At 48.5% G+C, this 57,671-nt stretch carries 50 protein-coding genes (1 of these 50 only partly in view); 23 read left to right on the top strand and 27 right to left on the bottom strand.

What is annotated here, in order from left to right:
• Window positions 1-207 precede the first annotated feature (207 nt).
• Window positions 208-759: a hypothetical protein gene (locus BM202_RS22550; protein WP_093830360.1), complete on the top strand. Its 552-nt coding sequence runs from the start codon at window positions 208-210 to the stop codon at window positions 757-759.
• A 120-nt stretch (window positions 760-879) separates the two neighbouring features.
• Here the strand turns inward: BM202_RS22550 and BM202_RS22555 are convergent, their stop codons facing one another.
• Window positions 880-1,404 (bottom strand): hypothetical protein, encoded by a 525-nt coding sequence (locus tag BM202_RS22555; RefSeq protein ID WP_093830362.1) that lies wholly within the window; start codon window positions 1,402-1,404, stop codon window positions 880-882.
• 203 nt (window positions 1,405-1,607) lie between these two features.
• Window positions 1,608-5,063: an isoleucine--tRNA ligase gene (gene ileS, locus BM202_RS22560; RefSeq protein WP_093830364.1), complete on the bottom strand. Its 3,456-nt coding sequence runs from the start codon at window positions 5,061-5,063 to the stop codon at window positions 1,608-1,610.
• A gap of 518 nt (window positions 5,064-5,581) precedes the next feature.
• On the opposite strand from ileS, the gene BM202_RS22570 reads away from it, so the two are divergent.
• Window positions 5,582-7,915, top strand: coding sequence for a metallophosphoesterase (locus BM202_RS22570; RefSeq protein ID WP_093830368.1), 2,334 nt, complete (start codon window positions 5,582-5,584; stop codon window positions 7,913-7,915).
• An 18-nt stretch (window positions 7,916-7,933) separates the two neighbouring features.
• On the opposite strand, the gene BM202_RS22575 is transcribed toward BM202_RS22570, so the two are convergent.
• From BM202_RS22575 to BM202_RS22590, 4 genes are all read right to left on the bottom strand, one after another.
• Window positions 7,934-8,830, bottom strand: coding sequence for a 1,4-dihydroxy-2-naphthoate polyprenyltransferase (locus BM202_RS22575; RefSeq protein ID WP_093830577.1), 897 nt, complete (start codon window positions 8,828-8,830; stop codon window positions 7,934-7,936).
• An 85-nt stretch (window positions 8,831-8,915) separates the two neighbouring features.
• Window positions 8,916-9,536, bottom strand: coding sequence for a glutathione peroxidase (locus tag BM202_RS22580; RefSeq protein ID WP_093830370.1), 621 nt, complete (start codon window positions 9,534-9,536; stop codon window positions 8,916-8,918).
• Between the two features lie 67 nt (window positions 9,537-9,603).
• The gene (gene argS / locus BM202_RS22585) at window positions 9,604-11,418 is read right to left on the bottom strand and encodes an arginine--tRNA ligase (protein WP_093830372.1); all 1,815 of its coding nucleotides are present in this window, start codon (window positions 11,416-11,418) and stop codon (window positions 9,604-9,606) included.
• A gap of 95 nt (window positions 11,419-11,513) precedes the next feature.
• Entirely contained in the window at window positions 11,514-13,883 is a 2,370-nt protein-coding gene (locus tag BM202_RS22590; RefSeq protein WP_093830374.1) for a penicillin acylase family protein, read from the bottom strand.
• A gap of 119 nt (window positions 13,884-14,002) precedes the next feature.
• Between BM202_RS22590 and BM202_RS22595 the strand changes: the two genes are divergently transcribed.
• Window positions 14,003-14,500 (top strand): hypothetical protein, encoded by a 498-nt coding sequence (locus tag BM202_RS22595; protein ID WP_093830579.1) that lies wholly within the window; start codon window positions 14,003-14,005, stop codon window positions 14,498-14,500.
• Window positions 14,501-14,645: 145 nt separating this feature from the next.
• On the opposite strand, the gene BM202_RS22600 is transcribed toward BM202_RS22595, so the two are convergent.
• Window positions 14,646-15,089 carry a type I restriction enzyme HsdR N-terminal domain-containing protein gene (locus BM202_RS22600; protein ID WP_093830376.1) on the bottom strand — a complete coding sequence of 148 codons (444 nt, stop codon included), beginning with the start codon at window positions 15,087-15,089 and terminating at the stop codon, window positions 14,646-14,648.
• Window positions 15,090-15,204: 115 nt separating this feature from the next.
• On the opposite strand from BM202_RS22600, the gene BM202_RS22605 reads away from it, so the two are divergent.
• Together BM202_RS22605 and BM202_RS22610 are read left to right on the top strand one after the other, a co-directional pair.
• The gene (locus BM202_RS22605; protein ID WP_093830378.1) at window positions 15,205-15,975 is read left to right on the top strand and encodes an AMP nucleosidase; all 771 of its coding nucleotides are present in this window, start codon (window positions 15,205-15,207) and stop codon (window positions 15,973-15,975) included.
• Window positions 15,976-16,362: 387 nt separating this feature from the next.
• On the top strand, window positions 16,363-16,785 hold the full coding sequence (locus BM202_RS22610; RefSeq protein WP_093830581.1) for an Hsp20/alpha crystallin family protein: 423 nt from the start codon (window positions 16,363-16,365) through the stop codon (window positions 16,783-16,785).
• Between the two features lie 112 nt (window positions 16,786-16,897).
• Here BM202_RS22610 and BM202_RS22615 read toward each other — a convergent pair whose 3' ends face one another.
• Window positions 16,898-17,566: a phosphoribosylanthranilate isomerase gene (locus BM202_RS22615; protein WP_093830380.1), complete on the bottom strand. Its 669-nt coding sequence runs from the start codon at window positions 17,564-17,566 to the stop codon at window positions 16,898-16,900.
• A 68-nt stretch (window positions 17,567-17,634) separates the two neighbouring features.
• Between BM202_RS22615 and BM202_RS22620 the strand changes: the two genes are divergently transcribed.
• Entirely contained in the window at window positions 17,635-18,885 is a 1,251-nt protein-coding gene (locus BM202_RS22620; protein WP_093830382.1) for an MFS transporter, read from the top strand.
• A gap of 47 nt (window positions 18,886-18,932) precedes the next feature.
• Here BM202_RS22620 and BM202_RS22625 read toward each other — a convergent pair whose 3' ends face one another.
• Window positions 18,933-19,142: a hypothetical protein gene (locus tag BM202_RS22625; protein WP_093830384.1), complete on the bottom strand. Its 210-nt coding sequence runs from the start codon at window positions 19,140-19,142 to the stop codon at window positions 18,933-18,935.
• Between the two features lie 199 nt (window positions 19,143-19,341).
• Between BM202_RS22625 and BM202_RS22630 the strand changes: the two genes are divergently transcribed.
• Window positions 19,342-20,208 carry an SMP-30/gluconolactonase/LRE family protein gene (locus BM202_RS22630; RefSeq protein ID WP_093830386.1) on the top strand — a complete coding sequence of 289 codons (867 nt, stop codon included), beginning with the start codon at window positions 19,342-19,344 and terminating at the stop codon, window positions 20,206-20,208.
• Between the two features lie 55 nt (window positions 20,209-20,263).
• On the opposite strand, the gene BM202_RS22635 is transcribed toward BM202_RS22630, so the two are convergent.
• The 5 genes from BM202_RS22635 to BM202_RS22655 all read right to left on the bottom strand — a co-directional run bounded on the left by BM202_RS22635 (window position 20,264) and on the right by BM202_RS22655 (window position 24,958).
• Window positions 20,264-20,863 (bottom strand): hypothetical protein, encoded by a 600-nt coding sequence (locus BM202_RS22635; protein ID WP_093830388.1) that lies wholly within the window; start codon window positions 20,861-20,863, stop codon window positions 20,264-20,266.
• Between the two features lie 41 nt (window positions 20,864-20,904).
• Window positions 20,905-22,239, bottom strand: coding sequence for an argininosuccinate lyase (gene argH / locus BM202_RS22640; protein WP_093830390.1), 1,335 nt, complete (start codon window positions 22,237-22,239; stop codon window positions 20,905-20,907).
• A 183-nt stretch (window positions 22,240-22,422) separates the two neighbouring features.
• Window positions 22,423-23,742, bottom strand: a complete 1,320-nt coding sequence (locus BM202_RS22645) for an MFS transporter (protein ID WP_093830392.1) — start codon at window positions 23,740-23,742, stop codon at window positions 22,423-22,425.
• A gap of 96 nt (window positions 23,743-23,838) precedes the next feature.
• Window positions 23,839-24,447 (bottom strand): hypothetical protein, encoded by a 609-nt coding sequence (locus BM202_RS22650; RefSeq protein ID WP_093830394.1) that lies wholly within the window; start codon window positions 24,445-24,447, stop codon window positions 23,839-23,841.
• Between the two features lie 67 nt (window positions 24,448-24,514).
• Window positions 24,515-24,958: a DMT family transporter gene (locus BM202_RS22655; protein ID WP_093830583.1), complete on the bottom strand. Its 444-nt coding sequence runs from the start codon at window positions 24,956-24,958 to the stop codon at window positions 24,515-24,517.
• Between the two features lie 125 nt (window positions 24,959-25,083).
• Here BM202_RS22655 and BM202_RS22660 point away from each other — a divergent pair, with 125 nt between their 5' ends.
• Together BM202_RS22660 and BM202_RS22665 are read left to right on the top strand one after the other, a co-directional pair.
• Window positions 25,084-26,076 (top strand): GRP family sugar transporter, encoded by a 993-nt coding sequence (locus tag BM202_RS22660; RefSeq protein ID WP_093830396.1) that lies wholly within the window; start codon window positions 25,084-25,086, stop codon window positions 26,074-26,076.
• A gap of 144 nt (window positions 26,077-26,220) precedes the next feature.
• Window positions 26,221-28,074: an outer membrane protein assembly factor BamB family protein gene (locus BM202_RS22665; RefSeq protein WP_093830398.1), complete on the top strand. Its 1,854-nt coding sequence runs from the start codon at window positions 26,221-26,223 to the stop codon at window positions 28,072-28,074.
• Between the two features lies 1 nt (window position 28,075).
• Here BM202_RS22665 and BM202_RS22670 read toward each other — a convergent pair whose 3' ends face one another.
• Entirely contained in the window at window positions 28,076-29,332 is a 1,257-nt protein-coding gene (locus BM202_RS22670) for a cation:proton antiporter (RefSeq protein ID WP_093830400.1), read from the bottom strand.
• Between the two features lie 214 nt (window positions 29,333-29,546).
• Here BM202_RS22670 and BM202_RS22675 point away from each other — a divergent pair, with 214 nt between their 5' ends.
• Together BM202_RS22675 and BM202_RS22680 are read left to right on the top strand one after the other, a co-directional pair.
• Window positions 29,547-31,007 carry a sulfatase family protein gene (locus BM202_RS22675; protein WP_093830402.1) on the top strand — a complete coding sequence of 487 codons (1,461 nt, stop codon included), beginning with the start codon at window positions 29,547-29,549 and terminating at the stop codon, window positions 31,005-31,007.
• Window positions 31,008-31,262: 255 nt separating this feature from the next.
• Window positions 31,263-31,895 (top strand): hypothetical protein, encoded by a 633-nt coding sequence (locus BM202_RS22680; RefSeq protein WP_093830404.1) that lies wholly within the window; start codon window positions 31,263-31,265, stop codon window positions 31,893-31,895.
• 19 nt (window positions 31,896-31,914) lie between these two features.
• On the opposite strand, the gene BM202_RS22685 is transcribed toward BM202_RS22680, so the two are convergent.
• The 3 genes from BM202_RS22685 to rbsK form a co-directional block, all read right to left on the bottom strand.
• Window positions 31,915-33,096 (bottom strand): hypothetical protein, encoded by a 1,182-nt coding sequence (locus BM202_RS22685; protein WP_093830405.1) that lies wholly within the window; start codon window positions 33,094-33,096, stop codon window positions 31,915-31,917.
• An 84-nt stretch (window positions 33,097-33,180) separates the two neighbouring features.
• The gene (locus tag BM202_RS22690; RefSeq protein ID WP_093830407.1) at window positions 33,181-34,725 is read right to left on the bottom strand and encodes an ADP-ribosylglycohydrolase family protein; all 1,545 of its coding nucleotides are present in this window, start codon (window positions 34,723-34,725) and stop codon (window positions 33,181-33,183) included.
• 77 nt (window positions 34,726-34,802) lie between these two features.
• Window positions 34,803-35,702 carry a ribokinase gene (gene rbsK / locus BM202_RS22695; RefSeq protein ID WP_093830409.1) on the bottom strand — a complete coding sequence of 300 codons (900 nt, stop codon included), beginning with the start codon at window positions 35,700-35,702 and terminating at the stop codon, window positions 34,803-34,805.
• Between the two features lie 272 nt (window positions 35,703-35,974).
• Between rbsK and BM202_RS22700 the strand changes: the two genes are divergently transcribed.
• Genes BM202_RS22700 through BM202_RS22710 form a run of 3 tightly spaced genes read left to right on the top strand, consistent with a single transcriptional unit; the run spans window position 35,975 to window position 39,240 of the window.
• The gene (locus tag BM202_RS22700; RefSeq protein WP_093830411.1) at window positions 35,975-38,215 is read left to right on the top strand and encodes an ATP-binding protein; all 2,241 of its coding nucleotides are present in this window, start codon (window positions 35,975-35,977) and stop codon (window positions 38,213-38,215) included.
• A gap of 3 nt (window positions 38,216-38,218) precedes the next feature.
• On the top strand, window positions 38,219-38,650 hold the full coding sequence (locus tag BM202_RS22705) for a response regulator (RefSeq protein ID WP_093830413.1): 432 nt from the start codon (window positions 38,219-38,221) through the stop codon (window positions 38,648-38,650).
• A complete protein-coding gene (locus tag BM202_RS22710; RefSeq protein WP_317039711.1) occupies window positions 38,650-39,240 on the top strand; it encodes a biliverdin-producing heme oxygenase in 591 nt (196 codons plus the stop codon). The genes BM202_RS22705 and BM202_RS22710 overlap by 1 nt, the downstream gene beginning before the upstream one ends.
• Here BM202_RS22710 and BM202_RS22715 read toward each other — a convergent pair.
• The 4 genes from BM202_RS22715 to BM202_RS22730 form a co-directional block, all read right to left on the bottom strand.
• Complete coding sequence (locus tag BM202_RS22715) at window positions 39,215-41,239, bottom strand: ATP-binding protein (RefSeq protein ID WP_093830417.1); 2,025 nt, start codon at window positions 41,237-41,239, stop codon at window positions 39,215-39,217. The two genes, BM202_RS22710 and BM202_RS22715, sit on opposite strands and share 26 nt — an antisense overlap.
• 146 nt (window positions 41,240-41,385) lie before the next feature.
• Entirely contained in the window at window positions 41,386-41,904 is a 519-nt protein-coding gene (locus tag BM202_RS22720; RefSeq protein WP_093830419.1) for a low affinity iron permease family protein, read from the bottom strand.
• 98 nt (window positions 41,905-42,002) lie between these two features.
• Window positions 42,003-42,953, bottom strand: a complete 951-nt coding sequence (locus BM202_RS22725; protein WP_093830421.1) for a thioredoxin family protein — start codon at window positions 42,951-42,953, stop codon at window positions 42,003-42,005.
• A 177-nt stretch (window positions 42,954-43,130) separates the two neighbouring features.
• Window positions 43,131-44,198: a leucine-rich repeat domain-containing protein gene (locus tag BM202_RS22730; protein WP_143100729.1), complete on the bottom strand. Its 1,068-nt coding sequence runs from the start codon at window positions 44,196-44,198 to the stop codon at window positions 43,131-43,133.
• A gap of 214 nt (window positions 44,199-44,412) precedes the next feature.
• Between BM202_RS22730 and BM202_RS22735 the strand changes: the two genes are divergently transcribed.
• Both BM202_RS22735 and BM202_RS22740 read left to right on the top strand, forming a co-directional pair.
• A complete protein-coding gene (locus tag BM202_RS22735) occupies window positions 44,413-46,263 on the top strand; it encodes an ABC transporter ATP-binding protein (protein WP_093830425.1) in 1,851 nt (616 codons plus the stop codon).
• A gap of 85 nt (window positions 46,264-46,348) precedes the next feature.
• Complete coding sequence (locus BM202_RS22740) at window positions 46,349-46,954, top strand: hypothetical protein (RefSeq protein WP_093830427.1); 606 nt, start codon at window positions 46,349-46,351, stop codon at window positions 46,952-46,954.
• Between the two features lie 87 nt (window positions 46,955-47,041).
• On the opposite strand, the gene BM202_RS22745 is transcribed toward BM202_RS22740, so the two are convergent.
• Both BM202_RS22745 and msrA read right to left on the bottom strand, forming a co-directional pair.
• Window positions 47,042-48,250: an MFS transporter gene (locus BM202_RS22745; protein WP_093830429.1), complete on the bottom strand. Its 1,209-nt coding sequence runs from the start codon at window positions 48,248-48,250 to the stop codon at window positions 47,042-47,044.
• 86 nt (window positions 48,251-48,336) lie between these two features.
• Window positions 48,337-48,999, bottom strand: coding sequence for a peptide-methionine (S)-S-oxide reductase MsrA (gene msrA / locus BM202_RS22750; protein ID WP_093830431.1), 663 nt, complete (start codon window positions 48,997-48,999; stop codon window positions 48,337-48,339).
• A gap of 140 nt (window positions 49,000-49,139) precedes the next feature.
• On the opposite strand from msrA, the gene BM202_RS22755 reads away from it, so the two are divergent.
• Window positions 49,140-50,006 (top strand): AraC family transcriptional regulator, encoded by an 867-nt coding sequence (locus tag BM202_RS22755; RefSeq protein ID WP_093830433.1) that lies wholly within the window; start codon window positions 49,140-49,142, stop codon window positions 50,004-50,006.
• 77 nt (window positions 50,007-50,083) lie between these two features.
• On the opposite strand, the gene BM202_RS22760 is transcribed toward BM202_RS22755, so the two are convergent.
• Complete coding sequence (locus BM202_RS22760; RefSeq protein WP_093830435.1) at window positions 50,084-50,638, bottom strand: fasciclin domain-containing protein; 555 nt, start codon at window positions 50,636-50,638, stop codon at window positions 50,084-50,086.
• Between the two features lie 517 nt (window positions 50,639-51,155).
• Between BM202_RS22760 and BM202_RS22765 the strand changes: the two genes are divergently transcribed.
• The 6 genes from BM202_RS22765 (at window position 51,156) to BM202_RS22790 (ending at window position 56,099) form a co-directional block, all read left to right on the top strand.
• On the top strand, window positions 51,156-51,533 hold the full coding sequence (locus tag BM202_RS22765) for a hypothetical protein (RefSeq protein ID WP_093830437.1): 378 nt from the start codon (window positions 51,156-51,158) through the stop codon (window positions 51,531-51,533).
• 65 nt (window positions 51,534-51,598) lie between these two features.
• On the top strand, window positions 51,599-52,240 hold the full coding sequence (locus BM202_RS22770) for a hypothetical protein (protein ID WP_143100730.1): 642 nt from the start codon (window positions 51,599-51,601) through the stop codon (window positions 52,238-52,240).
• Window positions 52,207-53,007, top strand: a complete 801-nt coding sequence (locus BM202_RS22775; RefSeq protein WP_093830441.1) for a sensor histidine kinase — start codon at window positions 52,207-52,209, stop codon at window positions 53,005-53,007. Before BM202_RS22770 ends, BM202_RS22775 begins: the two co-directional genes overlap by 34 nt.
• Window positions 53,008-53,157: 150 nt before the next feature.
• The gene (locus tag BM202_RS22780) at window positions 53,158-53,808 is read left to right on the top strand and encodes a response regulator transcription factor (RefSeq protein WP_093830443.1); all 651 of its coding nucleotides are present in this window, start codon (window positions 53,158-53,160) and stop codon (window positions 53,806-53,808) included.
• Window positions 53,809-53,939: 131 nt separating this feature from the next.
• Window positions 53,940-54,965: a dipeptide epimerase gene (locus BM202_RS22785; protein WP_093830445.1), complete on the top strand. Its 1,026-nt coding sequence runs from the start codon at window positions 53,940-53,942 to the stop codon at window positions 54,963-54,965.
• A 48-nt stretch (window positions 54,966-55,013) separates the two neighbouring features.
• The gene (locus BM202_RS22790) at window positions 55,014-56,099 is read left to right on the top strand and encodes an aminotransferase class I/II-fold pyridoxal phosphate-dependent enzyme (protein ID WP_093830447.1); all 1,086 of its coding nucleotides are present in this window, start codon (window positions 55,014-55,016) and stop codon (window positions 56,097-56,099) included.
• 49 nt (window positions 56,100-56,148) lie between these two features.
• On the opposite strand, the gene BM202_RS22795 is transcribed toward BM202_RS22790, so the two are convergent.
• Both BM202_RS22795 and BM202_RS22800 read right to left on the bottom strand, forming a co-directional pair.
• Window positions 56,149-56,988, bottom strand: a complete 840-nt coding sequence (locus BM202_RS22795) for a sugar phosphate isomerase/epimerase family protein (protein ID WP_093830449.1) — start codon at window positions 56,986-56,988, stop codon at window positions 56,149-56,151.
• Between the two features lie 100 nt (window positions 56,989-57,088).
• Window positions 57,089-57,671, bottom strand: partial view of a DUF1338 domain-containing protein gene (locus tag BM202_RS22800; protein ID WP_093830451.1) — the 3' portion only. 314 nt of this gene lie beyond the right edge of the window; the window shows 583 of its 897 coding nt (coding positions 315-897); its start codon lies off the right edge, out of view; the stop codon is at window positions 57,089-57,091.

Genomic DNA, 57,671 nt, shown 5'->3' on the forward strand with positions numbered 1-57,671 from the left:
TGGGCCGGGTGATAACTCACACTAAATGAGTGATAAATAAGACGAAAGAAAACCTATTTAGTTACTACTTAACCGGTGAATAGCCCTATACCAAATTTAAGCAGAATTTAAGTAATTTTCGTTACCGGATTAGTGATTTTATCCCCATCTTTCCGTCTCAGGAGTTACTGTTTTACGAGTTCTTTCACAAACCCCAACTAAAACATCATGAAAAAGGCCCTGTCAGTAGTATGTCTCGTTGTCAGCCTGTTGGTTGGCTTTAACGGTATGTCCCAGGACGACACGAAAGCAAAAAAGGAAATGAAAGAGGCCGATGCTTCGGCTAAAAAAGCGGCTAAAGCGGAGAAAAAGGCGGCTAAAGATGCCGTCAAAGATGCTAAGGCGGATGCCAAAACAACAGCCGATGCGACTGTTGATCCAGCCAAACAAGCAGCTGTGAATGATCGAATGGCAGCTGCCAGAGCGGCTAAGGCGGCTAAAAAAGCGGCTAATGGAGCGACAACCAGCACAACAACGGCGGCTGCTACGTCAGATAAGACGGTACAAAGAGCGGCCAACACGGGTTTGAAAGACGATAAAATGACGAAAGCGTCGAAGTCAGTTGCGAAGGAAGAAAAAGCTACCCCCGCCGACTACAAAGCTCCAGTCGACCCATCGCAGAAAGGGCCTAATGGGGAGAAAGTTATGACTGGCCCACGCGGTGGAAAATACTACATCAATAAGAACGGCAACAAGACGTATCTAAGTGGCGTAAAATAGGCTGCTATCTCAAAGCTGGCCTTACTTATATTGGTTAACGTAAAAGCCCGCTGTCGGAAGATGGCGGGCTTTATGTTGTCGTCTGATCTGTAAATAGCTAGTCCAAACGAGATTATAGTATCAATTTAAGGCTTGTAACTTGCTGATAGCAGGTATCTTACCATCAATGATGTGATCAGCCAGCAAGCGTTTAATGATACTGCCGGGAGGAACCTGTTCTCCATAAGTTGGATTCGACGAGATGATGGCCTTCCAGAAAGGCTGTCCCGTTGCTACCGATTGCATCTCGGCATTGTATTGGTAGGGAGAACTGGAGTAACCACGATATTGGCCGGCATGACCCGCCTGAACCAGCTCAATGGTCAGAATAACATCGCTGTGGCATTCGTTAAGCTGTTTCTCAATAGCTGCGTCCGGATTGTCAAACGATAAAGGGTTCAGAGCCAGCGTACATACTTCGTAACCGGCCGGAAATATTCGGGCGAATTGCCGCACATAGCTATCTGGAGCGTTCCGCATTTTCGTGACAATCAGAACCCGTTGGAAGGTTGGGATCGCATCGGATTTGATACTGGATTTAACGGTTACACAGCTAGTCAGACTTGCTAGTAATCCTACCACCAGAAATTTATAAGCCGTTGTCATTGCCTTTCTGTGGTTTTGTTGCGTATCAAAGTAACAGCATGATAGGACTTCGCTTGTTAAAGGACGATTAAAGTTTTTGAAAATAGCTGATAGTGAGTAGTATAAGCGTACCTTTTTATCTGGATAGCAAAACAGCAAAAAGCCGAAACGCCCACCTTATTACTCAGGTGGGCGTTTCGGCTTTTAATAATCGGTTACCCAAATCAGGCAACTTTTATCTGGACACGTAGCAGAAATTCGTCCATCTCGATTTCAGCCGCAGTAGACTCTGCGCCATTGAGATCGTTAACGAGATTAAGTGCAACCGCCTGTACTTCCTGTTGAATGTACTCCTGATTGCTCTCGACGGCAGCGGCCAGCAGTTCGTCGTTACGTTCCAGCGTAATGACAATCTTGTCCGTTACGGCAAAGTCGCGGTCTTTACGCAGGTTCTGAATCCGGTTCACAAAGTCGCGGGCAATGCCTTCCCGACGCAGTTCGTCTGTTACGTTCACGTCGAGTGCTACGGTCAGGCTATTATCGCTGGCCACTAACCAACCCGGAATGTCTTCGGTAAGAATCTCTACGTCAGACAATTGTAAATCATAAGGCGCAAGGCGTAAAAGGCCCGTCTGTTCAAGCGTTTTCAGATCGGTATCCGTCATCGTTGTGATGGCGGCTGCTACGTCCTTCATTTGCTTGCCGAATTTCGGGCCCAGGGCTTTGAAATTCGGCTTAACTTTCTTCTTCAGAATACCGCTCGCATCGTCCACGAACTCAACGGCTTTTACATTCACCTCCGACATGATAATCGGGGCGACGTGCTCAATCTGTCGGCGCGTATCGCTATTCAACACTGGAATCAGTACGCGACTTAGCGGTTGACGAACCTTGAGTTTGTGCCCTTTCCGAAGCGAGTGTACCAGCGACGAAACCTCCTGCGCCAGCTCCATCGACGTTTCCAGATTACTGTCGATCAATGACTTATCCGCCGTTGGGAAATCGGTCAGGTGTACCGACGTAGCAGTTGTCAAGTTCCGATAGAGCCAGTCCGAATAGAATGGGGCAATCGGCGAGATAAGTTGCGATACGGTGGTCAGGCATTCGTGCAACGTTTCGTAAGCCGCGCGTTTGTCGGCGGTTAGCTCCCCGTCGGATGCGACCCCGGACCAGAAGCGTCGGCGTGATAACCGCACGTACCAGTTCGATAACTGATCGTTCACAAAATCCTGAACCGCCCGACCCGCTTTGGTTGGGTTGTAATTGTCGAACTGGCTCTCTACTTCCAGAATCAGCGATTGCAGTTTGGACAAAATCCATCGGTCAAGTTCCGGGCGGTCGGCTACGGGGATACTACGTCCGTCAAATGAGAACTGGTCGAGATTGGCGTACAGCGCAAAGAAATTATAGGTATTCGATAACGTACCAAATAGTTTCCGTTGTACTTCCCCGATACCCTCGACGTTGAACTTAAGGTTGTCCCACGGCTCAGCGTTGGTGATCATATACCAGCGCGTAGCATCGGGACCGTACTGCGCCAACGTAGCAAATGGGTCAACAGCGTTGCCCAGCCGTTTTGACATTTTGTTGCCGTTTTTGTCGAGTACCAGACCCGTCGACACGACGTTCTTAAACGCGACCGAATCGAACAGCAGCACCGAAATGGCGTGAAGCGTGAAGAACCAGCCGCGCGTCTGATCAACACCTTCCGAAATGAAATCAGCCGGGAATGCCTTTTTGAAGACTTCCTGATTTTCAAACGGATAGTGCCATTGGGCATACGGCATCGCTCCCGAATCGAACCACACGTCGATCAGATCCGACTCGCGCTGCATAACCCGGCCAGAGGTTGAGACAAAATAAACTTCGTCGACATAAGGCCGGTGAAGGTCATACTCGCCGGACGAAAGTTTTTCCAGAAAAGCACTATTTTTTATCCGTTGGTCGTCCGTTAGCTCGTCACTCCATTGCGCTTTTTGAACATGTTCCTTCAGCTCATTAACCGAACCAACACAAACTTCTTCACCGATATCAGAGCGCCAGATCGGTAGGGGCGTTCCCCAGAAACGGCTGCGGCTTAGGTTCCAATCAACAAGATTTTCGAGCCAGTTGCCGAAGCGACCCGTACCCGTACTTTCAGGGTTCCAGTTAATAGTTTTGTTCAACTCAACCAGCCGATCCTTTTTCGCCGTTGTGCGGATAAACCAGCTATCAAGCGGATAGTACAAAATCGGTTTGTCTGTCCGCCAGCAGTGTGGGTAGGGGTGTTCGTATTTCTCCACCCGAAACGCCCGGTTTTCCTGCTTCAGTTTAATCGAAATCAGTACGTCCGTTGGTTTGAAATCCGGGTCGGCACGTTCTTCGTCCGAATAATATTCCTCTTTTACGTAGCGTCCCGCGTAATCCGTGATTTCATCCACAAACTGGCCGTGTTTATCCACAATGGGTACATCTTTGCCGGTTTCATCCTTCACCATGATGGGCGGGATGCCAGCCGCCTGCGCTACGCGAAAGTCATCGGCACCAAACGTTGGCGACGTATGCACAACGCCTGTACCGTCTTCGGTCGTCACGAAATCGCCCAGAATAACCCGGAACGCGGGTGCGTCGGGTTTGACGTAAGGCATTAATTGTTCGTATTCAATGCCTTCCAGGTGCTCACCTTTAAAACCCTGTATTTCGACGATTGCCCACGGAATAACCTTGTCGTTGGGCAGATACGCGTCAAACGCGCGGCTATCACCGCTATCCTGTTTCCCTTTTTCATTAAACCAGCGGCTCACCAACGCCCTGGCCAACACGACGTTCATTGGCTGGAACGTGTACTGATTAAAGGTTTTGATCAGTACGTAGTCGATGTCTTTGCCAACGGTCAGCGCTGAGTTGGCGGGCAGGGTCCAGGGCGTAGTCGTCCAGGCAAGAATAAATAAATCATGCTCGATTCCATTCGATGCTTCCTGTGCCGCATCGAACAGAAAGAACGATTTTCCGGTGCGTTTCACCTTGAACTGGGCCACAATGGTTGTGTCGCGAACGTCCTTGTACGTACCGGGCATGTTTAGCTCGTGCGAACTCAGACCCGTTCCGGCTTTGGGCGAATAAGGCTGAATCGTGTAGCCCTTATACAGCATTTTTTTGCCGTCCACTTCTTGGTCATACAATTGTTTGAGCAGGTACCACACCGATTCGATGTACTCGTTTTTATACGTAACGTACGGATTATCGAGGTCTACCCAATAGCCCATTTTCTGGGTCAGGTCGTTCCATTGATCCGTGAAGCGCATGACTGTTTCGCGGCATTTTCGGTTGTAATCCTCAACGCTGATGCCTCCTTCTGACGCTGGTTTGCCGATGTGATCTTTGGTAATGCCGAGTTCTTTTTCGACCTGCAACTCAATGGGCAGGCCGTGTGTATCCCAGCCGCCTTTGCGCTCAACCTGAAAGCCCTGCAGGGTTTTGTACCGGCAGAAAATATCTTTTATCGTCCGGGCCATTACGTGGTGAATGCCCGGCGCTCCATTCGCCGAAGGCGGACCTTCGTAGAACGTAAACGTAGGTTGTCCGTCGCGGATCGCCACGGATTGTTCGAAAACCTGATTCTGGTTCCAATACGTCAAAACCTCGGCCGCGATCTTCGCGTAATCGAGGGACTCATATTGCTGATACTTCACGCCTGGCATAATCAGAAGCACGACTTGTTTCCTATCCGAAGTAAGGACTGTCGTGCGGTTAAAAAATAATTGGCAAAGATAGGGAAATGACCGGAGCACAAAAGCTTGTTTGGTGGACCATACATTTCGATAAGCTATTCCTTTGTCAACAATAAAGACCGTCTGTACGGTTCACCTTGCCTTCCCCGTCTGGAAACAGGTATTTTGATAATCAGCTTACCAAACTCCATTGGCAGCACTACTATGAAAAAGTCTATCCTGTTATTCAGTATATTCGGCTTGTGCCTGAGCTCCTTATCGTCCAGATGCACCAACTTCATTTGGTGTTTTGCTACGTCCTAAAGCCCAGTTATGTCAAGTTGATGGATGAATACTGTTGGTCATTCAGGAGATAAAGATTTTCAACAGGAGAACATCATTACATCTACTAGCAGATTTTATGAATGTAATATTTTGATTTACAGTCTGATATGCGTAGGATGTTTTGATCTGTACGTGTAAATTCGCAGTAGCTTTGTTCGCACCGTATGAAATATAGCTTCTATTTAACGACCATTTTTCTCCTTTTTTTCACAGCGAAGGTAACTGCTCAGTCGCCTGTTTTGATACGTGGACCTTATTTACAGGTAGTTACACCAACATCGGTTATCGTCCGCTGGCGTACAGATCAGCCCACTAAAGGCCGAGTCTGGTTTGGTCAATCGGCTGGCCAATTGACCCGGGATGTTAAGGAGTCAGAGGCTTCTCTCGAACATAGCCTTACACTTACGGGGCTGCAACCCGCCACGAAATATGCCTATGCCATTGGCTACGATGATACGCAACTAGTGTCGGGAGCCGACTACTACGTTAAAACGGCCGTTCCTGCCGGCGATACGCGCCCGCTGCGATTCTGGGTGTTGGGTGATTTTGGGAGTGGGACTGGCACTAGTGTCCAGGCTGATGTGTATCAGGCCTACCGTAATGCGACCGCCAATCGCCCGGCCGACCTCTGGATGTGGCTGGGTGATAACGCTTACTCATTTGGTCTGGAAGAAGAATATCAGCAACTGGTGTTCCCTGTTTATGCGCCCACGCTCCGCAATACACCTTTATTTATTACGCCGGGCAACCACGATTATGCCGATAGTCAGACCAACTTCAATATTGCGTACTACAAGCTTTTCGCCTTTCCGCAACAAGGTGAATCAGGTGGAATTCCATCAGGATCAAAATCTTATTATTCAGCCAATTATGGGAATGTTCACTTAATCTCGCTTGACTCACAAGGAAAGCCAGACGGCGACTTTCGCCTTTACGACACGACGTCTACGCAGGTAAAGTGGCTCAAACGTGATCTTGCCGCCAATAAATTGCCCTGGACTATTGTCATTTTTCACCATCCCCCCTACAGTAAAGGTGGCCATAACTCCGACACAGAGGAGTCAATGGTGCTGCTTCGGGAAAATCTGACGCCGATTCTGGAGCGCTATGGAGTGGATCTGGTCCTGAATGGGCATAGCCACGGCTACGAGCGAACGTATCGATTGAAAGGGCTACGTGGGCTAGCCGCTACGTTTAATAAAGATAAGAACGTCGCCGAAAACACGACCGCCCGCTATGATGGTTCATCTAATTCATGTCCCATTTTAACGAAAGGAGAAGGTACCGTTTACGTCGTGAATGGGTCGGGAGGCCAACTGGGTGGACAATCGCCTGATTTTCCACATCCAGCTACTGTGTTTAATAATACAACGGTCGGTGGGTCGATGATTCTGGACGTTAACGACAACCGCTTGGATGCGCAGTTGTTGATGGCCAATGGCACCGTTCAGGATAAATTTACCATCCTGAAAAACGTCAATAAAACGACAGAATTGACCGCTCAGCTCGGAGATACGCTACAATTGGCGGCTTCGTGGCCCAGTGTGTCGGACGAATACCGCTGGCCGGATGGTCAAAAAAGTCGCCGTATTCGCTACGTTGCCGATAAAGCCGGTACGTATCCGATCACGGTAAAAGATGGGCGTGATTGTTTAGCTGATGTATTTCAATTAACCGTGCAACAATCGCTAAAAGTAATCGCCAAAACGATTGCTTCAGTTTGCGTAGGCGGTACGATGCCCGTAACGATCACATTCGAAAATGCACCCCAGTCTACAGACTTGCAGTATGACGTCTTGTTATCTGATGTAACGGGCAATTTCACCAACGAACAGGTTGTTGGTTCCGGAAAACTAACAGAATTAAAAGCTACTATTCCAGCTAATTTCCCCGCTGGATCGGGCTATCGGTTGCGCGTGCGGCCGCGTAGTATGCCCAATGCTCAGCTCGTGTCAAGTGGTGAGTTTACAGTTCAAGCCTTACCAACAGCAACCCTAACGGGTTCAACGACAGTGTCTCAGGGTAAGTCCGTTACATTAGCCATTGGCCTTACGGGGGATGGCCCCTGGAAGGGCAGCTTATCGGACGGAACGACTTTTTCGGGAGCTGCTAATCCAATCGTTCTTACGGTTCAGCCCGCCAGATCTGTCATCTATTCAATAACAACTATTGAGAACGGTTGTGGTAAAGGCACTACTTCAGGGCAGGCGTCCATAACAATATTAATACCAACGGCTGAAGAAGAGTTTGCGGGCGGGCGACTACGCATCTATCCTAATCCCACTCACGATGTGGTGTATGTTGATTTGACAACGACCCAGAAAAAGGAAGTCATTATCCAACTGACTGATATGCAGGGTCGTTCGATTCATCAGGAGCATTTTGCGCCTTTAACCTCCTTAACGGAATCAATCCATATGCCTCATGCCGCGGGAACATATTTGCTGACAGTTCAGGTGGGGCAGCAGAAGTTGACTCGGAAAGTAGTACGTCAGTAAAGGGCAGCTCTAACAGGATTACAATACCTGTCCCAATCCAAACAACACAACAAATAGAAGCGTACTAAGAGCGAGCTGTCCTAGTCGGGCGTTGAGTTCAGCAGGTCGCTTGTGCGTTGCCACGGCCCGGCCGTTCAGGATGAATAGTGGAAAGGCCAATACGTATACATAACTGAACCAGGCCGAGCCAGTCAGGAAGGAGTAGGCGATGGAACAAAACATGCCCGCGATGAGTAATCCCCAGTGGTAGCGAATGGCTAAGGATAAACCTAGCCTTGCCGGAATGGATCGCTTTCCGGTTAACGTATCGGTTTCAATATCCCGAATATTATTGACGTTCAACACTCCCGTAGCAAATAGGCCTACACTGGTAGCTGGTAATAACAAGAGTGGATCGAACGACAACGTGTGTAGAAAATACGTACCCAAAACTCCCACCCAGCCAAAGAAAATCAGGACGGCAATGTCGCCAAAACCGGCATATCCGTAGGGCCGTTTGCCATTTGTATAGCCAATGGCAGCCGCAATACTGAGCAGTCCTACAAGCAGAAAAATCCAGAAAAGCTTCGCGCCACCGGCGGCATACAACGCCACGACCAATAACCAGATGCCACTAACGAAGGATAATATTGCCGTTATGATGATACCCCGAAACATGGCTTCTTTGGTAATATCACCGGTCGCTACCGCCCGGCGTGGACCAACCCGTAATTCGGTATCTTTCCCCGAAACAGCATCGCCGTAGTCGTTAGCGAAATTGGACAGGATTTGCAGGAAAATAGTTGTCAGAATGGCCAGAAGTGCCACTGGCCAGCTAAAATGATGGTCAGCACTGGCCAGGAAGCAGCCAAGAATAATACTGGCTAAGGAGAGGGGTAACGTGCGCGGCCGTGCAGCCGCAATCCAGGACTTCACCATTCAATTATAAATGATGAATGATGAATGATGAATGATAAACACTAGTGAGGTGTATTCATCATTCATCATTCATCATTCAAACTTAAATACCTACTGCTTTCTTGAACTCTTCGTCTTCGGGTTTCACTTTAGACGCGAAGAAATGAGTTAGTTCACCTTTTTCGTTGATCACGTATTTGCAGAAATTCCAGGTAGGAACTTTGTCATTCCAGCCGTTCATGTCTTTGGTTGTCAACCATTTGTAAAGCGGAGACTGGTCGTCGCCTAATACCGATACTTTCTCAAACATAGGGAACGTAACACCGTAATTTTTTTTGCAGAACTCCGCAATTTCTTCACTGCTGCCGGGTTCCTGGCTTTTGAAGTTGTTGGCTGGGAAACCTAGCACAACAATTTTGTCGCCATGTTCTTTGTAGAATTTCTCCCAATCAGCATACTGCGGTGTAAAACCGCATTTTGACGCTACGTTCAGAATAACGACTTTCTTGCCTTTGAAACCCTTCAGCGATACGGGTTTGCCGTCGAGTGAGTTGACTGTGAAATCATAAAGACTTTTTGTGGGAGCTGGTGCATTGGCAGGAGCTACCGCCACTTCGCGTTTGTCGGCGAAAATACCTTTAACGAGCGTTGATAAAGACATAAAACTGGAAAGAGTAAAAACGAACGCGACAGCGATCAGACTAAATACAAGATTCTTTTTCATAGTTGTTTTTGACGTTTTGGTAGAACTTGGAAAGGGTATTTAAAGTCGTTGAAAATGAATAAATTGACTACATTTTTTCAGGTACGTCTATGCTCAATAAACCCATTGCCTGACGAATAGTTTCACCAACCGCTTTTGATAAAACAAGGCGGGTATGCAGCTTACTTTTATCCGTTTCTTTCAGGATGGAAAGCTTATCGTAAAACTGGTTAAATGTTTTCGCCAACTCATACACGTATTGCCCGATATAGGAGGGAGCGTAGGCCGCGCCAGCTTCGGCAACCCGCTGCGGATACTGGCTTAACAGAAAGACCAGTTGTTGTTCAAGCTCATCTAACGTAGTTGCCGCGACCGGTCCTTCTGCCGATACGCCCATGTCGGCAGCTTTCCGCAAAATCGACTGAATTCTGGCGTGAACGTATTGAATATAAGGCCCCGTGTTACCATGCAAATCTACCGACTCGGCCGGATTGAATTGCATCCGTTTTTGCGGATCGACCTTCAATAAATAGTATTTTAATGCGCCGAGGCCAAGCATCTGAAACAACGCCGTTTTTTCGGCGTCGCTAAACTCCTGAAGCTTGCCTTTGGCTGCTTCATCGGCAGCTGTGGAGGCAGCATCAGTAGTTTCCTGAATCAGGTCGTCGGCGTCAACAACGGTACCTTCGCGGGATTTCATCTTGCCCGTCGGCAAATCGACCATGCCGTACGACAAGTGGTATAATTCGTTGGCATACGGACGACCTAACCGGCGCAGAATGGCAAACAGGACGTTAAAATGATAATCCTGCTCATTGCCAACTACCCAAATAGACCGGTCGTTATGGTAATCCTGGAATTTGAGATCGGTGGTTCCCAAATCCTGCGTCATGTAGACCGACGTACCGTCAGACCGCATAACCAGTTTCTGATCCAGCCCTTCTTCGGTCAAATCAATCCAGACTGAGTTGTCGTCTTTCCGGTAGAAAATGCCTTTTTGCAGGCCCTCCTCAACGACTTCTTTGCCAAGAAGATACGTATTGGATTCGTAGTACGTCTTGTCGAAACTAACGCCAATACGTTTATACGTAGCATCGAAGCCCGCATAGACCCAGGCATTGAGTTGACTCCAGAGGGCCACTGTTTCAGGATCGCCCTGCTCCCAAAGACGTAGCATCTGCTGGACGTCCAGCATGAGTGGAGCTTTTTTCTCGGCTTCTTCTTTAGGGGTTCCCTGAGCAACCATCTCCTCGATTTGCGCTTTGTAAGCCTTATCGAACAGAACGTAGTACTTCCCGATCAAATGGTCGCCTTTCATGCCCGACGACTCTGGCGTTTCAGCGCGGCCCGACGCATCGGTTCCGAATCGCTGATAGGCCAGCATCGACTTGCAGATGTGAACGCCCCGATCGTTCACGATACAGGTTTTCACTACGTCATAACCGTTTGCTTTTAAAATCCGGCTGACTGAATCGCCCAGAAAATTGTTACGTAAGTGGCCGAGGTGAAGTGGCTTATTTGTGTTTGGCGAGGAAAACTCAACCATCACCGATTGTCCTTTGGTGGGCAATGTGCCGAAGGCTGGATTGGCGGCAATGTCATTCAATACGTCGATCCAGGGTGCATCGGCAATGCTGATATTAAGAAAGCCCTGCACCACGTTGAACCCACTGACAACCGAACTATTTTCGACTAACCACGTACCAATGGCCTGCCCAATTTGAGCGGGCGCCTTACGTAGCGCTTTGGTGAGTGAAAAGGTTACGAACGTGTAAAGACCTTCGAATTCTTTCTTGGTGGGTTGTAAAGTTATCTCACCGATGCCGGACGCACCGATCTCCTGTTGATACAATTCAGCAATAGCCTGTTGAATTGCCTTCTTTAGTTCTTCCTGAATATCCATTAGGCTGCAAAAGTACGAAAAGTAGCGTGTAAGTAGCGCGAGCGGAAGCTGTTTGGCGTAGTCTACGACTACGCCAAACGACAATCTGGACAATCTTAAGGTTGCAACGTTGTCGTTCTTTCTGCTACTGTCTTTACTTTTTCTTTCGAGAAGAATGCCGGGAAATAACCATTTTCCGCCCAGATTGGAAACAAATCACCGTAGTGCGGGCTATCTGGATCGCCCGACTGGCCGGGGCTGTTGATGCCAAGCGTTTTATCCCAATCTTCGGTATCAACCAGCATCCGGAACGTAGCACCGTGGGTTTGATTCAGGTCATTTCCTGTTGCATTGACAGTTTCGCCGTAACCGCCCCGCGCTACCGGACCGAGGTTGATTTTCTTCTGCATTGCTTTGTCAACCAGATCACTAAGCGGGTGAGTAATAGTGATGTGCTTATTTTTTCGCTGCCCGTACGACCAGTCATCCATGTCATTGCCGAGCCGGTCGGCGAGTTCGGTCACCGCTCGGTCGAGGCATAAAAGCAATAGACTATCACGCGCGCCTGTCGGAACGAGCAGCGCATCGGTCACACGCTTCGAGGGTAACGTTTTCAGGTACGGCTGGGCGTTTTTGGGGACTTTCTGCTGGTAAACGGCCTGTTTCAATTGCCCCTCCCAGGCTACATAGATAGCAGCCGCAACTGAACCGGGGTCTAATTTATAATCCCATCGCCGGAAGTAAGTCAGCGCCTTTTCTGTTCGATCATTGGGCGACGATAGGTTTTGTAACAATGGCACCAATGTCCGGGCTGGAATGGACAGGTAATCGGCCTGCAAGGCCATAAAGTCAACCAGATTCTTGCGTTTGCCATCGCTCAATACTTCTTCGATCCGGTGTGCCCGACTTGGTGCAGCCCACGTCCAGCCAACAGCATTACGATTTGGGAAGCTGTTGGGTGTCAGGTTGTTATTAGCCGTAACGACGTAGCCTTCGGATGGATTTAGTTTGTTTGGCAGTTGGTGGATAGGTAGGTAACCACCCCACTCAAACCGACCGTCGCCTGGAACCGGAACCAGCCCTGTGAAATTCTTTCGGATTGGCGATAAACCCACGGCCTGCCAGCCAATTGTCCCGGTTTTGTCGGCCCAAATCATGTTCTCACCCGGTACCCGACTGAACAAACACGCCTGCCGAAACTCTGTCCAGTTTCGGGACTGATTCATTCGTAGACTAGCTAGATAAGGGGCACAACCGGTTTCGAGCCATCCCGCCCGAATCGCATAGATTTTATGGTTCTTTGCATCTTCGAACACGACGGGCCCGTGTTGTGTATATTTTAATGTTGCTAACACCGGCTTTCCACTTTTCATTGGGATAGTCTCGGTCAGTGTTTTCAGCGAGACCCAGCGATCTTTATACCGGTATTGATTCGGATTAGCGGGGTTGGTTTTATACACGTATAAATCTTCATTGTCGGTTTCGAAGATAGTCAGACCCCAGGCACCATATTCGTTGTGACCTACTGAAATGCCGGGCAGCGTTGGTTCGCCTGCGCCAACTACGTTCCAGCCCGGTGCATTGAGGTGTACCCAATAACGCAGCGAAGGAGTTGACTGCGAGCGGTGGGGGTCGTTGGCCAGCATCGGATAACCACTGGCTGATTTATTACCCGAAATTACCCAGTTGTTCGAGCCAACGTATTGTTTCTCCGTATCGAACCACTTGTCAATATCGCTGGGTTGGCCAATACGTCTGGCCTCGTCTTCGTCCGCTTTCGCTAATCGTCCCTGAAACTTCAGGGGCAATCGAAAGGCTTCGTAGAGTTCCAGGATTGGCTGAAATAACTCGTCGCCGTTGACATGCAGTGCTAAATCCGGTTCACCTGCTTTAGTGATAGGGTGGAACCACTGTAATTCGCGGAGTTTATCAGCCCCCATTAATTTCACCAATCGCCCGTAATTCAGTTCCTCACGTACATTACCTAATAAGCCCTGATGGCGGCTAATGACAATTTCAGGCGTCCATAAACCTGGTTTTGTTTGGAGCACCCGAAACTCGAACGGTAGCTTTTCGGGGGTTTTCAGCATTTCGGTAATGTACGCATTGATGCCATCTACAAACGCTCCAACAATTTGTGGACCGTGTGGATGATAGTGCTTCAATTCCTGATCAATATTTCCGCGAAATCGAAACAGCCGGGTTCCGATATCACGTTTCGTTTCCTGCTCCCCAAGTAATTCGGATACTGTACCCGTCGCCTGTCTGCGCCAGATTTCCAGTTGAAACAATCGGTCCTGAGCCGCCGAGTAGCCTTGTGCGAAGAAAAGATCATGTTCATTTTTTGCGTAGATATGATTGACACCCCAACGATCGCGGATAATTTCGACGGGCTGTTGCAAACCCTTTACCTGCATCCGTTGCGTTGACTGAGCATTACAACAAATTGGCAGAAAAACGACTAACAGGAAAAAGAGGTGGCGCATGCGGTCAGATTTGGAAGTAATATAGCCAACAATCTACATATTAAGAATAGTGACGACTACTTAACAATTGAAACGTAGCGATGTTGCTATTCTGGGAAAACACTACGTCCACGGAACTCATGAAAACGGCGCTTTATCAAGTTTTTCTATTCAGTCTACTTGCAAGCCTTGCAGGTTGTGGATCAATTCCCATCCAGTCGAACGTAAAGGCAGATGCCAAACCGGAGTTTCGAAGTATTCTGGTTGTATCGAATCTATCAACTGTTGAGCCAACCTATTTACCTACCTTTCAAACGGCGTTTCCAGTGGGTTATCAGGTGTGCACTGTGTCAAACAGTCCCATTTCCTTTGATAGTCCGGAGGAATCTATCGAGAAACAGCGGCAGACTTGCCAGAGTGAAGTGGTGTTGACAATTGATTTCAACCGCAACTACACCTATGGTATCGGTAAATCCATATCATCCCGCAATGAACTCTATCTGGAAATGAAGAGCCTTGCCACCGGCAGGCCTTTCTGGAAAGCCATTGTCACAACGGGCAGCTACTGGGAAGTGCCTCCCAAATGGATTATTAGACAACTGATCAAAGACGGCGTGATTGAAGGGGTAATTAGATAGTAAAAAAACAGATTGAACACAGAGGCACAGAGAACACAAAGGGTTAGATGGTATGTATAACTCTGTGTTCTCTGTGCCTCTGTGTTCAATATTTTAACAACGTAGCACTGATTATGGAATGCAGGTACTACTTGTAGTTAAAAGATTAGACAAAGGCCGGGAAGTCGTCCATGAACTGCACATCGGCAGTCGTGTGATCGATGCTACAACAATAATGCGTCAGTCCATTGGAAATCACTACGTAAGGCGCACGGTGCACATGGTTGTACCGGGCAATCTGATCGAAGACATTTTGTGTCAGAGTGATATGTGGCGCTTTGCATTCGACGATCAGGAACGGCTGCCCCTGCCGATTAAAAACTACGATGTCCGTACGTTTCTGTGTTGTATTCAGCGTCAGCCCCCCTTCCGATCGAATAAGTGCTTTTGGATACGCGTAGTGTGTCAAAAGTAAGTTGACAATATGCTGCCGAACCCACTCCTCGGGCGACAGTCGAACGTACTTCCGGCGTATCAGATCGAATATGTATGGTTTACCTTCGACTTGCTTAGTTTTGTAGTCAAAAGTGGGGAGATTCAACGGGTCCATACCACTAAGATAAAGAATGTATGAGTGAGGACGTGAATAAGCGAACGAAAAAACGGAATTCACACTTTATTCTCTCAATCACTTATCAATCCACTCACTGAATCCCTCCTGAACAATGAAGACTAAAGAAGAAATCGTTGCGAACTGGTTGCCACGTTACACGGGAACCCCCATCGAACAATTCGGCGAATATATTTTGCTGACTAACTTTATCAACTACGTCGAAATTTTCGCGCAGAAATTCGACGTTGAGATTTTTGGCATCGGGCGGGCCATGCAAACCGCTACGGCCAACAACATTACGATCATCAACTTTGGTATGGGGAGTGCTATGGCGGCTACTGTCATGGACTTACTCTCAGCTGTTGATCCAAAAGCAGTGTTGTTTCTGGGTAAATGCGGTGGACTGAAAAAGACACAGATCGGCGATCTGGTGTTGCCCATTGCCGCCATTCGGGGTGAAGGGACCAGCAATGATTATATGCGCCCGGAAATTCCCGCTCTGCCCTCATTCCGATTGCAACGAGCGGTTTCGTCGACCATAAAGAAATACGAACTGGATTATTGGACGGGTACGGTATACACTACCAATCGACGGATCTGGGAACACGACGAACCATTCAAGGATTATCTCCGCGAACTCCGGGCGATGGCCATCGACATGGAAACGGCCACCATTTTTACCGTTGGTTTTGTGAATTCGATTCCGCACGGTGCCCTGTTGCTAGTGTCCGACAATCCGCTGGTGCCAGAAGGTGTGAAAACTGAGGAAAGCGACAAACGGGTAACGGGTCAGTTCGTAAACAAGCATCTGGAAATAGGTATCGACGCCCTGCTCGAACTCGAATCCTCCGGCGATTCGGTGAAGCACTTGCGATTTGAATAGTTAAAGGGAAGAAAAGAAGGAGGGGGAAGAATAGGCCGAAAGGGAAATAAACCCTCCAGGCCTATTCTTCCCTTTTCGCTTAAAAAAATCACTGACCATCTTACAGGCTGGGTTGTAGCCGAGTTCAGTGGCCGAGTTTCCCGCATTTCATCGCCAACTCTATCTTTTAGTATGCTCTGAACGTAGTGATTTGGCTTAAAACTGCCAAAAGATAGCCACCAATTGCCATCTTTTTGGTTAAGAGAATGACATATTGTCATATATTTTATTTTTTCATTAAAAATTGAGACATTTTGTCATAATGATTGCTTAAAAATGCTTTGGTACAGGGTTTGTAATAGAGAGAATGTGTTTGATAGTAAACAACCCAATAAAACAAATAAAACCATGGCAACCTTAGTTCGATATAACAACTTCCCTACTTTCTTTAATCCTTTTTACGGTCGTCCTGTAATCAACCGGTATCAAAACACTACACCTAATGTACCGGCTGTGAACGTGAAAGAAACTGAAACCGCATTCCTTCTTGAATTGGCCGCTCCCGGTCTGAAAAAAGAAGATTTGAAAATCAGCGTAGAAAATAACAAGCTGACGATTGGTTACAATTCTGAAGTAAAAACGGAAGAAAGCACGGAGAAATTCACTCGTCAGGAGTTTGGTTTCACGTCGTTCGAACGTAGCTTCCGCTTACCTAAAACGGTAAACGCCGACCAAATCAAAGCTGCTTATACCGACGGCATCTTGACCGTTGAATTGCCTAAAGTTGAAGTAAAAGAAGAAAAATTAGTGAAGGAAATTACCGTTGCCTAATCGCACCTGGTAGAAGTGGAAGATGGAAAAGCCCGCGTCAATTGACGTGGGCTTTTTTTGCTTGGAGCAGGGGGGAAGGAGTGCGATTAATCCATGCACCTTGTACCATGCCCTAGATTCCGTGCACTAACTGCATAAACGCGTCGAGTTTCTGTTCATCCAGATTACCATTCGTTCGAACGCCACTACAAATATCTAATCCGAATGGCTGCACGGTATCAATGGCTTCGCGAACGTTTGCCAGATTTAGGCCACCCGCCAGAAATACGGGTACCGGCGACTGCGCCACAATCTGTCGACTTACCTGCCAGTTGTGCACGCGACCTGTACCGCCAAGTTCTTTAATGGTCAGCGTTGGATTACCTGAATCGAGTAGCAAAGCATTGGCACCGTGCTGAACGGCTCGTAACGCTTCGTCGATGTTACGTTCATCGAGTACGTGAATAACCTGTACCAGCTTGATAGCGGGGAGTTTGGCTCGTAGCACAGCATAAGTTTCGGGCTGTACGGCATCAACAAGTTGAATGGTATTGGCGCCCACACGCTGTTGATGCGCCACAATTTCGTCGACGGTGGTTTCGCTCGTGAGCATGAACGTAGCGATGGGTGGGGGCGTTGCCTGCACAATCTGCGCTGCCAGCTCATCGGCCACTATGCCCGGTCCGCTGGGCATCCGGCCCACTAAGCCAAGCGCGTCGGCCCCAAGCCGAACGGCTAGCCGAGCTTCGTCAACACGGCTAATGCAGCAAATTTTTATACGTACCCTGAACTGAGATTCCATGATTTGCGGTTTCTTACCTAAAGAGCAGGCGACAAATATACTACAGCATTGATTCGCCCGGCAGCATTATGGTTGAGCAAGCCCCTATTGATACCTACGCATCCCTTCGTATTCCTGAGTTTCGCTATTTCGTGATGAACAGTTTCCTGATTACGGCTACCCTGCTGATTCAGGAAGTTATTCTGGGTTACGAGCTGTATAAAATTACGCACGATCCGCTAATGCTGGGCTTGGTTGGTCTGGCCGAAGCCATTCCATTTATTGCGCTGTCGCTGTTTGGAGGCCATTTAGCCGACCGTCGTGACAAGAAACGTATTTTACAGTGGAGCCTTCTGGTCATTCTACTCGGTTCGGTAATTCTATATCTGGTATTTCAGCCTTCTATCGCTGTGGGCTTGTCGCAAGTGGCACGATTGGCTACGATCTATGGTGTACTAATGCTGATAGGGACAGCCAAAGGTTTTTACTCACCGGCTAGTTCGTCATTGAAGCCGTTTCTTGTGCCCCGCGAATTGTACACCAACTCCGCTACGTGGAGTAGTTCCTTCTGGCAGGCGGGTGCTATCGTTGGGCCAGGTTTAGCCGGCTTTCTGTACAGTTGGGTTGGTTTTGATAATTCGTTGATCGTCGTGATTGGTCTATTAGTCGTTTGTTTTCTGCTGATTTCTTTGATTGATCGTAAGCCTGTCCCCGTCAGTGATGCACCATTGCTTAGTCTAAAGGAAAGCCTGGGCGAAGGTTTTCGCTTTGTGTTCCAAACTCGAATTGTACTCTATGCCATATCCCTCGATTTGTTCTCGGTGTTGTTTGGGGGCGTAGTCGCCATCTTGCCGATCTTTGCCGAGGATATTCTGAAAGTTGGTGCTGAAGGATTAGGGTTTATGCGGGCAGCTCCGTCCATTGGCGCGCTATTAACGATGGCGTACATGGCAAAGCATCCACCAACGCACAACGCTTGGCGGAATATGTTGCTGGCCGTAGCAGGGTTTGGCGTAGCCACAATTGTCTTTTCACTATCGACAAATTTTTACCTGTCGCTGCTTATGCTGGGGTTGACAGGGGCTTTCGACAGCGTTAGCGTAATTATTCGCCAGACAATTCTACAGATTTTCCCCCCCGATTATATTCGGGGAAGGGTTGCGGCCGTAAACGGCATGTTCATCAGTTCCTCTAATGAAATTGGCGCGTTCGAGTCAGGTTTGCTGGCCAAACTGTTAGGGACAGTGCCGTCGGTGGCGTTGGGGGGCGTTGTTACGTTGTTCGTTGTCGGCTATATCTACACAAGATCCAAAGAACTGTTCGCCGTGCGTCTGGATTGATCGCGCAGAAAAGCGGTTATTTTAGTCCGGTGAAACGTAATAAAGAATCAGGCTTGAGCGACTGGAATATTAAGGTCGCTTAGAAATGTGTTAACGTCAAGATGTTCATTCAGGAGTACTCTCGCGTTGAATATCTCCCAGAATAACTCATCCGAGATTTGATAATCGCGTTGCAGCCGGACCATATCGCGGATGCTTTCCTTAAGTTGATTAACTGGCGTATGCACCTGATAAGCACGAGATTGGTAGTTTTCCATGACCTTTGTTTTTTGGAGTAGGCGAGATTTCTAAACACCCTCCTTTTTAGATTGTTTTCCAATCAGAATCAATCCGTTAGGGAGTAATTAGAAAAATCATATTGTGCCTTTTGCTGCTGTGCAGTGAGGCAAATCCCAACCCGGAACGATACAACTAAATTTTTTTATAATATTCAACTTGCTGATTCTCAATCAAAGTATGAAGTCATTTACGCTCGCTACGACTGCCCTGTTCATTGGAGCCACTTTTATGGCGCTAACATCTCCGCCGGGCCGCATGAAGCCTATGAAATTAGTGAAGGTCTGGGAAACGGATACTACGTTGCGTACACCGGAATCAGTGCTTTATGATGGCAACAATACCCTGTATGTAGCAAACATTGACGGGAAGTCCGACTCACTCGACGGGAGTGGATTCATTTCAAAAGTGTCGCTCGATGGTAAAATTGAAAATCTGCACTGGACATCAGGCCTGAACGCTCCAAAAGGAATGGGGCTTTACAAAGACAAGCTTTACGTGACGGATGTGTATCGGTTGGTGTGTATCAATACCGCCAACGGGCAGGCCGAAAAGACCTGGGATGCCGTTGGAAAGAACGCTTTCCTGAACGACGTAACGGTGGCGAAAGATGGTACGGTCTACGTATCAGACAGTCGCTTCGATAAGATTTATCGCTTGCAGGATGGTAAATGGGAAGTTTGGATGGAGGGCGAACAGCTTAATAAACCCAATGGGGTGCTGGCTGTTGGGAAGGACAAACTCATGATTGGCAGCACTAAAATTGGGGCGCTACAATCTGTAGATGTAACCACTAAGACAATAACTAAAATTGCTGATGGTATGGCTAATACCGACGGCATCGTACCCGAAGGAAAAAGTAATTACTTTGTGTCCGACTGGAACGGACAAGTTTTCCACGTCAGCGCTGATGGTACCAAACAGCAATTACTCGATACGCGCGAACAGAAAATCAATGCGGCTGATATTGACTACGTTGCGAAGAAAAAACTGGTAATCGTACCAACTTTCTTTAAGAATAAACTAGTTGCGTATCAATTCGAATAATAGTCTCAGAAATTATCTAACTAAAATGCCCGATCAGAACGATCGGGCATTTTAGTTAGTAGGAAATCTCTTCTTCGTCCAGCAGATTTTTGATGTTCAGAATGCAACCGTCCATAACGAGTACGTCATTGCTCCAGTCAGTGATAATCCAGTCCTGATTAGGTTGCAGGATGATTACTTTCCGGATGCTGGATAATAACCAGAGAACACGCTCAACGCCAAAATCAAACAACTCCTGCGACTTTTCGGAAACATACGATACGTCACTGCCAATCTCTTTCAGATCAATTTTAAAATCGACTTCGATCACGATTTTAGGCGGTACGTCGAAATATTTGCCTTTTAATTTTGGTACTGATATTCGATCAAAAATGGCAATGTCTGCCGCCAGATTATCGTTTTTCCCTAAATGTAAACCAGATTCATTAGATGTGAGTAAATACGATTTACGATTAATTTTATTCCAAAGAGTGCCTGCCAAAACCATAACAATTACACTTTGTAAATCACTACTACCCATAATGTTTTCTGGTTTGAGATCACCCGCTATAACATCACGATACCCTTTATAATAAAGTGGGCGACCGTTGAGCGTTTCATAGATGAGCGACTCCGGAATGATCTCTGTCTGAACAGTTTCGTTTGTCGTAACCATATCCTTGCTGTGTTTTCTGTAAGGTAGGCAATTAACTTGTTTTAGCCCAACAACTGTTCAACCGCAATCTTGGCTTTCTCTGCACCGAAACCGCTCATGGCCTGATTCATTTCCTGTACAATCAGATCGTTTCCGAGATTACCAATACTGCCTTCGTGCGTATGATGCAACTCGCGGGGAGGTCTGTAGGTGTGCTCAGCAATTTCCTTCCCGACAATCCGGTAGGCTTCGCGGAAAGGCACGCCTTGTAACACCAGTTCGTTCACGCGTTCAACGCTGAACAGCAAATCGTACTTGGGATCGTCCAGCAGATTTGGTTTAACCTGGATGTGCTCAAGCATGAAATCCGTGATGTCCAGACAATCCAGAATTTCGTCGAAAGCAGGCATCAGAATTTCTTTCAGCAACTGCATGTCGCGGTGATAGCCCGAAGGCAGATTGCTCATCACCAGCGTTACCTCCATCGGCAATGCTTTCAGCCGATTGGTTTTGGCACGTAGTAACTCCGCTACGTCGGGGTTTTTCTTGTGCGGCATAATGCTGCTGCCGGTTGTCAATGCGTCAGGTAATGTCAGGAACGCAAAGTTCTGGCTGTTATAAAGGCAAATGTCCATCGCCATCCGCGAGATGGTTGCGGCTACCGCGGCCAACGCCGTAAGCGCTGTCTGTTCGGTTTTTCCCCGGCTCATCTGTGCATACACTACGTTGACGTGCATGCCTTCAAAGCCCAATAACTCCGTCGTGAGTGTTCGGTTGAGCGGAAATGACGAGCCGTAACCTGCGCCCGACCCAAGTGGATTTCGGTTGGCCAGACGGTAGGCCGTCTGTAACGTCAGCATATCATCGGCCAGGGCTTCGGCATACGCGCCAAACCACAGTCCGAACGACGATGGCATTGCAATTTGCAGGTGTGTGTAGCCCGGTAGTAAATCGTTTTTATGCTGCTCCGAACGGCTTACCAGTCGGTCAAACACACGCCGGACGGCTTCTGCTACGTTCCAGAGCCGATCGCGGGTGAAAAGTTTCATATCGACCAGCACCTGGTCATTGCGCGATCTTCCGGAGTGTATTTTCTTGCCAACATCGCCCAATACGCGTGTCAGCATCAATTCAACCTGTGAGTGTACATCCTCAACGCCTTCCTCAATCTCAAACTCCCCAGCCTGAATTTGTCGGTGTATCTTTTTTAATTCATCACTCATCATTCCTAATTCATCATTAGAAATCAGGCCGATGGTTTCGAGCATTTGCGCATGGGCGAGATTGCCTATTACATCGAAGGGAGCGAGGTAAAGGTCCATTTCACGGTCGCGACCGACGGTGAAGCGTTCAATTTGTTCGGCGGTACTAACGCCTTCTTTTTGCCAGAGTTTCAAAGCGAAATCAGACCGCCGAAGCGGAGTTAAAGAGTGGAATAGTGAACGAATGAAGCAGGCTAATTACTCATTCACTCGTTCGCTCTTTTAGTTTTTCTGCAAAGGTCGTAAAGAAAGTTGGGTAGTCGTTCGGGGTAGTGTGTTTTCGTAGGGACGTAGTAAGTGAGATATACATAAAGGAACTTATGGATCAACAAGAAGCGCTTGCTGTTCACTACGTTGCCACCGCTTTCCCAGCAACCAAAATCCACCAGCGGATGCCAGGCTGATGCCCACGACGACCAGCCAATGTATAGAATAGCCAAAATGGGCTACCAGTTGCGAACCCAGCGCTGGCGAGGCTGTTTGGGCGAGTGCTCCGCCCATGGCGTAAACCGCCAGATATTGCCCCCGTGTAGCGGATTTTGACCGTTCAACAATCAATGATTGAAGAAAAGGCATAACCAGCATTTCGCTGAATGTGACAATCAAGATAAACGATAGGGCGATGGACATTCCGGGCACGGCCAAACTTACCAAACCGGGCATTGCCAGCACACTATAGGCAACAGCTTCCAGCAAAACACCAGCGGTAATTAAAGGGACTTTCTGACGCTTCTGGCTTTCCAGCTTGTAGACTAATGCCATCTCAATAAATACAATCAGCAGCCCGTTAAGTGCCAGCAATAGCCCAATTGCCTGTTCGGGTACGTCAAGTTTCTCCTTGAAATACAATGGTGCCATTGTGAAAAATTGCATAAATGCTAACATATACAGCGTATTGCAGAGCACAAGCGCAATGAACAACGTATCGCGGTAAGGTGTAGTACTGGCTAATTCAGGTAGTTCTAGTGGCAACTGATTCGGTAGGTTGTCACTAACGGAATTAGGTTGATTCAGTTGTATTGGTACTAGGGACGAGTTATGGTCGGGAGCCTTGGGTACAGGTAAATAAAACCAGAGTACAAGACCAGCGGTAAGACAGGTTAAACCATCAGCCCAGAACAGTAGGTTATAATTAATGCTGGCTAACAGCCCCCCCAGGCCACCACCAACCGACCAGCCGAGATTGATAGCCAACCGATTCAGGGAAAAAGCGCGGGTGCGGTTTTCGGTTTCGGAATAATACGCAATCGCGGTTTGGTTGGCGGGCCGGAAGGCATCACCAAATAGTGTAAAAACAAACACACTGCCGCAAAGGAGCGGGAAACTGGTGATAAACTGGAGGGTCAGTAAGGCCGCTCCACTAAACAGCAGACTCACCAACTGAACGTAGTAGAATCCAATTCGGTCGGTTAATCGGCCGCCCAGGAACGTACCAACGAAGGCCCCCAGGCCGTAAATAGCCATCACAATACCCGCATTCGTAATGGAATAATGAAGCTTTTGGGTAAGGTAAAGCGTCATGTACGGCAATACCATGGTGCCGCAACGGTTAATGAGCATCACGCCCGCCAGTAGCCATACCGAGGGTGACAGACCCTGGTAAGCACGTTGGTAGAGGTGGAAAGTGCGCTGAAGCATAGCGCGAAGGTACAACGAAAGCTGCCCTCTGGAGACTTGTTATTGAGGTAGTGGGTAGTCTATAGTCCGAGGGTAGACTATATATCTCCCTGGAATCTACTGATTTCTCCTCCGGCCATCAGCCTCCTCGCCGGGAAGTACAAAGATCTTTTTATCCGTAATCAACGGGCGATGTTCCTCCAGAAACGTTTTGAGCAGCCGAATTTCCTCCAATTGTTTATCAATCGGATGCGTCAGCGTGTAACTCTCCACATACACATCTGTAAAGTCTGTAATAACGTATTCCATCAGTTTGATACCTTTCCGTTTCAGCGCGTGTAGGTATAAATTCTGGTGATTGTGTACGAAGCGCCCTGGCTGGTATGAAGCCGTTGTTTTTAAGTCCACTGCTTTGAATTTGCCAATCAAATCCACATAACCGTAAAACAGTACGTCGTCAATTTCCCACTGGCAGTAGACCTGCGTTTCGACAATAGGGCGGGGGAGAAGCTTGCGGACTTTTTTAATAATCTCCGGGTCGAAGCGTTCCTCGTCGGTGCCTTTTACAACCGCTTCTTCAAACGAAACGCCCCGTTCCTGCGCGGCCGTAGTGGGTGTCGGAACGCGGTTAATGGAGTCAATCAATGACTGTGCCGTGAGATTGCCACCCTGTAAATAGCGCGAAAATACATTCAGCAAAGACGGGTAGAAGCGGTAAGTGATCATAACGTATCCACGGGTTTTAACCTGTGCTTAGGGAATCTATCACCCGTTAAAACTCGTGGATACACATTTAGTTTCTCACCACCAGCAACACGCCAGCCATGATAAACACCAGACCGATCAGGCGCCAGCCGTTGGCCGGATGCAGAGAGAAACCCAGTAAACCGTAGTGATCCAGTACGACAGCCGCCAATAGCTGACCCGCCACACTGAGACTCACCAGGTTAGCCGTGCCAATTTTAGGCACGCTGACAATAACCGTAATCATATAGATCGCCCCCATGACGCCCCCCGCCCATTTCCACCAGGCAACTTGTTTAATGGTATCCGATGAAGGCGTAGACCCGCCTGTTGCCAGAAAAAGCAGCACCAACACCACAAAACCAGATCCAAATGAAATGGCCGCGGCCAGAATGGGGTTTGCCATCGCCTGACGCAAATTCGCATTAACGCCTGCCTGAACGGTAATGGCAATACCAACCAGAAACGCGAATAGGATATAGATGTAATTCATGTTTGCAAAGGTAGGAAACCCCATGTTGTGGGTTTTATCTTTCAGTTGGCTTTTCTGGCAGATAAGTTATTTATTTTAAGAACTTTGCTACAAAGCCCAATACTACACCCAAAACCTTCCTTTCTATGTTCATCATCACCCAGTATCCGCTGGCGGTTGTCGTCTGTTTCCTTACCATGCTCTGTTGGGGCTCATGGGCCAACACCCAAAAACTAGCCACACAGTCAGTACCGACAACTATTTTCTACCGCGATTATACCTATGGTATTCTTTTAATAAGTGTATTACTAGCTTTCACGCTCGGTAGCACAGGCTCTGTGGGGCGGTCGTTTCTAACCGACCTCAAACAGGCCGATACCCAGAATGTACTTTACGCACTGATTGGGGGTTTTGTGTTCAACATTGCCAATATCCTTATTGTCGTTGGTATTGAACTGGCCGGCTTATCGGTGGCCATGCCCGTGGGTATCGGTCTGGCGTTGATACTGGGCGTAATCGTTAACTACATACTGTCGCCCGTGGGTAACATTGGGTTGCTGGCATCAGGCGTTTTTTCTATTTTTCTGTCCGTCGTTTTCAGTGCATTAGCGTACCGGGCCAAGGGGAGCACCGATCAAACCGTCAGCACGCGCGGACTTATTATTTCGCTGGTTGGCGGATTCCTGATGAGCTTTTTTTTCTACTTCGTGGCTAAGTCGATGGCCGCGGACTTTGCCAACCCGGATGCTGGATTGTTAACGCCTTATACAGCTCTGGTGCTGTTTGCCCTGGGTGTCGTTGTTAGTACGCCTTTGTTTATACCCATCCTACGTCGGTTTGCCGGAAAGCCTGCCGATGGAGAAATTACATACAGCGACGTGAGCGGACGTAGCCACCGGATTGGTATGCTGGGCGGTATGGTCTGGTGCCTGGGTATGGCATCGAGTTTGCTGGCATCGGGTGCGGCTGGCTACGCCATTAGCTATGGTCTGGGGCAGGGCGCAACGATCATTGCCGTTTTGTGGGGTGTGTTCATCTGGCAGGAATTTCGGGGAGCCCCGTCAACCTCTACCCGCTACCTGATTCTCATGGGGTTGTGCTACGTACTTGGCCTGGTGCTGATTATTACCGCGAAATAAATTGATCTGCTTATTCGTCTGGTTTATCGGGTCAGAATGGTTGTTCATCTTAAAGACGCATCGCTACGTAATGCGCTGATTTACTTTTGCCATGATTAGATTGGATTTTCCTGTCTGATTCTGTATGCTAACTAGTAAATCATTATGGAAGCTAATTATCGATTTATAGGGACTATACGGTTGTTGGCAGTTGCTTCTGGCCTACTGTTGTCTTCCGCCATCAGTTTTGCCCAGAAGCTTGATTTTGCCGCAGCCACTGAAGCCCAGAAGCTATACATGGCAACCTGTAATAATTGCCACAAAGCCGAAGCAGGGGTAGGTGCACCGGCTTTCCTGATACTTGCCCAGATGCCGCCCCGCGCTATTCTGGCGGCCCTGGAAACGGGCAAAATGCGGGTGCAGGCCAAGGATATGACGACTGATCAGCGCAAAGCGATTTCCCAATGGATTACCAGCAAACCGTTGACTGAAACGCCGATTCCTAAAGAAGCCTACATGCCATTTACCCTGCCTGCCGGTCTGAATCTGGTGCATCATTCGGGTTGGGGCGGCAATCTGGAAGGAACGGGTTATCGGTCGGCGAAACAAGCGGGTATTTCGGCCGAAACCGTTGGTAAGCTCAAACTAAAGTGGGCATTTACGTTCCCGGAAGCGAATCAGGTACGTAGTAAACCAGCCATCGTAGGCGACTGGCTTATTATGGGTAGTCAGTTTGGCGAAGTGTATTGCCTCAATAAACAGACCGGTAAAATCGGCTGGCGTTTTCTGGCAAAATCGGCCGTACGGGGAGCTGTCAGTGTTGTTCAACAGGGCAATGAGATACAGGCCTTCTTTGCCGACAACAATACCAACGTGTATGCCCTCGATGTAAAAACGGGTAAATTAATCTGGGAAAGCAAAGCCGGAAAACACCCGCAGTTGGGAAATACGGGTTCGGTCGCCGTCTACGATCACATCGTCTACGTACCGCTGACCTCTATCGAAGTTGCATCGGTTTTAGACCCGACCTATCCCTGCTGCTCGTCGTCTGGTGAAATTGTGGCACTGGATGCCCGTTCGGGAAAAGAAATCTGGCGGCATCGGGTTATCACGGAAGAAGCAAAAGAGGCTGGAAAAAAGAAAAATGGACAGCCGTTTTATGGACCGTCGGGCGCTATTGTCTGGTGCAGCCCAACCGTCGATGCCAAACGGGGACTACTTTATTTTGGAACGGGAGAGAACTATACCGACCCTGCCACAAACAACAGCGATGCCATTCAGGCACTGAATCTGAAAACGGGCAAACTAGCCTGGACGTTTCAGGCCACCAAAGTTGATACGTGGAATATGTCGTGTCCCGGCAATCCAAACTGCCCCGATAAAGCAGGTCCCGACCATGATTTCGGGATGGCGCCGATTTTGGTGAAACAACCGGATGGCCGGGATTTACTGGTGGTAGGGCAAAAATCGGGCATTATTTATGGGTTGTCGCCCGATGATGGACACGTGATCTGGCAAACCCGGATCGGTCGGGGTGGCGCGTTGGGCGGTATTCACTGGGGCATGGCTACGGATGGCAAGCGGGTCTATGCGGCCAATGCCGACAACAAATACGGTATAGATCCCAAAGTTGATTCGCTGTTTAAACCCGCGCCTGGCCTGTTTGCGGTAGACCTGGCAACGGGTAACGTAGCGTGGAAAACGCCCGCGCCTGCCTGTGATGGAAAGAAAGGATGCCTTGAAGCCAATTCGGCGGCTCCAACGGTTATTCCAGGCGTCGTGTTTGCCGGTACGTTAGACGGCCATATTCGTGCTTACTCCGCCACAGATGGCAAAATTCTATGGGATTATGATACGGTGAAAGAATACGAATCTGTCAACGGGGTTAAAGGCAAGGGAGGATCTCTCGATGGCCCGTCCCCCGTTGTCGCCGACGGAATGCTGTTTGTTAACTCAGGTTATGGGATGTTTGGTGAACTACCCGGAAACGTATTGCTGGCCTTCGACGTTGAAAAATAGCTTAATTCACCGCTCTTCGTGGCGCTTTGTTAACAACAGAATTGACCAGTTTTGTTAAGGTCAGTCCCTGACCGATTATAGAGAACAGAACGATGCAGTAGCTACAAATCAGAATCAGTTCGCGATAGGGAGAGTCGGGTAGAGACAGGGCAAGGGCTACCGAGATTCCCCCGCGCAAACCCGCCCAGGTCAGAATACGCAGACTGCCAGGGTTAAGCCGCGACAGGCGAAATTGCAGCAGGAAAGGCAAAACTATACTCAGACTTCGGGCTATAATGGCCAGTACGGCGGTCATTAAACCAATGACGACAAAACTGCTCTGGAAGGGCAACACGACCGTTTGTAAGCCAATCATGACGAACAGAATGGTATTGAGGATCTCGTCCATTAGGTGCCAGAATCGATTCAGATAAACCTTTGGACCCTCCTGGCCCGCTTTGCCGCGTAATCGGCGGCTCACCAACAGACCGGCTGTCACTTCGGCCAACGGGACCGATGCGTGTAGGGCACTGGCGACTACGGAAAGAATCATGACCAGCGCCAGGGAAAGGAGGATAACTGTCTGAAAATCATCCGATGCTTTGATAAGACGATACGCCACGTATCCCATCAGAAGCCCCAGTGCGATACCACCGAATACTTCCCGGGCAAAAAGGAGGAGTGCGTCCGAGAAGTAAAAACTGACATTGGGATTAATTACTTCCTGCAAAGAGATAAACAGAACCAGTCCAACGCCATCATTGAATAAAGATTCACCAGTAATAATGGTTTGCAATCGGCTCGGGATGGGTGCCTGCTTCATAATGGCCCCTACGGCCACCGGATCAGTTGGCGAAATTAACGCCCCAAACAAAAAGCAGTAGATAAGCGGAACGTTGATGCCGAAGACGTGGGTGAGAAAGAAAAAGCCACCTCCAAATAAGGCTGTGGACAAGAGTACGCCAACCGTGCTTAACACCAGTACGGCCCGAAATTGTTGTTTCAACTCGTCGAGATCAACATGAAGAGCGCCCGCAAACAGCAGAAAACCCAGCATGACGTCCAGCAGTGTTTTGGTGAAGTCAATACGTTCCGTAAGATCAAACAGGAACTTCGTGAATCCCGACGAGATACTGCCAACAACCAGCATGACAATGGTTAAGACAAGCGTCAGCACAACGACACCAATGGTGCCTGGCAGGCGAAGAAACCGGGCATTCACGTAAGAAAGTAACGCACTTAGTCCAACCAGAGCGCTGGCTGCTGTAAAAATATCCATTCGGAACGTAGTAACTAAACAGAAAACAGGGTGTGCCAGAGGATGGCTTACCTAAAGGATAACGGCGTGGTGTTACGTCTTGTTATTACACGATCGCATTGAAAGCTAGCCTAATCTGGAAATCAGGTCAGATACCTGCATAAACAGGCGACTTATATTTTAATTTTCGACAACTAGATGAGCGCATTATCTTTCCAGAAATTACGGCTCTTTTATGAAATTCCTCTATCGCCTGATCGGCTCAATTTTACTAGCTGCATTTGGTCTATTCGCCTTTAAACAGGAAACGGCAGTACGTCCTAATATCCTGTTTATTCTGGCCGATGACTGGAGTTATCCCTATGCCAGTATTTACGGCGATCGTACAATAAAAACTCCTAATCTGGACAAATTAGCGCAGCACGGCACCGTTTTTACCAATGCCTATTGTGCATCGCCATCCTGCACGCCATCACGAGCTGCTATGCTAACGGGCCGTTATCCACATAATCTTGGTGAAGGCGTCAACCTATGTGGAAAACTTGAGCATAGTATTCCAACCTACGTGCAGATTCTGCAAAAAGAAGGCTATTCGGTTGCTTTTGATCGCAAAGGCTGGGCGCCCGGCGATTTTCGCAAAATGGGGTATACGCAGAATCCCGCGGGCGACTCCGCGAGGTTCGAGCCGTTTATCGATAAATTGCCGAAGGGTAAACCATTCTTTTTCTGGTTTGGCACGAATGATCCCCACCGACCTTTTGATCCGGGAGATGGCAAAAAATCAGGCATCGATCCTCAGAAAATACATTTACCTGCCTTTTTGCCCGACGTACCGGAAATCAGGGGCGACGTAGCGGATTACCTGTCAGAAGTGGAACGATTTGATCGGGAGATTGGCGAACTACTAGCGACGTTGAAAAGCGCTGGCCAGTTGGAAAATACCATCATCGTCGTCGCGTCCGACAATGGCATGCCGTTCCCCCACGCCAAAGCGAATTTGTATGACTATGGTACGCGTGTTCCGTTAGTGATCAGTCAGTTTTCCGGGAAAGAGAGCCAGCCAAAACGTAATGATTCATTTGTGAATCTGATCGATTTGATGCCTACGTTTTTAGATTGGGCCGATGTCAAACAACGACCTGAAGTTGATGGGCTCAGCCTGGTGCCTATCCTGACTGGCAGGAAAACGGTTCATCGCTCCGAGGTATTTCTGGAACGCGAACGGCATTGTTTGTGTCGGGCCGAACTGGACTATGGCGCGGGGTATCCTATGCGGGCGATACGTACCAAAGATTATTTGTACATCCGCAATTTCCGTCCCAACCGGGTGCCTGCCGGCGATGAATCGATTCCTAACACACCGTCTGTTTTTGGCGACGTAGATGGCGGCCCGACCAAAGTATACATGATGGATCATCGGAATGATGCGTTGGTTAAACTACTGTTTGCCCTGGGGTTTGCGAAGCGACCCGCTGAAGAATTATATATTCTGAAAAATGATCCTTACAACCTCCACAACCAGGCTGGGGTCTCTACCTATGCTGGTGTTAAGAAGGCGTTGCGGCAGCGATTAGACAACTGGATGCGCCAGGAGAACGATCCTCGCCAAAACGGCGGGGGCGATCAGATAGACAATTATCAGGCGACGACCCGCGCCTGGATCACCCGGACGGGCATTGTTTTTCTGGATGAATAGCTTTTGAATGATAGTTGAACGCCTGAACTTTTGTGCGTGAGATTTGCAACAGAAATAGACCGTTAGCAGTAGGGGAGATAAACGGCTCTTGCAAATTACCCAGCGCCATGAACATGGGTTTAAAACCATGTTTAGACGTTAACTTGCCGATTCAATCTGATGTTTCTCTACTTCAGCGCGAAAAATGAAGTAGTTAGGTTTGGTGTTAAGTTTTTGATAGTCAATAAATTAATTAGGTTAAATTGTTAAATTTCAATGCAAAAACTATTATTTGGCGTGTTGGTTTTCGTATCTTCAGTCGCTTGTGCGCAAGACTATAAACCCTTTACCGTAAACCTCGCTGCAGGCTTTGCGTCGCCTACCGAGAAGGCTGCTAACAACGACATCAGTAAGGCTGGCTTTGTCTATAGTATTGAGCCTCAGTATCGTTTAATCAATAATTTCTCGGTGGGTCTGCGTTTCGAACAGGCTTTTGTTCAGCGCCCCGAATTCATTGATAAGGTTATCGTGTTTCAGACGAAGACAAAATCGCTCATGTCGGCGGTTGTAACGGCGAATTATGAGCTTACCACTATGGGTAAATACCATCCCTATGCTGGTCTGGGGGTCGGTCTTTATCACGCGGAGGAAAGTACTCAGCTGGATACGCGATTTGGCATAACGACATCCTATCCATTGCCCGCTACCAACGTATTGGGTGGTCTGGCACGAATTGGCGTGAAATTAGGTAGCGTTAATTTGGAAGGTACCTACAATCTGGTTAGCGATACGCAGGTTACCATCAACGCTACCCGGCTTACATTGGCGGCTAAGAATTCATACTTCGCTGTGAAAGTGGGGTTCACAATAGGTTCCCGCATATCCCGCAAGAAAGTAAACGCTTTCTAATATCTAGGCAATAAACTACTCACCGCTCGTTCAGCAGGAAAAACATCTCGGCTGCATGCCAGGCATGGGGGAAGGCCAGCTTTTGTTTCACTACGTCTTTATCCAGAACGGTCATGCCGGGGTAGTGCGCTTCGCTTGCCAGCTGTTCCCAACTGAGCGGATAGTCGACATTGCCGACAAGACCACGTTTCTCCGAATAAAAGTGATCTTCGGCCCAGGTTAAATAGGGGTAATTGTTACTGGATATATCGTTCACTTTTTTGCCGTCAACGTGTTCCTTCGTGTAGTCCTGCCAGAAGAGCGCCGAATAACTGTCGTATTGGGTCGGGATGACGTAGGGATCGGGCAGACCGAGCGATTTTAAACCGTGTTTTAGCCATTTCGTTTGAAAGACAGCGTGTTCGGTATAATCGGTTTTGCCGACGATGTAGTTGCCATGCTGGAATTGTTTAGCTGAATCCAGCATCATTTGAACGGCCGGATGAGTTTTGTCCGATACGAGTGAGACCAGAAACAGGACTTCGCCAATGTTATCGGCCTCGGTAACCCCGTGATTGTTCCGGTCGAATGGTTGATGGATGGCCATAATCCAGTCCTGGATAAGGGACAGATTATCTGTTTCCCGTAGCATCATACCCATCGCTGCGGCATCCCGATACCAGGCTTTCTTGTAAACCAGAAAATTAGGGACAGGGCGGCCGTTGATGACATTAATGAGCACTTCCTGATGCAATACCCGCAATATGGGACCGAATGTTTTGCCCGTAAAGCGTGGCAGATTGACTCGATTGCGTGTACCGGGGATCAGTTTGGGTCGTTTGTTGGGCTGGAGAAGCCATACGCCGGTTTCATCTTCGCGAATCTGTAGGGTTTGTCCATCGGCTAAAGTCAGGTGTACCAGATACTCCGATGGCACAATGATCTCTTCAGTCACAGACCACTGCTCTTCGATATTTCCCGTCAGCGCGTTCAGAAGCCGACCGCTACGGTAAATGAGCTTCAACCGATCGCCCATACCGAACAGAAAAAACTTCAGATCAGGTAGCTCCCGGTGGTTTGGATGTTCCGTTCGAAGGAGTGCCAGATTCTCCCGATACGTTTTCAACGCGCCCGCTGGATCGGTATGCAATGTCGGTGCGGGCGACTTCTGCGCCCAGGCCGACAACGTAGTGATCAGAACAAACAGACAGGTTTTTAGCATACAAGTATAAAGTAAACACAGAGTCGCCGGGAACACAGAGTTTTCTTATATTTTCTGTGTTCCCGGCGACTCTGTATTTAAAAATCACAACTTCGACTTCACAGGTTGATCGTTGTAAATCAGCAATTCACTCATTCGTACAATGTGATCATTATCCGGATTCAACAATTTGATACGTACCGTATGCTTGCCTTTGGATAGCTGGTATTTCCAGAACAGATCATACCGCCGGTGCGTAAAATTGACGGGCAATTTTGCCGTTTCAATCTTCTTGCCGTCAACGTATAATTCGGTGTTAAAGGCAAACAGACTTTCGTAACCCACCGAACTGCGGTTTTTAGGCTTGGCTTCCCCTTTAACGACAAAGCCAATTCCTTCGAAATCAAAGCTGTACTCGTTCTCCAGATCCTTATTAATTCCTTTGGCCAACACCGGATAATGTCCGGTGAATGCCTGCTCCAGACGTACGGATTTAGGCGTCTGCACCGCAATGGTCACCTGATCGCCGTTGATTTTACCGCCGTTACGTTCCACTACTCGTAAGGCGTGTTTCATGCCCATTGCATACACGTCGTTCAGCGACATGGTTGTGTACTTGAAATCGATGTCCTCAGCTTCTTTGAGTCCCTGTTTCCAGTAGGCAGGGATTTTGTCGTAACCGAGCATTGTGCCCAGGATACCGCCTGCCGAAGCCGGATTACAATCCGAGTCCTGTCCGGCGCGGGTGCTTATTTCCATCGTTTTGGTAAAGTCACCGCCACCGTAGAGCAGACCCAGCACAATATAGGCCGAATTGATTTTAGCGTCAATATTAAAGGCGCGAAATACGCCCTCCGGACAGCCGACTTCATCCGACCATTTTCGCTGGATTTCGAACCAGTTCCGTTTCCAGTCGGTAGGAAATTGCTTGTGCCATTTAATGACGTCGGTAATGCACTGATAAAATGTACTCTGTACCGGAATGGTCCTGAGGGCTTCCTGAACGATATAATTGACATCATTCGAGACAAACGCCAACGAATACATCGCACCAAGGTAAGCCCCGCCATACCAGCCGTCGCCGTAGTTCATAATGTGGCCAATGGGATCGCCAATTTGCACGGCGGTGTTCGGCATACCCGGAGCCATCAGTCCCGAAAAATCAGCTTCAATCTGAAAATCAATGTCGTCGGCATGGGGATTATTGAGCCAATGCCCCGACTCCGGCGCTTTCATGCCGTTCAGGATGTTATAGCGCCCGGCCTGGTTCGCGTGCCAGAGCATGTAGCCTGCATTCGCGTAGGCATTGGCATGTTCGGCAACGGGCGCATCAAGGCCTTTCCGCTCAAACACATCGACGAACGTCAGGTCCATATATACGTCGTCGTAAAGACCCGGATTATTAACCATTGTGTGCTTAATGTAGCCATCATACCAGGGAATGGGTTGATAATCATTGATCATCGTGCCCGTGAACCGAAATTCAGTTGGTCCGCCAAACGTACAGCCAATGACCTGCGCAGCCCAGCCTCCTTTAATTTTGTCCTGAATGACAGTTTTGGATAACGTAACGCTTTTAGTTGGTTGGTTTGTTGGCGCTGTCGCTGAAAGCAACGTTATGGTTAGGGCTGAGAGAAGGAGTTTTTTCATGGAAAAGGTAAGGTTTAGTGGCTCGGTGTAGTGCTTTCTGCTGCTGCTCGGCGTAGTCTGTGACTACGCCGAACACGTTAGGCTAGTTCGCTACGTTTTGGCATCGACGCCTGGGCGCCCATTCGTGTGACCGAAATCGATGCAGCTTTGCAACCAAACGCAACAGCGTCGGGTAGTGACTTGCCTTCAGCCAGGGCTACGGTCAAGGCACCATTGAAGCAGTCACCCGCAGCGGTGCTGTCTACGGCTTTGACAACTGGCGACGTAATGAGCTGACCGCTCGTTCCGCTATGCAGATACGCACCCTTTGAGCCGAGTGTAATCACTACGTTCGGAACACCCATTTCGTGGAGTTTTTGTGCCGCCTGTTCAGCCGTGGCCAGATCGGTTACGTGGATGCCCGTCAGTAACTCAGCTTCGGTTTCGTTGGGCGTAATGAGAAATAGATTCGGGAATAAATCGACAGGAAGTTTTTGGGCCGGAGCGGGATTCAAAATGACCCGCAAGTTGCGAACGGCCGCTTGCTGCACTACGTGTTCCACTGTTGGCAGTGGAATTTCGAGTTGGAGTAGCACCAGTGAATCAGTCGGCGTTTCCTGGAAGGCGGTGTCGGTATCACTGGGTTGAAGGTGGGCATTCGAGCCGGGAGCTACGGTAATGCAATTCTCGCCAGCATCATCGACATTAATCAGCGCCACGCCCGAAGGATGCTCACCGTCCGTCAAGATGTAGACCGTATTGATGCCTTCCTGCTGGAATCCACTTACGGCCTGTTGCCCAAATATATCGTTGCCGACTTTGGCTACAAACGTCACCTGTCCGCCTAGCCGGGCTGCTCCAACGGCCTGATTTGCTCCTTTTCCACCAGGATTCATTAAAAACGTACCACCAAGAACGGTTTCGCCTGGCGCGGGCAATTTACGGGTCTTAACGACCATGTCGGTGTTGGAACTGCCAACTACCAGAATCTGACTCATGAATGAATGGGTCTAGGGTATTTTGTCCTAAAAATGCATTTTTTGTCGCTTATTTACTGGTTGCGCTTCGTTTATCTGGCCTTTGCCCGGCATTGAGGTCAGGCAAATTAGTCTAAACCACTTGGCCCATAGGACAGTTAATAGGTGTACATAGCTGCTGTGCCTCGTATATGTGTATGTATATTGCAGGTTGTCACTATGAATCTTCTGAGTGATGTTTCTCGTTTGTTGATTCAACGAGTACGTTGCTTTAATCACACGATATTAGTTCGATGAGTTTATTGACGGTTGACTTAACAAATTGCGAGCGGGAACCTATTCACATTCTCGGTCACATTCAGTCATACGGCTACCTGATTGCCATCCAGCCTGACACCTATTCGATTGTTCATGCCAGCGACAACATTGTCGACCTGGTGGGCCTGTCGGCGGCTCAGTTGCTGGGGCAGCCCTTATCGGCCCTCTTGACAGACACCGACCTGCCTGTCAGCACGTTGGTAGAACTTGTGAACGTGGGTCTGCGAAACGATTCGTGGGAAACCATGAATCCATACCGGTTAACGATTAATGGCAGGGTTTGGAATCTTATCATTCACCAGCATCAGGGACTTATTATTCTCGAATGGGAACCTGTTGGCGACGATCGGAATGTGCTGGTTAATCAACAATTGATTGCCCAGGCCCTGACGGAAGTACAGTCTAGCCGAACGCTAAGTGAATTGTTGCAAAACACCGCCCGGCGTGTGAAAGCGATCATCGGATTCGATCGGGTGATGGTGTATCGCTTCAGCCCTGACTGGCATGGGCACGTAGTAGCCGAAGAGAAAGAAGAATACCTGGAGCCCTATCTGGGCTTGCATTATCCAGCTTCCGACATTCCGCGTCAGGCGCGTGAATTATACAAGGTTAATCTGGTGCGGTTAATTGCCGACGCAACCAGTGTTCCATCCCGTATTTTGTCGCAGCCCGATTTGTCCGGCAATGAACCGCTGGATCTAACCCATTCAGTGCTGCGGGCTGTTTCACCCGTTCATATCGAATACCTCTACAACATGGGTGTGCAGGCATCCATGAGCATTTCGCTTTTGTATCGGGGCGAATTGTGGGGCCTGATTTCATGCCATAATATGACCCCGCGTTTTGTCGATTACCCGGCGCGGCAGGCGGCTAAGTTTGTCAGTCAATTACTGTCGACGGCGCTGGAGTTTCGTAAGGACAACGAAGAAGAAAAAGATCTTTTACAGTATCGGCAGAATGGCCAGAGCCTGCATGAACAACTGCTGCTTAGTGATGACATAGTACGTGCCTTAACGAAATATTCCGTGACGGCCCTCGACGTGAATGGAGCGACTGGCGCGGCACTTTTGTTTAATGGTCGGCTGTACACACTCGGCGAAACGCCTGATGAAGCTGCCGTCCGAACGTTGATCGAGTGGATAGGCGATACCAATACCGAGACGTTTTTTGAGACAAATCAACTGCCTGTTCTTTATCCGCCCGCCGAAGAATTTCGGGGCGTAGGTGCGGGCTTATTTGCCATTGTGCTGTCGCGGGAGCTGAATGAATATCTGCTCTGGTTTAAACCTGAACAGGTTCAACAGGTTACGTGGGCCGGTAATCCCGACAAACCGGTAACGGTCGATCCGAATGGCCAGCACCGCATTAGTCCCCGTACCAGTTTTGCGGCCTGGACCGAAATTGTGCATAATACATCGGAGCCCTGGACCGAGACCGAACTATCGGTTGTGGTCAAGTTGCGGGAAGATATTATGCAGGTACTAACCCGGCAGGCTAACCAGATCCGGCACCTGAATCAGCGGTTGCAGGTTGCTTACGATGAACTGGACGCCTTTAGTTATACTGTGTCACATGATTTACGTACGCCTTTGTCCTCAATCCGGTGTTATTCTGAAATCCTGCTTGAAGAATACGGGCAGGATTTCAACCCTGATGCCCAGGAACTCTTCCAGAAGGTGATCGACTCGACCGAACGGATGCAGGGATTGATCCGGCATATTCTATACTACTCTCGTATGGGACGTACTGAGTTGACCCTCAGGCCGATCGACATGAACGAATTGCTGGAACGTATTCGGGAGGAGATCATGATAACGGCCAAAGATCGGGTGTTACGTATCGAACTTGGTGATGTTCCGCCGTTAACGGCTGACCCGATTATGATGCTCCAGCTATTTACGAACCTGGTTAGTAATGCGGCAAAATATACCCAGTTGAAAGCAGAAGCTATTGTTCGTATCAATGGGCAGCAGACCGACGATGAGCTTATTTACACCGTCGAAGACAACGGAATTGGCTTCGATATGAAGCATGCCGGCAAAATGTTCGACTTATTTAAGCGGCTGGAAAATGCCCGCTCTTACGAAGGCTCGGGGGTTGGATTAGCCATTGTTAAGCGGGTGGTTAACCGGCATAATGGTAAAATCTGGTTTCATAGTGAACCCGGTCGAGGCACGACGTTTTCCGTTTCATTTCCACTAAATCCTATTGCCTGAATCATGGTGGACGTTCTCTATATCGAAGACAATGCGGATGATGCAGATATATTCAGCCGCCTGATACGGAAACTGAACCGTACCATTACCTATACTATCATCAGTAATGGGTCCGAAGCGATTGACTATTTAACCGGGCAGGGCCGCTACGATCAACAGGCCAATACATTGCCCAAGTTGTTGCTGCTGGACCTGAATCTGAACGGATTGAGTGGCATAGACGTGGTGCATCGGGCGCGGGCGATTGATAAAACGCGCTTCCTGCCGATTGTCGTCTTCAGCACATCTGATAATCCGAAAGACGTTGAGTCGGCATACGAAGCGGGCGTGAATGCCTACGTAGTAAAGCCCGGTAGCTACGTAGCAACAGGTATTACAATCGAGCAATTGTGTGGTTTCTGGCTGGAAACCAACATCCGAATCGACTATAAATAATGACCCTACTGGAACGACTGAGAGCAGAAACCCGGCCTCAGCATGAGCAGACCGAACAACTTTTTTATACGGAAGCTTTGCAAAATGGTACGCTGTCAGTCGATGAATACAGCCATTTGCTACGCACCCATCTGACCTATCATCAGGCACTTGAAGAAGCCATTGGTCACTATCCCGATTTCTTTCGGGACTACGCACTGGAGACTCGCCGGAAAACGCCCTGGCTGTTAGCCGATTTAACTCATCTGAACGTAGTACCTCCGCCGTTAAGGTCGGACTTATTTACTGGCTGGTCGCCGGTTGCGTTGTTGGGAGCCGCCTACGTAGGTGAGGGATCGATGCTGGGTGGAACGGTTATCTGGAAATTATTGCAGAAAAATGAAGCCATTCGACCGCTGTTGGCGCACGCTCAATTCTATCAGGGGTATGGGCCGTCAACCGGAAGTTACTGGCGGAATTTCGGCGCTTTTTTGACACAGCAAGGCGCTCAACAACCAGATAACGTAGTGGTTGCGGCCAGGCAGGCTTTTGTTGAGTATCAGACTGTTTTTCAACAGGTGGCCATTAAATCACCGGCAGAAACACTTTAAATGTCGAACCACTTCCGGGTTGGCTGCTAACATCTATTGCGCCACCGTGGCTTTCGGTCACTCGTTGGCAGATGGCCAGACCAATGCCGGTTCCCGTATAGGTAACCGGGTCATGCAGGCGCTGGAAAGGGGTGAAAATGCGGTCTTTATAACGTTCATCGAAACCGATGCCGTTGTCAGTCACGGTAATTAACCAGAACGGACGATCGCGCTGCTCCTGCAAGCGTGGCGGTAGATCGTCGGGTTGGGCTGCCTGATAACGTACCTGAACGAGTGGCGTTACGTTGGTTTGGCTGAATTTGAGTGCATTGGCAATCAAATTTTGGAACAGTTGCCGAAGTCTTGACGAACTTCCCGAGATACTGGGCAAGGGACCAATATCGACGGCAGCGCTTTTCTCCGCGATAGTCACCTCCAGGTCACTAACGACATCATTGAGAAGATTGGTCAGGGAAACGGGCTCAAACTGATCGCGCTGGGTCGCCAGTTTTGAATACGCCAGTAAGTCTTTTATGAGCAACTGCATCCGCCGGGCCGATTTCTGAATGCGCCGAACCATATCCCGTTCGCCCTCGGAAAGGCTATCCGCAAATTGACTTTTCAGCAAGTCGCTGAACGACTGAATGCGCCGGAGTGGTTCCTGCAAATCATGCGACGCTATGTGCGCAAATTGCTGCAGACTTTCGTTCGATCGTTTGAGTTCGGCATTAGCTTCTTTCAACTCCCTGGCCTGTTGCTGGGCTGCCAGTTCAGCCTGCTTTCGTTCAGTGATGTTATTATAGGTCACCACGACGCCATCTTCCCCCTGCTTCACGGCCGATACTTCAAACCATCCCTCCAGACCAAACTCATCCCGGTAATGTTGGGTGCTTTGTTCAGCCTGACCCGTTTCAGCAACACGGACGTATAGATCAAAAAAACCGTTCTCCCGATTCCCCGGAAAGGTCGCCAGTAAGGTACGACCAACGATTTGGTCAGGCGTCATGAAGTTACTTTTGATGACAGATTCGTTGGCCGTGTTCATCAGGAAGTCAACAATGGTCCCCTGGCCATTGCGCAGGGCTGTCATGGCGATGATGCTGTTCAGTGAGGCATCCAGCGTAGTACGTAGCTGAATCGCCTGCTGTTCCAGCTTCCGGGTTTGTTCCTCAACGCGTTGCTGTAATAGCGTCTCATTACGTTTATCGGATGTTATGTCCACAATCGTGCCCATAAAGCGGTAGACCATGCCCTGTTCATCAGCAAAAGTCTGCCCGTTAGCTCGCAGCCAGCGTAGTTGCTCGTCATTGAAGCCTACTGTCCGGAACTCTGCCCTGAAATGCCCGGTGCTATTGGGACGCAATACGTCCTGAATAGCCCGATCGGTACGGTCACGATCGTCGGCGTGCATCCCCTGCAAAAAAACGTTATAATCGAGTGGGACTGATGGAGAAAGGCTAAACAGTTCCCGCGTGCGATCAGACCAGTTCAATTCACCGGTGAGCGGATAGTATTCCCAGGTCCCCAACTGAGCGGATTCGACGGCAAGGCGAAGCCGGGCTTCGGCCATCTGAGAGCGGATTTCGGCCTGCTTGCGATCGGTTACATCGATCAGGATTCCAGAGAAAGTAAAGGGTCGCCTTTGCGTATCGTACGCTACCTGACCTCGGGCAAGTACCCATTTTTCATGATTATTAATCCCAATACGATACTCTGTTTCATATATACTTCCCGAATGAATCGCTTCGTCAATCAGTTGAGTTACCCGTTGCCGATCTTCAGGATGAATATTATCGGTAAAAACCTGTAAAGGCAGGCCGTCTGTTTCCGACGTTTCATTGACGTCGAACAAACGTAACAGATTCTGGTCACCGTACACGTTGTCGCTCCCAATATTCCAGAACCACGTAGCCACAAGGCCAATGCTGAGAGCCGCCTGTAACTGATCGTATGAACGGCGGAGTAAGGCTTCTTCGGCGGGTAAAAGTGGGCTAGGATGCGCAGCAAACGACTGGTTCATGCGTTGAATCTTTCTGAAAATAGAAGCGGACAGCAGGTCTATACCTAATCAAACCAACTTTGTGGGCTGCTGTTCATGGGATACTTAATGAAATTACTATCTCCATCAAAAAAACAACGCAGATTGGCAAAGAAACCCGTTTGGTTTTACGGTTTTGCGGCTCTCTTTTGCTCTTTATACGCTTGCTTTTCTTTTTTGCGCTCAGCCTGCCGTTCTTTTAATGCTTCAACTTTATCTTCGTGAATATCTTCTGCCTCCTCAACCGAATGCGATTCTGACAGGCTATCTTCTGTTTTAGCTTTCTCACCCAGTTTACCAAAAAATTGATGCAGCGCGTGAAGATCAGCTTCGGTCAGGTCTTCAACGTTCAACAGCCGGTTGCTGGCCTTTCGGTTGACGGCAATCAGTTCATTAAGTTTGATCTGCATAGCCAGCGAATCTTTGTTCTGGGATTTCTGAATCAGAAAAACCATGAGAAAGGTAATGATGGTCGTGCCTGTGTTGATCACCAATTGCCACGTATCGGAATAGCCAAAAAGTGGCCCGGTAATGACCCAGACAACAACGGTCAGCAAGGCAATGAGAAAGGCGCCCGATGAGCCGGTTTTCTGCGTGGCTTTGGATGCGAATTTCTCGAAAAACTGGGTGAATTTATTGGTATTCATGTAATTAGGATGTTTACCCTGATAAACGTTCCACTGCCTCACTTTGTGAGATTAAAAGTTTATAAAGTCTACTGAAGGCGCGTCTGATTAACCTGTCTTTATTTCAAAGCGTTGTTGGTTTGCGTTAAAAATTTTAACCGGTAGTCATTGGCCGCTTTTTCTTTCTGGGCTTCCTGCCGGATGACGAATGGATTTGCCGAAGCCATGTTGCGTTCGCTGTTGGCAATTACCGTTTCCAGTAAAACTTCATCGCTGGTTGCACTTGCCCGCCTGAAATCATTGTCGAGCGCACGGATTAGGGCATCTGAAACGGTCGTTTCCAGGCTTTGCTGAGTAGGTTCAGATGTCGGTATTCGGGAGCGGTTTTTAATCAGGTAATCAAACGCTTTTGTGGTCGATGACTGGAGCGCTTCGGCAACAAAAGCCTTTGTTTCGTTTGTCAGGCGTTCCGATGCCGGCAGTACGTCCAGATACACGTCCAGCAACTCAGTGGTGGGCCGATTGAGTTGCTGGCGAGTTTTTAGGTATTTTTTTAGAAAAGCTGGGTCACGTCGGCCGTCGGCATAGTCCTTGTCGCCCCTGGCAACTGTTGGACGCAGTTGGGGAGTTTCCAGCATTTTGTCCGCCTGATCGAGCATACCATTAATGCCCGTATAGCCCACCGCCCGATGGATCAAGGCACCGTTTGGGGCTATATATAAGGCTGTTGGATAACTGGACACGACGTATCGTTTTGCGACATCGATACCTTCGCCCTTTTCGGCGTCAAGCTGATAATTGATAAAATGGACGTTGAACTTGGCGCCTATTTTTGGATTCGGAAAGGCCTCCAGGGTCATTCGTTTGCAGGGAGGGCACCAGGTTGTATAGACGTGTACATACACCGGTTTATTTTGTCGTTTTGCTTCGGCTAATACGTCTTTCCAGGAACCTGTAAAAAATGTAATGCCCGTTGGGCCGTCGGTCAGGTGAGTCTTGGTATGGGCAGTTGCAGTATATGCTATGAGTTGACCCAGGCATAAACTCAGCCATATAATGATCAGTTTCATGCAGAATGTTTGCTACGTATAAATTTACCGGCAAATAACCGAATTTTCGTTTGAATGCGGTAATAAGTAGTAAAGCTGAGTGTTGATGCAGCTTATGCTCCGATTACCTAAAAAACATCGGTCGTGTTCAACCAGAACACGACCGATGTGAAAGAAGTAACTGAAAATTCATTTGCTCTACTTGCAGACCTGATACGTAGCCGTGGCATCTTTTCTCCAGGCTGATGATATTCTAGACATATCTGCCACACAAATGGTTTGAATACTATTCCTGGTAGATACCATTCCCTGCAATAACGCATTTGTTTTTAGATCCAGCGCGGTCAGTTGGTTGACACTACAATCCAGATAAGTTAATGCCGTATTCTTGCTGACGTCCAGCGCGGTTAGTTTATTCGTACCACAGAATAGGGTGCCTAACTTGGCGTTTTTACTGATGTCCAGCGTGGTGAGCGAGTTCGATTGGCAATCCAGATCGGTCAACGCTGTATTCTGGCTGACATCCAGACTGATGATTTTATTGACTGAGCAAGTCAAATTGTTTAACGTCGTATTCTTGCTAACATCCAGCGCTATCAGCATATTAGAACTGCAATCCAAATACTTTAACGCTACATTTTTGGTGACATCCAAACTCGTCAACCTGTTGTCATTACCTAATAGGGCGCTTAAAGAAGTAGCCTTGCTAATGTCTATAGTGGTCAGAACGTTAGAGCGAATATCTAGATACTGTAGATTCGTAAATGTTTCAACCCCCTGCAAACTAGCGATTTGTTTGCTGGCGACTTCAAGGCGGGTTACCTTTTGTGCACTGGCTATCAGTAGCTTTCCATCCTGCACATCATCAATTTTGGCCGCAACCAGCGCCTTCTCGAAGTTCACGTCCGGAATCGTTACATAAGGGTTAACGCCACTGGTGATACTGAACGATGCCGGGGTCGATGCCTTTTGGTTGTCACTAGCAACGACAGTACCCGCCACAGTTGTACTATAAGCCACATTTTTAATGGTATAGGTGGTGTCAGTAAGGTTTTTGGCCAATGTATCTTTATAGACGACTGCATACGTGACAGGATCACCATTAGGGTCTTTGGCCTTGGTCCAGGTCAGGACCACATCGGTACCGCTGGCTGCCATTTTAGCTGTAACAGTAAAGGCTGAGGGAGCGAGGTTGGGTTCAGGATCGTTATTCTTACAGGACTCGAAAAAGAAACTCAACAACGCAGCTAAGGAGAGTATTATCATTCGGGTGTTCATAATTAGGACGCAAGTATATCGTATATGTAGAATTTGCACGAAAAATATAGCGAAAAAGTGACATTGAGATAATTTTTTGTAAAAATATCGCTATAATTTCCTGTCTTTTCATATGAATAGAAAGCGCTGGAGTGGCTAACCGGAAGCTTGTTTGGACATAAACCGGATGAACTAATCAGCATCTGTGCTTGTCTTCTGAGATATGGCAAAAAAAGAAAAACCAAATGCTAATCCCACTGATACTAAGGAACAAGTAAGCTGGCGCGAACGCTTCGCAGCGCTGGGTAATCTACCTGCTTTTTTCAAATTAGTCTGGGAAGTCTCACCGGGCTTATTCCTCGGCAATGCAGTCCTGCGCCTGATTCGGGCGGCTATTCCAGCGGCTACACTCTACATTGGTAAACTCATCATTGATCAGGTCGTTGCCCTGTCGAAGAACCAGACAACTGATGATACAAATTACATCTGGTGGCTTGTGGCGGCCGAATTTGGCCTTGCCATCCTGTCAACCGGGCTGGGTCGGGCGGTGGCTCTAATGGATGGCCTGCTCGGCGATTTATTCGCCAATAAAATATCCATTCGGTTGATGGAGCACGCGGCCACGCTCGATCTGGAACAGTTTGAAGACGCTACGTTCTATGACAAACTCGAACGGGCCCGGCGTCAGTCGAGTGGCCGAACAGCCTTGCTTTCCGGCGTATTCGGCCAGGTGCAGGAATTGATTTCGGTCGGTTTCCTGGCGGCTGGTCTGGCCGTGTACAATCCCTGGTTGCTGTTGCTGATCCTGGTCGCTGTAACGCCCTCGTTTATTGGTGACAATTACTTCAATCAACGTAGTTATTCCCTGTCCCGCTCCTGGACACCCGAACGGCGCGAGCTTGACTACCTGCGGTTTATTGGTGCGAGCGACGAAACGGCGAAAGAAGTCAAGATTTTTGGCTTGTCGGAATTTCTGATCGATCGATTCAAATCCTTGTCGTGGGAGTACTTTCTTAAGAACCGGGCGTTGGCTATTAGCCGCGCCGGGTGGGGCGTATTATTGACGGCTCTCGGTACGGCCGGTTATTATGGTGCCTACGTCTGGATTGTGATGCGGGCGGTTAAGGGTCAGATTTCCCTAGGTGATCTAACGTTTCTAGCAGGCTCATTCCGGCAGGTGCGCGGTTCACTGGAGGGGATTTTGCTCCAATTCAGCAGCCTGACGCAGGAAGCCATTTATTTACAGGACCTCTTTGATTATTTCGCTATTGAGCCATCCATTCACTCACCCGCTACGTCGCGGCCATTTCCACACCCGATCCGCGAAGGCTTTGTGTTTGAGAACGTTGGCTTCAAATACACCAATTCAGAACGGTGGGCCTTGCGAAACCTTTCGTTTACCCTTCAAGCGGGTGAAAAACTGGCGTTGGTGGGTGAGAACGGTGCTGGAAAAACCACGCTCGTCAAACTACTTGCCCGCCTGTATGATCCTGCGGAAGGGCGCATCCTGCTCGATGGGTACGACCTCCGCGAATACGACCTTATGGAGGTTCGGCGCAACATTGGTGTCATCTTTCAGGATTACACCCGCTTTAAGATGTCAGCGGGTGTGAACATTGCTGTCGGTGATATTGACGAACGTACCAATCAACCACGTATTGAAGCCTCGGCGCAACGGAGTCTGGCCGATACGGTTATTGCCAAGCTGGAAGGAGGTTATGAGCAACAGCTGGGCCGCTCGTTCGGGAAGGGCGTTGAATTGTCGGGAGGGGAGTGGCAAAAGGTTGCACTTGGCCGGGCTTACATGCGCGACGCTCAACTTATCATTCTGGACGAACCCACGGCAGCTCTCGACGCCCGCGCCGAGTATGAGGTGTTCCAACGTTTCGGCAAACTGACAGACGGAAAATCATCGGTGATTATCTCGCACCGATTCAGTACTGTCCGCATGGCCGACCGGATTCTGGTGCTGGAAAATGGCACCCTGCTCGAAATTGGAAGTCATTACGAACTGCTGGAGAAAGACGGCCGCTACGCTGAATTGTTCGGCTTGCAGGCCAGGGGGTATCAATAAAAGAGTGTTGGAGATCTACCAATAAGGGGCTAAAACTGAGTAGTATATCAATTGGTTTGTCTTACTGATAAAACAAAGGCTGAGAATGAAAACGACCATTATCTTCATTGCCCTACAGGGGTTGGTAATAAGTGCAATGGCTCAGACGCCAACGCTGCCATCACCCGATGTGCAGATAAAAACCGCCGTTCTTGCCGCGCCAGCCGACAAACGGGACGGGGCCACTGTATATGGATACTCGCCTAAAAATGAATTTGTGGTCTTGAGAAAAGGCACCAACGAACTCATTTGTCTTACCGACGACCCGGCCCAGAAGGGACTGAGCGTATCGTGTTATCATCGCGATCTGGACCCGTTTATGGAGCGGGGCCGAATCTTGAAAAAGGATGGGAAAAAAGCCGATGAGATACTAAAAACGCGTGAGCAGGAAGTAAAAGATAAAAAGCTGACGATGCCAGTTCATCCATCAACCTTATTTTCTTATTCAGCTAAAGATGAGAATTACAACGCGGCCACTGGCGAGGTAAAAGATGGCTATCTGCGCTACGTTGTGTATATTCCGTATGCTACCGCCGAAAGTACCGGACTTCCCCTAAAACCTGAAGCGCCGGGAATGCCCTGGATTATGGACCCTGGTACGCACCGGGCCCACATCATGATCAATCCGCCGGTTTCAACAACAGCACACTGATATTCATGAAAACACCGGGTTAAAACCCGGCGCAATGCATTTATCACCTGCGCCGGGTTTTAACCCGGTGTTTTCATGAATAGAGTATCAGAACAGCTTGACGATTCGCGCTAATCCTGATGAAATAAGTAAGATTATGCCTACGAATGCCAGTCCATAATAAAGCCCAAATGCTTCGGCCACGAACCCAATTACGGGTGGGCCAGCCAGAAATCCGATGAAACTGAACGTCGCAAACGTAGCCAGACCAGCCGCTGGCGGAATGCCCGGCACGCGCATGGAGGCTGCATAAAGAATAGGTGCCCCAAGGGAACATCCTGCTCCCAGCAAAGCAAAACCTAATAAAGCTGTCGATGGATATGGGAAAGCAATAGCGAAAAACAGGCCTGCTGCCGCCAAAAGCCCACCAAACTGAAGCCAGCGTTTTGGACCAATTTTAGGAATAATGGCATCACCAAGGAAACGGAAACCTGTCATTGTCAGTGAAAAAGCGCCAAAACCCAGGGCAGCAATCTGACTACTGGCGCCAAGCGTTTCGCGGAGGTAAACAGCACTCCAGTCGAAAGCCGCGCCCTCGCCCATGGCCACCGCTAAGCCAATAAAAATCATCAGCAACAAATCCAGGTTAGGCCGAACAAACGATGACCCGGCTTTTTCGCCCGACTCCGTCCGGCTACTTGATGGAACAGTACTCAGAATAGGCTGAAGCAGGAACGTAATAAGTAATACTAAACCGGTCATGATGGCCATGTGTACCGGTGGTGCTACGTGTAAGGCAATGACCGCTCCAGCAATACCCGACCCGAGGAGGCCACCTACACTCCACATGCCATGACATGACGACATAATAACGATGCCTTGTGTACGCTCAACATTTGTGGCCGTGGTGTTCATGGCTACGTTAATAAGGGCGCTTGCGAGTCCTACCAGGAAAAGTCCAAAAGCCAGTATGCCCGTGTTAGGCGCGTTTATGGGGATACAAATCGCTATAGCTAGCCCTATAGCCGCCCAGAAACACGTTCGTGCTTCTCCGAGTTTAGCGATAATCCAGCCCGTCAACGGGTTCATGATCAACAGCCCGATTGGTAGAGCAAAAAGCGTTAAACCGAGCTCAGCATCAGAGAGATGCAAATTTTCTTTTACGTGTGGGATATGCGCAACCCAGCTTCCAAAAAGGATGCTGTCCGACGCAAATACTAACCCGATGGCCAAAGCCTGCCGATTTAGAAAAAACGTCAGCAGATTTTGTACGAAGAGGTTACGATGTGGTTTATTCAAAGATGCAGTTGTATTCATAATGCAAAAATAGCCGGTTTGAGCCGGCTATTTTTAACAATCTATTGTCCGTTACTAATGCTACATTAACTTATTAAGAGCAACATCTATTGATCCATTGTTAACGCTGTATTGTTTTTTAGATGACCAGCCATTGCTTTACGTAGTTTTTCAACCTTGGGCAGGGATACTCCCTGGATGTAAGGCTGATTGGGATGCTGGGCAAAGTAGTTTTGGTGGTAGGTTTCTGCCGGGTAGAAAACCGTGAGAGGAGTCACTTCCGTCACGACCCGATTGGCATAGTGCTTCGATTCATTGGTGCGCTTGATAGCCGCCAGGATTTCAGCCTTTTCTTCGGGAGTTCGATAAAAAGCGATCGACCGGTAATCACGGCCAACATCCGGCCCCTGCCGATTAAGCGTCGTAGGATCATGCCCCGCAAAGAAAGCATCCAGTAGTTGTGCATACGTAATAACCTTAGGGTCGTAGTACACCTGTACTGATTCGGCATGGCCGGTTTCGTCGGTGCTAACTTGCTCATAGGTTGGGTTTTTGGTCGTGCCACCGGCATAGCCCGAAATCACTTCCCGAACCCCTTTAAGTTGGTTCATGCCCTCGTCCAGTGCCCAGAAACACCCCCCGGCAAACGTAGCGACAGCTTCGCCCGGCTTAAGCGCTGGAAGTTTAGCAAATGAATAGTCTTTCGACTGGCCTTGTGCGCAGCTTACCAGCAAGAGCAAGCTCAGCACATATAAATGAATTTGTTTCATGCCGTTTTATGATCGTATTATGTTGGTATATAAACGAATAAAAATCATTTGCGGTTTCTTTTGTCGTATAAAGTAACGCGGGTGGAAATCCGCACGTTATTGCTGTCAAGGCGGGTTTTTACCCCCGTTACCACCTTAACATGAAACTTCAGTTTGAGAAGATAGAACCCGAAGCGGGTAGTTCATTTCGGGTCATTCACCACACCGAGGTTGACGCCTGCGGGGTGTATTGGCACTACCATCCTGAATACGAAATTGTGTATATACCCATCGGCGAAGGGCAACGACGCATTGGCACAAACGTATCGCGTTACGAAGCAGGCGAACTGATATTTGTTGGCCCAAACCTGCCTCACCTCAATTATAGTTACGGCAAGCAGGGTGATCATGAGGAAATTGTGGTGCAGATGCGTGAAGATTTTATGGGTGAAGCGTTTTTACAAACACCAGAGCTACAAACCGTTCGACGTTTGTTTGATCGGGCGCACACTGGGTTGATTTTCGGTCCTGATGCCAAACAACAAGTGGGTCCCTGGCTATCACAGATGGCCACACAAACGCCATTTGAGCGATTTCTGATGCTGCTACGTGTTTTACAGTTACTGGCTGAAACGTCTGATGTGCAGCCACTCCATGCCGATGGCGTTCGGTTCGATCTCAACCCTAAAGAGCAGGAACGTATTAATCGAGTTTGTCAGTACGTTGAACAGCATTATGCCAAACCGGTTGACATTCATGCGATTGCCGATCTCGCCAGCCTGACCGTTCCGGCTTTTTGCCGATATTTTAAGCGAATGACTCACCAAACCTACACGGATTTTGTGAATGAATACCGGGTAAATCAGGCCCGCCGGATGCTCCACTCCGCCCGAACTATAGCCGATGTGGGCTTTGCCGTTGGGTTCAATAATCTTTCACACTTCAACAAAACCTTTCGGGCCGTAACGGGCCAAACGCCCAGTGCGTATCGGAAAGCGCTGGTAGGGGGAATGGTGGCTACTCCGTAAGCTACCTGATTTACTGGTTCCCCGAAAACAAAAAGCCCGACCGAATCGGCCGGGCTTCACTATTGGATAGAAACGGACTACTGTGGCATCAGCACAGTATCGATTACGTGAATCACGCCGTTGGACTGATTCACGTCAGGAATTGTAACAGTGGCTACGCCACCCTTCGCATCCGTCAATTCTATTTTTTTGCCTTTCTGCATGGCCGTCAAAGTACCACCAGATGCAGTTTTCAGTGTCGCTTTGCCACCACCATCCGCAATGGCTTTCATCAGGTCGGTCGCGCTCATTTTGCCCGGCACTACGTGGTAGGTCAGAATACCCGTCAGCGTTTCTTTATTTTCGGGTTTCACCAACGTTTCAACAGTGCCCTTTGGTAGTTTATCAAATGCTTTGTTTGTGGGAGCAAATACGGTGAATGGACCCGGTCCTGACAGCGTTTCGACTAAACCTGCCGCTTTCACAGCCGCAACCAACGTAGTATGATCTTTCGAGTTTACTGCATTCTCAATGATATTTTTTGAAGGGTACATTGGAGCACCACCCACGGTAACGGTTTTTTCCTGAGCAAAGGAAACCTGGCTCAGCGCCAATAACGCACCTATAACTAATGTGACTTTAAGCGTCTTCATGTCGTTGTTCTTTGAAATTTTTAGAATGTGAAATGGTGTCGATCAACGTGAAGACTTACGGCAGAGTGATAAGGTTTGGATTTAACTAACCCACAAATAATTTATAATTAGCTGGTTGTTAGATTGTTGCCTATATTTCTTTTAAGGAGAAATACGGTAAATACCCAAAAAAGACCGCCGGACGAATGCCCGGCGGAATTGATCCTTTAGAAGGTGAGGTGGACGAAGAAGTGGATAGAACCAACAGGTCAAAGTTCATAAAGATTGAGTCAATACTGTACGGGAGATTCACCCGAAAAGGACCGGGGAAAATACGGTATTGTACACCCTGTATTTCCCGTATTTAATTGGCTTGATGCCCTTTTTAGATAGAAACTACTTTTGTAATTTACTGACAATCAATTGTATATTGTTTTTTTAGGGGCTTTGCTACTACAGGTATTGATTTACACTATTGTGAAAACTGACTGAAACGAGTACGTTCGTTCCCTCATCTTTTACCATAAACACTACCATCATGAACCCTACAGATCCATCCACACACGGTAAGCCAATTGATGAAGCGTGGTACAGAAAAATTCGTCAGAAATACAAAGAAAGAGTGGCTAACCCGGTAGGGGTTGATCCAAAAGAGGAACCGGATGGGATTATTTTTTCCGTTACAGAAATTAATGCCTTGCTCAGCCAGAAGCCTGACGAAATCGTTGTTTACTTTGGCGTTGTAAAGACAGTGGATAGCGAGAAAAAAGAGTATGACCGATTGACAGCTATACTGGTTGGACGAAAGGGTGGAAAAGACCAGCTTCCATCCGTCGATCCTGCGTTCAGACTTCTTGAGAATGGCACCCAGTGTTGTCCACCCAAAGAGGATCTTATTTTCGTTCCTGAAGCGTAATTTTATTGCACTAATTTTGAGCCTGTAAACGATGCGTTTGCAGGCTTCATATTATAAAAGCTACTATGCTTTTAAACCTATATTTAGCTGTACTTACGGGGTGTTTGTTGTATGCACTCTGGCACCGGCGCGCTCTAAATGGCTCTTTTAAATGGTTATTTGCTTTAATTTGCATTACCTGGATCGTTGAAGCAATAGGCTATTGGGGACTCGTTACCGGACGTAACAGTAATATAGTGTTTCATATTTTTCAGCCGACCGAATATGCCTTGCTGGCAAGTTTTTTTGCCAGCTATTTTGCAACGACACGTATTACGCAACTGGCACACGTTTCAATTATTTCGTTTGCTATTTTTTGCCTTATCGACGCGTTATTTATTGAAAAGATTAATGCAATAAATTCACTTAGTTTTAGCGTAGAAGCTATTCTGTTAATACTTTGGTCGGCTTATTATTTCTATGACTTATATAAGCAGGACGAGGTACTACACATCAGACAATTACCGGAGTTCTGGGTTTGTACCGGCATCCTTTTTTTTCAGACAGGTGCGTTTTTCCTGATGGGACTGCTGAATTACCTGGCAAGAACATCGCCTGACGTAGTGACGAAATTATATAACATAAATCATCTTTTAAATATTCTTCTGTATAGTCTTTATACAATTGGATTTGTATGCAAAGTGGGACAGAAGGAATCGTTATTATAGTTGTAGCCGGGACGATGCTTATGCTGCTTCTGGCCACTTTTGTGGCTTCTTTCTTCTTTTTACACCAAAGGCGAATTTTGAAGCACAAGCAGGAGTTAGTTAGTGTAGCTGAAACGTTTCAACGCGAACTTCTTCAGGCCCAGATCGAAATCCAGAATCATACCCTTCAGCAGATCGCCCAGGAGCTCCATGATAACATCGGCCAGTTGCTCACTGTAGTCATCATGCGGCTAAACTCGCTCGAAGACGAAATTGAGCAATCAACTACCCAGCAGTCAGTTAAGCAAACCCGTGATTTGGTTAGAACCGTCATTACCGATATTCGATCATTATCTAAAACCCTTGATCACGAAACGGTTGAGCGCTTCGGTCTTTTACCCAGCCTCACGCTCGAACTGGAACGTATTCAGCGGGCAGGTCGTATTCAGACTCAGCTTGTTACGTCTGGCGACGTGTATTCACTTGGCGAACAGCCCGAAATTGTACTGCTACGTATGGCGCAGGAGTCAATTAACAACGCCTTGAAACATGCTAATGCCCATAATCTGACGGTTTCGGCTGACTACAATCCCGACATTTTCACGCTCATAATCGCCGATGATGGGAAGGGTTTTAGTGTCGATGAAGTAATGACCCGAAAACTGGATCAGGCTGGAGCCGGGCTGAATAATCTCAGCCGTCGAAGTGGCTTACTGGGAGGAACATGTACTGTAATGAGTCGACCGAGCGAAGGAACACGTATTAACATTCAGATTCCACGTAACTAAATCATCAAAAAAGGACTCCATTTGGCTGGTAAAGCAACAAAGAGTATCAATAAAAGAGTAGACCATTCGAAAATACCCCAATGGAGGTATTGTGTTTAGCCAGGCAACTCCCTACTTTTCGGGGAGTAAATATGCTTAAGCACCTTCCTCATGCCTACCTCTATCGCCATCACCGACGATCATCATCTGGTGGCTGAAGCCTTCGCTGATCTGATTCGTAAATTTGACAATTACGAGGTGCTTTTTATTGCCGAAAACGGACGTGATTTACTCAATCAGCTCCAGCGTAGTGCCAAGCTTCCTGATGTTGCTTTAGTTGATTTGAATATGCCCGAAATGGATGGTTTTGAAACCACCCTCCAGCTTCGCAAACAATACCCATCGGTACGCATACTGGCTCTCTCTATGACGGATCGCGAAGAGGATATTGTCCACATGATACGTAATGGTGCACAGGGTTATTTGCTCAAAGGGTGCCGTTCGAAAGAACTGCGTCAGGCGCTGGACGACGTCATGACGAAAGGTTTCTATTACTCCGATTTCCTGACAGACCAACTTATTCGTAGTCTTAATGCCCCGATTGAAAATGTTCCTGTTGCTCCCTTCAAACTGAATGCCCGTGAACTCGAGTTTCTGAAACTGGCGTGTAGTGAGCTGATATATAACGAGATAGCGGATAAGATGTGTGTAAGTCCACGAACCGTAGACGGATATCGCGAAGTTGTGTTTCAGAAAATGAACGTCCGGACGCGGGTTGGCATGGTGATCGAAGCCGTACGACATGGCCTGGTAAAGTTTTGAGAAGATGACGAATGGATAATCGGGATCGCCCGTGTAGGAGAAGGCATCATGTAAGCTCCGTTTTACATTGTTCATCTACCGCATGGGCGATCCCGACTATCCATTCGTCATTTACCCCTTATCTTTGCCCAATGCAGTTGTTTTTTCATCGGGTGGATCTCCGCCTGAATCATACGTTTACCATCGCTCATGATAGTCGCGATGTGCAGCCAACCCTCATTGTCGAACTTCGGGACGGCGAACACAGTGGATTCGGCGAGGCTACCGCTACCCGTTATTATGGAATTACCATTGATGGCATGGTTGCGGTTCTTGACGCAATTCGCGAACGTATTGAAGTATATACCCTTACGAGTCCCGAGATATTCTGGGCCGATATGCAGCCGCTGCTGGCCGATAATCCGTTTGCACTGTGTGCGCTCGATCAGGCGGCCTGGGATTTATGGGCCAAACAGCAGGGAAAACCCTTGTACAAACTCTGGAACCTGGACCCGGCCAAAAGTCCGCTGACTGATTATACGATTGGGCTTGATACACCCGAACGAATGGTCGAAAAAATGCAGGAACGCCCCTGGCCGCTGTATAAAATTAAACTCGGTCGACCCGCCGAAGATATCACACTGGTGCGAGCCCTACGTCAGCATACCGATGCCGTGTTTCGGGTTGATGCCAATTGTGGCTGGACGGCCGATGACGCCATTCGTAAATCGCGCGAATTAGCGGCACTCGGGGTTGAATTTATCGAACAGCCACTGCCCGCCGACGATTGGGAAGGAGCCAAACGCGTAGTTGAACAGTCGATTTTGCCCATCATTGCCGACGAAAGTTGTATTGTTGAAACAGACGTTGAACGTTGCGCGGGCTATTTTCACGGTGTCAATATCAAACTGACGAAGTGCGGAGGAATTACCCCCGCCCGACGCATGATTGCCCGCGCCCGCGAGTTGGGCCTGCGTGTCATGGTTGGCTGCATGACCGAATCGAGCGTGGGAATTTCAGCTATTGCGCAGTTGCTGCCGCTGCTCGACTATGCCGATTTAGATGGTGCCATGCTCATTGCCAATGATCCCGCGACCGGCGTTACGTTCGCTTATGGTAAGGTCATTTATGCCAGCGAAAACGGTACCGGTGTTAGGTTATTAAGGGCGAACGGGTGAAGGAACGAGAGAATGAACGATGTGAAACCGGTTGTCGGAGCGTAGCGAATGAGTGAGAATTTTGAAATTAATCACCTGCCAGGTCGGACGATACACCATGAGGGGCAGACGTATCTTTTTTTTAGTGGAACAGCCTATCTAGGATTGCCTCAACATACTGATTTTCAGGAATTGACACTTGATTCCATACGTCGGTACGGGACCGTTTTTGGAAGCTCACGGAATGGTAATTTACGGCTTGCTGTTTACGAAGAGGCTGAAGCGAAACTGGCGGCAATTGTTGGTTCGCCCGCAGCCCTAACGCTTTCGTCGGGCATGATGGCTGGCCAGGTTATTTCAAACTGGCTACGGGCACAGCATGCTACGTTTGTTTACGGTCCCAGCGCCCATCCAGCTTTGTGGCATGAGCCAACCGTTACGTTGCCTACGCTGTCGTTTGCCGATTGGTCTGTCCAGATAGCCGATCAGCTACGTACTGAGTTAACGGGTAATCGTTCTACTGGTCCCGTAGCGATTCTAGTCAATTCGATAGATGCCGTTCGTTCGGAACGCTACAATTTTGATTGGGTGAATGATTTGCCCGACGATTGCCCTATTACGCTCGTTGTAGACGATTCGCACGGGATTGGCGTGTTGAATGACGGACAAGGAATTTGGCCGGAAATCGCTCATAAGCTAAAGGACAGCCAGATTCGCCTATTGGTGACGACTTCGTTGGCCAAGGCAATGGGCCTGCCGGGCGGGGCTATCTTTGGTGATGCCGATCTGTTAAACGCGATACGTCAGACGGCTTTCTTCGGTGCCTGTTCGCCAATGACACCGGCCAGTTTAGAGGCTTATCTGAAGGCTGATACGTTGTATGCAGAAGGACGCGAGCGATTACAGCGAAATATACATCTGGCGGAGACATTACTGCTTCCAACGGGTTTGTTTCACCACGCGGAAGGCTACCCTGTCTTCTTCACCAAACAGGATGGATTGTATCCCTATCTGCTTGATCATCAACTGTTCGTCTACTCATTTGCCTACCCAACGGCAGCTGATCGGGCTAATACGCGTGTTGTCATTAGCGCCTTTCATGAATCGGCTGATATTGAGCGATTGGCTGAGCTGGTTGCTGACTTTAAGCGCTAAAGATTACGGAGAAAAATGTATTGTGTACTTTGCCTTTGCAGTTGAAGTCCTATTTCAATCCCTCCAGAAATGCCAGGCTTACGGGCATTTGCTCCATTGAGCGCGATGATTCGTCTTCGATGAAAAAATGCTTCACCCCTGATTTCTTCGCCTGTTTCATAAGTGCCGATATGCCAACATCGCCCTGGCCGAGTGCTACGTTCGATTCGATGTCCGAATGGCCGGTATTGCTGTCGGGAGTGCCAGGCTTACGGTCTTTGAGGTGCATGAGCAGGAAGCGCTTGGGATACTTCTGCAATAAGGCAACCGGGTCATAGCCGGGGGCTTTTACCCAGAACACGTCCATTTCAAAGTTTACGGATTTAGGATCGAGATTTTCGGCTAAATAGTCGAAGAACGTACCGTCTTTGTACGTCTGAAATTCGTAACCGTGGTTATGGTAGCAGAACGTAACCCCATTTGCAGCCAGTAACTTTCCGGCAGTATTGAATACGTCGACGGCACGGTCGGCGTCCTGAATCATAAACGTATCGCCAGGATGTGGAATCCAGGTACAGACAACATACTTGGCGCCCAATGCTTTTGCTTCGGCTAAAACTTTCGGCACATTGTTGTCCAGATCTTCAAAACTGGCGCCTGTACTTATCGCTTTTATCCCGTTCTGGTCCAGTAACTTACGGAAATCGGTTAGGCTCAACCCATAGGTTCCGGCAATTTCAGCTTCCCGAAATCCCATTTGTTTGACTTTCGCCATCGTACCCGGAATATCTTTGGCAAATTGACTGCGGAAACTATACAATTGCAGACCTACCGGTGCGGGTTTTTGCGCCAGAGCAACCAGGCCGGATAGCAGCATTCCGGCAAGTAGGAAAGCAGGTGTCGTTTTCATAATTTCAAGTTTGGGTATTCAGTTATTCGTTTACGGCCACCATCAGCCTGCTTAGGATCGTAGTGACAGTTGCCGTGAACCAAAAACCGTAAACCGAATATTATCTACCCGTTTGCGTCGTAAACGTACTTTCAAAAATTTTGTCGGCATTGCCTGTTTCGAAGCCTTCGCGTCGGTGCTCTCGGGTGATTTGATCGGTTGGCACGTCTCGAAATTGAGGTAAGATGCGCCGTTCTGCAAACTCGACGTATGAACCGGCAATGCGAAACAGGTCGCCCCCGGCAAATTCTGCGTCAAGCATCTGGGCCACCGTCGACGCCTGTCGTAAATCGCCATCCGGACTGATTTTGATCGTGCCGCCCGCTGAATTGAGCCGTAAACCCTGGTTCTCCAGAAACGCTACAAACTCATCAATGGTGTTATACCCCGCTTTCAGGTTGTGGACGCTGATGGTGAAGTGATTCAGGTAATAGCGGTTATAAATTACCCAGGCCGCATATTCGCTTTCTTTTAGAAGAGCCTGATAATCGGCCAGGGTTGGCGTCGTCCAGAGGGGTTGGTGCAGGAACCGGTCAACGGCTTCAGCATCGTCCAAATCCAGCGAATCGACCGGGTCGCTCGCTACGGTGTCCGTGTAGCGAAGAATGATACGTTGAGCTTCATCGGATAACTCGTTTACACGC

Source organism: Spirosoma endophyticum (assembly GCF_900112365.1).
GTDB lineage: Bacteria > Bacteroidota > Bacteroidia > Cytophagales > Spirosomataceae > Spirosoma > Spirosoma endophyticum.

What these genes read in the sequence shown, in the direction of transcription:
- BM202_RS22705 (WP_093830413.1), top strand. Translation starts at nt 38,219, where the DNA reads ATGGTGGACGTTCTCTATATCGAAGACAATGCGGATGATGCAGATATA.
- BM202_RS22595 (WP_093830579.1), top strand. Translation starts at nt 14,003, where the DNA reads ATGAAAACGGCGCTTTATCAAGTTTTTCTATTCAGTCTACTTGCAAGC.
- BM202_RS22610 (WP_093830581.1), top strand. Translation starts at nt 16,363, where the DNA reads ATGGCAACCTTAGTTCGATATAACAACTTCCCTACTTTCTTTAATCCT.
- BM202_RS22700 (WP_093830411.1), top strand. Translation starts at nt 35,975, where the DNA reads ATGAGTTTATTGACGGTTGACTTAACAAATTGCGAGCGGGAACCTATT.
- BM202_RS22635 (WP_093830388.1), bottom strand. Translation starts at nt 20,863, where the DNA reads ATGGTTACGACAAACGAAACTGTTCAGACAGAGATCATTCCGGAGTCG.
- BM202_RS22765 (WP_093830437.1), top strand. Translation starts at nt 51,156, where the DNA reads ATGAACCCTACAGATCCATCCACACACGGTAAGCCAATTGATGAAGCG.
- BM202_RS22645 (WP_093830392.1), bottom strand. Translation starts at nt 23,742, where the DNA reads ATGCTTCAGCGCACTTTCCACCTCTACCAACGTGCTTACCAGGGTCTG.
- BM202_RS22730 (WP_143100729.1), bottom strand. Translation starts at nt 44,198, where the DNA reads ATGATAATACTCTCCTTAGCTGCGTTGTTGAGTTTCTTTTTCGAGTCC.
- BM202_RS22785 (WP_093830445.1), top strand. Translation starts at nt 53,940, where the DNA reads ATGCAGTTGTTTTTTCATCGGGTGGATCTCCGCCTGAATCATACGTTT.
- BM202_RS22615 (WP_093830380.1), bottom strand. Translation starts at nt 17,566, where the DNA reads ATGGAATCTCAGTTCAGGGTACGTATAAAAATTTGCTGCATTAGCCGT.
- BM202_RS22725 (WP_093830421.1), bottom strand. Translation starts at nt 42,953, where the DNA reads ATGAAACTGATCATTATATGGCTGAGTTTATGCCTGGGTCAACTCATA.
- BM202_RS22600 (WP_093830376.1), bottom strand. Translation starts at nt 15,089, where the DNA reads ATGGACCCGTTGAATCTCCCCACTTTTGACTACAAAACTAAGCAAGTC.
- BM202_RS22735 (WP_093830425.1), top strand. Translation starts at nt 44,413, where the DNA reads ATGGCAAAAAAAGAAAAACCAAATGCTAATCCCACTGATACTAAGGAA.
- BM202_RS22570 (WP_093830368.1), top strand. Translation starts at nt 5,582, where the DNA reads ATGAAATATAGCTTCTATTTAACGACCATTTTTCTCCTTTTTTTCACA.
- BM202_RS22755 (WP_093830433.1), top strand. Translation starts at nt 49,140, where the DNA reads ATGAAACTTCAGTTTGAGAAGATAGAACCCGAAGCGGGTAGTTCATTT.
- BM202_RS22675 (WP_093830402.1), top strand. Translation starts at nt 29,547, where the DNA reads ATGAAATTCCTCTATCGCCTGATCGGCTCAATTTTACTAGCTGCATTT.
- ileS (WP_093830364.1), bottom strand. Translation starts at nt 5,063, where the DNA reads ATGCCAGGCGTGAAGTATCAGCAATATGAGTCCCTCGATTACGCGAAG.
- rbsK (WP_093830409.1), bottom strand. Translation starts at nt 35,702, where the DNA reads ATGAGTCAGATTCTGGTAGTTGGCAGTTCCAACACCGACATGGTCGTT.
- BM202_RS22760 (WP_093830435.1), bottom strand. Translation starts at nt 50,638, where the DNA reads ATGAAGACGCTTAAAGTCACATTAGTTATAGGTGCGTTATTGGCGCTG.
- BM202_RS22590 (WP_093830374.1), bottom strand. Translation starts at nt 13,883, where the DNA reads ATGCGCCACCTCTTTTTCCTGTTAGTCGTTTTTCTGCCAATTTGTTGT.
- BM202_RS22655 (WP_093830583.1), bottom strand. Translation starts at nt 24,958, where the DNA reads ATGAATTACATCTATATCCTATTCGCGTTTCTGGTTGGTATTGCCATT.
- BM202_RS22605 (WP_093830378.1), top strand. Translation starts at nt 15,205, where the DNA reads ATGAAGACTAAAGAAGAAATCGTTGCGAACTGGTTGCCACGTTACACG.
- BM202_RS22550 (WP_093830360.1), top strand. Translation starts at nt 208, where the DNA reads ATGAAAAAGGCCCTGTCAGTAGTATGTCTCGTTGTCAGCCTGTTGGTT.
- BM202_RS22690 (WP_093830407.1), bottom strand. Translation starts at nt 34,725, where the DNA reads ATGAAAAAACTCCTTCTCTCAGCCCTAACCATAACGTTGCTTTCAGCG.
- BM202_RS22680 (WP_093830404.1), top strand. Translation starts at nt 31,263, where the DNA reads ATGCAAAAACTATTATTTGGCGTGTTGGTTTTCGTATCTTCAGTCGCT.
- BM202_RS22710 (WP_317039711.1), top strand. Translation starts at nt 38,650, where the DNA reads ATGACCCTACTGGAACGACTGAGAGCAGAAACCCGGCCTCAGCATGAG.
- BM202_RS22795 (WP_093830449.1), bottom strand. Translation starts at nt 56,988, where the DNA reads ATGAAAACGACACCTGCTTTCCTACTTGCCGGAATGCTGCTATCCGGC.
- argS (WP_093830372.1), bottom strand. Translation starts at nt 11,418, where the DNA reads ATGGATATTCAGGAAGAACTAAAGAAGGCAATTCAACAGGCTATTGCT.
- BM202_RS22780 (WP_093830443.1), top strand. Translation starts at nt 53,158, where the DNA reads ATGCCTACCTCTATCGCCATCACCGACGATCATCATCTGGTGGCTGAA.
- BM202_RS22670 (WP_093830400.1), bottom strand. Translation starts at nt 29,332, where the DNA reads ATGGATATTTTTACAGCAGCCAGCGCTCTGGTTGGACTAAGTGCGTTA.
- BM202_RS22715 (WP_093830417.1), bottom strand. Translation starts at nt 41,239, where the DNA reads ATGAACCAGTCGTTTGCTGCGCATCCTAGCCCACTTTTACCCGCCGAA.
- BM202_RS22665 (WP_093830398.1), top strand. Translation starts at nt 26,221, where the DNA reads ATGGAAGCTAATTATCGATTTATAGGGACTATACGGTTGTTGGCAGTT.
- BM202_RS22685 (WP_093830405.1), bottom strand. Translation starts at nt 33,096, where the DNA reads ATGCTAAAAACCTGTCTGTTTGTTCTGATCACTACGTTGTCGGCCTGG.
- BM202_RS22745 (WP_093830429.1), bottom strand. Translation starts at nt 48,250, where the DNA reads ATGAATACAACTGCATCTTTGAATAAACCACATCGTAACCTCTTCGTA.
- BM202_RS22555 (WP_093830362.1), bottom strand. Translation starts at nt 1,404, where the DNA reads ATGACAACGGCTTATAAATTTCTGGTGGTAGGATTACTAGCAAGTCTG.
- BM202_RS22625 (WP_093830384.1), bottom strand. Translation starts at nt 19,142, where the DNA reads ATGGAAAACTACCAATCTCGTGCTTATCAGGTGCATACGCCAGTTAAT.
- BM202_RS22770 (WP_143100730.1), top strand. Translation starts at nt 51,599, where the DNA reads ATGCTTTTAAACCTATATTTAGCTGTACTTACGGGGTGTTTGTTGTAT.
- BM202_RS22650 (WP_093830394.1), bottom strand. Translation starts at nt 24,447, where the DNA reads ATGATCACTTACCGCTTCTACCCGTCTTTGCTGAATGTATTTTCGCGC.
- BM202_RS22790 (WP_093830447.1), top strand. Translation starts at nt 55,014, where the DNA reads ATGAGTGAGAATTTTGAAATTAATCACCTGCCAGGTCGGACGATACAC.
- BM202_RS22660 (WP_093830396.1), top strand. Translation starts at nt 25,084, where the DNA reads ATGTTCATCATCACCCAGTATCCGCTGGCGGTTGTCGTCTGTTTCCTT.
- BM202_RS22740 (WP_093830427.1), top strand. Translation starts at nt 46,349, where the DNA reads ATGAAAACGACCATTATCTTCATTGCCCTACAGGGGTTGGTAATAAGT.
- BM202_RS22720 (WP_093830419.1), bottom strand. Translation starts at nt 41,904, where the DNA reads ATGAATACCAATAAATTCACCCAGTTTTTCGAGAAATTCGCATCCAAA.
- BM202_RS22580 (WP_093830370.1), bottom strand. Translation starts at nt 9,536, where the DNA reads ATGAAAAAGAATCTTGTATTTAGTCTGATCGCTGTCGCGTTCGTTTTT.
- BM202_RS22620 (WP_093830382.1), top strand. Translation starts at nt 17,635, where the DNA reads ATGGTTGAGCAAGCCCCTATTGATACCTACGCATCCCTTCGTATTCCT.
- BM202_RS22630 (WP_093830386.1), top strand. Translation starts at nt 19,342, where the DNA reads ATGAAGTCATTTACGCTCGCTACGACTGCCCTGTTCATTGGAGCCACT.
- msrA (WP_093830431.1), bottom strand. Translation starts at nt 48,999, where the DNA reads ATGAAACAAATTCATTTATATGTGCTGAGCTTGCTCTTGCTGGTAAGC.
- BM202_RS22775 (WP_093830441.1), top strand. Translation starts at nt 52,207, where the DNA reads ATGCAAAGTGGGACAGAAGGAATCGTTATTATAGTTGTAGCCGGGACG.